55 protein-coding genes (1 of these 55 only partly in view) are annotated in these 55,149 nt (G+C 66.9%); 26 read left to right on the top strand and 29 right to left on the bottom strand.

The window, feature by feature from the left end:
* From ccsA to ACPYOD_RS02895, 10 genes are all read right to left on the bottom strand, one after another.
* Positions 1–504: cytochrome c biogenesis protein CcsA (ccsA, locus tag ACPYOD_RS02850; RefSeq protein ID WP_481300220.1), on the bottom strand; the 504-nt coding region annotated here is incomplete at its 3' end.
* Positions 505–570: 66 nt separating this feature from the next.
* Positions 571–1,257, bottom strand: coding sequence for a heme exporter protein CcmB (gene ccmB, locus ACPYOD_RS02855; RefSeq protein WP_481300221.1), 687 nt, complete (start codon positions 1,255–1,257; stop codon positions 571–573).
* Positions 1,254–1,889, bottom strand: coding sequence for a cytochrome c biogenesis heme-transporting ATPase CcmA (gene ccmA, locus ACPYOD_RS02860; RefSeq protein ID WP_481300222.1), 636 nt, complete (start codon positions 1,887–1,889; stop codon positions 1,254–1,256). The genes ccmB and ccmA overlap by 4 nt, the downstream gene beginning before the upstream one ends.
* 141 nt (positions 1,890–2,030) lie before the next feature.
* Positions 2,031–3,398: an FAD-dependent oxidoreductase gene (locus ACPYOD_RS02865; RefSeq protein ID WP_481300223.1), complete on the bottom strand. Its 1,368-nt coding sequence runs from the start codon at positions 3,396–3,398 to the stop codon at positions 2,031–2,033.
* Positions 3,399–3,482: 84 nt separating this feature from the next.
* Positions 3,483–3,986: a polyhydroxyalkanoate synthesis repressor PhaR gene (gene phaR, locus ACPYOD_RS02870; protein ID WP_481300224.1), complete on the bottom strand. Its 504-nt coding sequence runs from the start codon at positions 3,984–3,986 to the stop codon at positions 3,483–3,485.
* Positions 3,987–4,093: 107 nt separating this feature from the next.
* The gene (locus tag ACPYOD_RS02875) at positions 4,094–5,662 is read right to left on the bottom strand and encodes a DHA2 family efflux MFS transporter permease subunit (protein ID WP_481300225.1); all 1,569 of its coding nucleotides are present in this window, start codon (positions 5,660–5,662) and stop codon (positions 4,094–4,096) included.
* Complete coding sequence (locus tag ACPYOD_RS02880) at positions 5,659–6,858, bottom strand: EmrA/EmrK family multidrug efflux transporter periplasmic adaptor subunit (RefSeq protein ID WP_481300226.1); 1,200 nt, start codon at positions 6,856–6,858, stop codon at positions 5,659–5,661. Before ACPYOD_RS02880 ends, ACPYOD_RS02875 begins: the two co-directional genes overlap by 4 nt.
* Positions 6,855–8,315, bottom strand: coding sequence for an efflux transporter outer membrane subunit (locus tag ACPYOD_RS02885; RefSeq protein ID WP_481300227.1), 1,461 nt, complete (start codon positions 8,313–8,315; stop codon positions 6,855–6,857). The genes ACPYOD_RS02880 and ACPYOD_RS02885 overlap by 4 nt, the downstream gene beginning before the upstream one ends.
* Entirely contained in the window at positions 8,312–8,839 is a 528-nt protein-coding gene (locus ACPYOD_RS02890; protein WP_481300228.1) for a MarR family winged helix-turn-helix transcriptional regulator, read from the bottom strand. The genes ACPYOD_RS02885 and ACPYOD_RS02890 overlap by 4 nt, the downstream gene beginning before the upstream one ends.
* 73 nt (positions 8,840–8,912) lie before the next feature.
* Positions 8,913–9,677, bottom strand: coding sequence for a TatD family hydrolase (locus ACPYOD_RS02895; protein ID WP_481300229.1), 765 nt, complete (start codon positions 9,675–9,677; stop codon positions 8,913–8,915).
* Positions 9,678–9,815: 138 nt separating this feature from the next.
* On the opposite strand from ACPYOD_RS02895, the gene ACPYOD_RS02900 reads away from it, so the two are divergent.
* Together ACPYOD_RS02900 and ACPYOD_RS02905 are read left to right on the top strand one after the other, a co-directional pair.
* Positions 9,816–10,421, top strand: a complete 606-nt coding sequence (locus tag ACPYOD_RS02900; RefSeq protein WP_481300230.1) for a glycine zipper 2TM domain-containing protein — start codon at positions 9,816–9,818, stop codon at positions 10,419–10,421.
* Between the two features lie 29 nt (positions 10,422–10,450).
* Positions 10,451–10,918 (top strand): outer membrane lipoprotein, encoded by a 468-nt coding sequence (locus ACPYOD_RS02905; protein ID WP_481300231.1) that lies wholly within the window; start codon positions 10,451–10,453, stop codon positions 10,916–10,918.
* 160 nt (positions 10,919–11,078) lie between these two features.
* Here the strand turns inward: ACPYOD_RS02905 and ACPYOD_RS02910 are convergent, their stop codons facing one another.
* Positions 11,079–11,513, bottom strand: a complete 435-nt coding sequence (locus ACPYOD_RS02910; protein ID WP_481300232.1) for a cell wall hydrolase — start codon at positions 11,511–11,513, stop codon at positions 11,079–11,081.
* A 433-nt stretch (positions 11,514–11,946) separates the two neighbouring features.
* Positions 11,947–12,738 (bottom strand): CAF17-like 4Fe-4S cluster assembly/insertion protein YgfZ, encoded by a 792-nt coding sequence (ygfZ, locus tag ACPYOD_RS02915; protein ID WP_481300233.1) that lies wholly within the window; start codon positions 12,736–12,738, stop codon positions 11,947–11,949.
* Between the two features lie 127 nt (positions 12,739–12,865).
* On the opposite strand from ygfZ, the gene ACPYOD_RS02920 reads away from it, so the two are divergent.
* The 9 genes from ACPYOD_RS02920 (at position 12,866) to lolD (ending at position 19,503) form a co-directional block, all read left to right on the top strand.
* The gene (locus ACPYOD_RS02920) at positions 12,866–13,033 is read left to right on the top strand and encodes a DUF1674 domain-containing protein (RefSeq protein ID WP_481300234.1); all 168 of its coding nucleotides are present in this window, start codon (positions 12,866–12,868) and stop codon (positions 13,031–13,033) included.
* 58 nt (positions 13,034–13,091) lie between these two features.
* Positions 13,092–13,484 (top strand): succinate dehydrogenase, cytochrome b556 subunit, encoded by a 393-nt coding sequence (gene sdhC / locus ACPYOD_RS02925; RefSeq protein ID WP_481300235.1) that lies wholly within the window; start codon positions 13,092–13,094, stop codon positions 13,482–13,484.
* The gene (gene sdhD, locus ACPYOD_RS02930; protein ID WP_413623461.1) at positions 13,481–13,867 is read left to right on the top strand and encodes a succinate dehydrogenase, hydrophobic membrane anchor protein; all 387 of its coding nucleotides are present in this window, start codon (positions 13,481–13,483) and stop codon (positions 13,865–13,867) included. The genes sdhC and sdhD overlap by 4 nt, the downstream gene beginning before the upstream one ends.
* Before the next feature lie 3 nt (positions 13,868–13,870).
* Positions 13,871–15,655, top strand: coding sequence for a succinate dehydrogenase flavoprotein subunit (gene sdhA, locus ACPYOD_RS02935; RefSeq protein WP_481300236.1), 1,785 nt, complete (start codon positions 13,871–13,873; stop codon positions 15,653–15,655).
* A gap of 21 nt (positions 15,656–15,676) precedes the next feature.
* Positions 15,677–16,462: a succinate dehydrogenase iron-sulfur subunit gene (locus ACPYOD_RS02940; protein WP_167023946.1), complete on the top strand. Its 786-nt coding sequence runs from the start codon at positions 15,677–15,679 to the stop codon at positions 16,460–16,462.
* Positions 16,463–16,609: 147 nt separating this feature from the next.
* On the top strand, positions 16,610–16,858 hold the full coding sequence (locus ACPYOD_RS02945) for an FAD assembly factor SdhE (RefSeq protein WP_481300237.1): 249 nt from the start codon (positions 16,610–16,612) through the stop codon (positions 16,856–16,858).
* Complete coding sequence (locus ACPYOD_RS02950) at positions 16,830–17,318, top strand: hypothetical protein (RefSeq protein ID WP_481300238.1); 489 nt, start codon at positions 16,830–16,832, stop codon at positions 17,316–17,318. The genes ACPYOD_RS02945 and ACPYOD_RS02950 overlap by 29 nt, the downstream gene beginning before the upstream one ends.
* Before the next feature lie 255 nt (positions 17,319–17,573).
* Positions 17,574–18,815, top strand: a complete 1,242-nt coding sequence (locus ACPYOD_RS02955; protein WP_481300239.1) for a lipoprotein-releasing ABC transporter permease subunit — start codon at positions 17,574–17,576, stop codon at positions 18,813–18,815.
* Entirely contained in the window at positions 18,808–19,503 is a 696-nt protein-coding gene (lolD, locus tag ACPYOD_RS02960) for a lipoprotein-releasing ABC transporter ATP-binding protein LolD (protein WP_481300240.1), read from the top strand. Before ACPYOD_RS02955 ends, lolD begins: the two co-directional genes overlap by 8 nt.
* Before the next feature lie 113 nt (positions 19,504–19,616).
* Here lolD and ACPYOD_RS02965 read toward each other — a convergent pair whose 3' ends face one another.
* Together ACPYOD_RS02965 and ACPYOD_RS02970 are read right to left on the bottom strand one after the other, a co-directional pair.
* On the bottom strand, positions 19,617–20,363 hold the full coding sequence (locus tag ACPYOD_RS02965) for an anti-sigma factor family protein (RefSeq protein WP_481300241.1): 747 nt from the start codon (positions 20,361–20,363) through the stop codon (positions 19,617–19,619).
* Positions 20,360–20,872, bottom strand: a complete 513-nt coding sequence (locus ACPYOD_RS02970; protein WP_481300242.1) for an RNA polymerase sigma factor — start codon at positions 20,870–20,872, stop codon at positions 20,360–20,362. Before ACPYOD_RS02970 ends, ACPYOD_RS02965 begins: the two co-directional genes overlap by 4 nt.
* 126 nt (positions 20,873–20,998) lie before the next feature.
* Between ACPYOD_RS02970 and ACPYOD_RS02975 the strand changes: the two genes are divergently transcribed.
* The 3 genes from ACPYOD_RS02975 to ACPYOD_RS02985 are packed head-to-tail and all read left to right on the top strand — an operon-like array spanning position 20,999 to position 23,686.
* Positions 20,999–22,087, top strand: coding sequence for a catalase family peroxidase (locus ACPYOD_RS02975; protein WP_481300243.1), 1,089 nt, complete (start codon positions 20,999–21,001; stop codon positions 22,085–22,087).
* A complete protein-coding gene (locus ACPYOD_RS02980) occupies positions 22,084–22,626 on the top strand; it encodes a cytochrome b (RefSeq protein ID WP_481300244.1) in 543 nt (180 codons plus the stop codon). The genes ACPYOD_RS02975 and ACPYOD_RS02980 overlap by 4 nt, the downstream gene beginning before the upstream one ends.
* Before the next feature lie 19 nt (positions 22,627–22,645).
* Positions 22,646–23,686, top strand: a complete 1,041-nt coding sequence (locus tag ACPYOD_RS02985) for an aminopeptidase (RefSeq protein WP_481300245.1) — start codon at positions 22,646–22,648, stop codon at positions 23,684–23,686.
* 94 nt (positions 23,687–23,780) lie between these two features.
* Here ACPYOD_RS02985 and ACPYOD_RS02990 read toward each other — a convergent pair whose 3' ends face one another.
* Entirely contained in the window at positions 23,781–24,593 is an 813-nt protein-coding gene (locus ACPYOD_RS02990; RefSeq protein WP_481300246.1) for a c-type cytochrome, read from the bottom strand.
* Positions 24,594–24,675: 82 nt separating this feature from the next.
* Between ACPYOD_RS02990 and ACPYOD_RS02995 the strand changes: the two genes are divergently transcribed.
* Together ACPYOD_RS02995 and pncB are read left to right on the top strand one after the other, a co-directional pair.
* Positions 24,676–25,059 carry a thioredoxin family protein gene (locus tag ACPYOD_RS02995; RefSeq protein ID WP_481300247.1) on the top strand — a complete coding sequence of 128 codons (384 nt, stop codon included), beginning with the start codon at positions 24,676–24,678 and terminating at the stop codon, positions 25,057–25,059.
* Positions 25,056–26,237, top strand: a complete 1,182-nt coding sequence (pncB, locus tag ACPYOD_RS03000; protein WP_481300248.1) for a nicotinate phosphoribosyltransferase — start codon at positions 25,056–25,058, stop codon at positions 26,235–26,237. Before ACPYOD_RS02995 ends, pncB begins: the two co-directional genes overlap by 4 nt.
* Before the next feature lie 94 nt (positions 26,238–26,331).
* Here the strand turns inward: pncB and ACPYOD_RS03005 are convergent, their stop codons facing one another.
* Entirely contained in the window at positions 26,332–26,781 is a 450-nt protein-coding gene (locus ACPYOD_RS03005; RefSeq protein WP_481300249.1) for a glycine zipper 2TM domain-containing protein, read from the bottom strand.
* A 116-nt stretch (positions 26,782–26,897) separates the two neighbouring features.
* Here ACPYOD_RS03005 and ACPYOD_RS03010 point away from each other — a divergent pair, with 116 nt between their 5' ends.
* Complete coding sequence (locus ACPYOD_RS03010) at positions 26,898–28,325, top strand: cryptochrome/photolyase family protein (RefSeq protein ID WP_481300250.1); 1,428 nt, start codon at positions 26,898–26,900, stop codon at positions 28,323–28,325.
* 121 nt (positions 28,326–28,446) lie between these two features.
* Here the strand turns inward: ACPYOD_RS03010 and ACPYOD_RS03015 are convergent, their stop codons facing one another.
* Together ACPYOD_RS03015 and ACPYOD_RS03020 are read right to left on the bottom strand one after the other, a co-directional pair.
* Complete coding sequence (locus tag ACPYOD_RS03015; RefSeq protein WP_481300251.1) at positions 28,447–29,616, bottom strand: cation:proton antiporter; 1,170 nt, start codon at positions 29,614–29,616, stop codon at positions 28,447–28,449.
* A 57-nt stretch (positions 29,617–29,673) separates the two neighbouring features.
* Positions 29,674–31,146, bottom strand: a complete 1,473-nt coding sequence (locus ACPYOD_RS03020) for an MFS transporter (protein WP_481300252.1) — start codon at positions 31,144–31,146, stop codon at positions 29,674–29,676.
* Between the two features lie 101 nt (positions 31,147–31,247).
* Between ACPYOD_RS03020 and ligA the strand changes: the two genes are divergently transcribed.
* Genes ligA through gloA2 form a run of 3 tightly spaced genes read left to right on the top strand, consistent with a single transcriptional unit; the run spans position 31,248 to position 34,973 of the window.
* Positions 31,248–33,638, top strand: a complete 2,391-nt coding sequence (ligA, locus tag ACPYOD_RS03025) for an NAD-dependent DNA ligase LigA (RefSeq protein WP_481300253.1) — start codon at positions 31,248–31,250, stop codon at positions 33,636–33,638.
* Positions 33,635–34,585, top strand: coding sequence for an EF-P lysine aminoacylase EpmA (gene epmA / locus ACPYOD_RS03030; RefSeq protein ID WP_481300254.1), 951 nt, complete (start codon positions 33,635–33,637; stop codon positions 34,583–34,585). The genes ligA and epmA overlap by 4 nt, the downstream gene beginning before the upstream one ends.
* Before the next feature lie 4 nt (positions 34,586–34,589).
* On the top strand, positions 34,590–34,973 hold the full coding sequence (gene gloA2 / locus ACPYOD_RS03035) for an SMU1112c/YaeR family gloxylase I-like metalloprotein (protein ID WP_481300255.1): 384 nt from the start codon (positions 34,590–34,592) through the stop codon (positions 34,971–34,973).
* A 127-nt stretch (positions 34,974–35,100) separates the two neighbouring features.
* Here the strand turns inward: gloA2 and ACPYOD_RS03040 are convergent, their stop codons facing one another.
* A complete protein-coding gene (locus ACPYOD_RS03040; protein ID WP_481300256.1) occupies positions 35,101–35,787 on the bottom strand; it encodes a DUF2461 domain-containing protein in 687 nt (228 codons plus the stop codon).
* A 6-nt stretch (positions 35,788–35,793) separates the two neighbouring features.
* A complete protein-coding gene (gene sbcB, locus ACPYOD_RS03045) occupies positions 35,794–37,218 on the bottom strand; it encodes an exodeoxyribonuclease I (protein ID WP_481300257.1) in 1,425 nt (474 codons plus the stop codon).
* A 190-nt stretch (positions 37,219–37,408) separates the two neighbouring features.
* Between sbcB and orn the strand changes: the two genes are divergently transcribed.
* The 4 genes from orn (at position 37,409) to ACPYOD_RS03065 (ending at position 41,370) form a co-directional block, all read left to right on the top strand.
* On the top strand, positions 37,409–37,975 hold the full coding sequence (orn, locus tag ACPYOD_RS03050; protein ID WP_481300258.1) for an oligoribonuclease: 567 nt from the start codon (positions 37,409–37,411) through the stop codon (positions 37,973–37,975).
* Between the two features lie 2 nt (positions 37,976–37,977).
* Positions 37,978–38,883, top strand: coding sequence for a dihydropteroate synthase (gene folP / locus ACPYOD_RS03055; RefSeq protein ID WP_481300259.1), 906 nt, complete (start codon positions 37,978–37,980; stop codon positions 38,881–38,883).
* Between the two features lie 81 nt (positions 38,884–38,964).
* Positions 38,965–40,368, top strand: a complete 1,404-nt coding sequence (glmM, locus tag ACPYOD_RS03060; RefSeq protein ID WP_481300260.1) for a phosphoglucosamine mutase — start codon at positions 38,965–38,967, stop codon at positions 40,366–40,368.
* A gap of 66 nt (positions 40,369–40,434) precedes the next feature.
* Positions 40,435–41,370, top strand: a complete 936-nt coding sequence (locus tag ACPYOD_RS03065) for an isopenicillin N synthase family dioxygenase (protein WP_481300261.1) — start codon at positions 40,435–40,437, stop codon at positions 41,368–41,370.
* Positions 41,371–41,636: 266 nt separating this feature from the next.
* Here ACPYOD_RS03065 and ACPYOD_RS03070 read toward each other — a convergent pair whose 3' ends face one another.
* The 5 genes from ACPYOD_RS03070 to ACPYOD_RS03090 form a co-directional block, all read right to left on the bottom strand.
* Positions 41,637–42,533, bottom strand: coding sequence for a DMT family transporter (locus ACPYOD_RS03070; RefSeq protein ID WP_481300262.1), 897 nt, complete (start codon positions 42,531–42,533; stop codon positions 41,637–41,639).
* 154 nt (positions 42,534–42,687) lie between these two features.
* Positions 42,688–44,838 carry an AsmA family protein gene (locus ACPYOD_RS03075; RefSeq protein WP_481300263.1) on the bottom strand — a complete coding sequence of 717 codons (2,151 nt, stop codon included), beginning with the start codon at positions 44,836–44,838 and terminating at the stop codon, positions 42,688–42,690.
* A 213-nt stretch (positions 44,839–45,051) separates the two neighbouring features.
* Positions 45,052–45,804 carry a siderophore-interacting protein gene (locus ACPYOD_RS03080; RefSeq protein WP_481300264.1) on the bottom strand — a complete coding sequence of 251 codons (753 nt, stop codon included), beginning with the start codon at positions 45,802–45,804 and terminating at the stop codon, positions 45,052–45,054.
* Complete coding sequence (locus ACPYOD_RS03085) at positions 45,801–46,406, bottom strand: PadR family transcriptional regulator (protein WP_481300265.1); 606 nt, start codon at positions 46,404–46,406, stop codon at positions 45,801–45,803. Before ACPYOD_RS03085 ends, ACPYOD_RS03080 begins: the two co-directional genes overlap by 4 nt.
* 131 nt (positions 46,407–46,537) lie before the next feature.
* Positions 46,538–47,506 carry a thioredoxin family protein gene (locus ACPYOD_RS03090; RefSeq protein WP_481300266.1) on the bottom strand — a complete coding sequence of 323 codons (969 nt, stop codon included), beginning with the start codon at positions 47,504–47,506 and terminating at the stop codon, positions 46,538–46,540.
* Positions 47,507–47,623: 117 nt separating this feature from the next.
* On the opposite strand from ACPYOD_RS03090, the gene ACPYOD_RS03095 reads away from it, so the two are divergent.
* A complete protein-coding gene (locus ACPYOD_RS03095; protein WP_481300267.1) occupies positions 47,624–49,141 on the top strand; it encodes a fumarate hydratase in 1,518 nt (505 codons plus the stop codon).
* Between the two features lie 136 nt (positions 49,142–49,277).
* Here ACPYOD_RS03095 and ACPYOD_RS03100 read toward each other — a convergent pair whose 3' ends face one another.
* The 3 genes from ACPYOD_RS03100 to ACPYOD_RS03110 form a co-directional block, all read right to left on the bottom strand.
* Positions 49,278–50,315: an acetate/propionate family kinase gene (locus ACPYOD_RS03100; protein ID WP_481300268.1), complete on the bottom strand. Its 1,038-nt coding sequence runs from the start codon at positions 50,313–50,315 to the stop codon at positions 49,278–49,280.
* Positions 50,312–52,678, bottom strand: coding sequence for a phosphoketolase family protein (locus ACPYOD_RS03105; protein WP_481300269.1), 2,367 nt, complete (start codon positions 52,676–52,678; stop codon positions 50,312–50,314). Before ACPYOD_RS03105 ends, ACPYOD_RS03100 begins: the two co-directional genes overlap by 4 nt.
* A gap of 87 nt (positions 52,679–52,765) precedes the next feature.
* Entirely contained in the window at positions 52,766–53,626 is an 861-nt protein-coding gene (locus ACPYOD_RS03110; RefSeq protein ID WP_481300270.1) for a restriction endonuclease, read from the bottom strand.
* 147 nt (positions 53,627–53,773) lie between these two features.
* Here ACPYOD_RS03110 and ACPYOD_RS03115 point away from each other — a divergent pair, with 147 nt between their 5' ends.
* Positions 53,774–54,307 (top strand): hypothetical protein, encoded by a 534-nt coding sequence (locus ACPYOD_RS03115; protein WP_481300271.1) that lies wholly within the window; start codon positions 53,774–53,776, stop codon positions 54,305–54,307.
* 3 nt (positions 54,308–54,310) lie between these two features.
* On the opposite strand, the gene ACPYOD_RS03120 is transcribed toward ACPYOD_RS03115, so the two are convergent.
* Positions 54,311–55,149: the 3' portion of an HDOD domain-containing protein gene (locus tag ACPYOD_RS03120; protein WP_481300272.1), read on the bottom strand. 208 nt of this gene lie beyond the right edge of the window; 839 of the gene's 1,047 nt are visible here — the last part of the coding sequence; the start codon falls outside the window, past its right edge; it ends in the stop codon at positions 54,311–54,313.

A 55,149-nucleotide genomic window follows, 5' to 3' on the forward strand; every position in this document is an offset into this window, starting at 1 on the left:
CAGCACGAGGAACGACGCGGCGCGGGCGCCCTGGCGGCGGTCTTCGAAGGAATGGTAGAGCCCGATTACGCCGAGGTAGATGAAAAGCAGCACCAGTTCGGACGTGAGCCGCGCGTCCCAGGTCCACCAGGTGCCCCACATCGGCTTGCCCCAGAGCGAGCCGGTGACGAGGGTGATGAAGGTGAACGCGGCACCCACCGGCGCGGATTCCATCGCCACGGTTTCGGCGATCTTGATCCGCCAGACGAGGCCGACAAAAGCCGCCACCGCCATGGCGCCGTAGATGAAGAGGCTCATCCACGCACTGGGCACGTGCAGGAAAATGATGCGATAGGCGTCGCCCTGCTGGTAATCGGCGGGTGCGACGAACAGTCCGCCGTAGAGCGCGACGATGCCGAGCACGAAGGCAAGGGCGAGCGCCCACGGCCGCACGGCCCCGGCGAAACGGTAGAACACCGGCGGCGAGCCGAGGCGGTGAAGCCAAAGCGGAACCCAGTTAGCCATCGATCCTCGTCGCAGGTTCGTTCAAACACCGTGTGTCCCCCTTTCGGGACATACGGTTGCGTGCATTCATGTGTCCATGGCGATGCGTAGCGCGGCGGCGCAGGCCAGGGGCGCCATAACCACGGCCATGACGAGCCCCGCACCCAGCCAGGCGATCGGCGCGATCCAGGGCAGCCCTTCCTGCGCGGCGGCCACGGCTCCGGCGGCGAAAATCACGACCGGCACGCACAACGGCAGCAACATGAGCGCGAGAAGCATACCAGAGCGCCTCGACCCCGCCGTCAGTGCGACGAGCACGGCACCGAGGAGACTCAAAAGAGGCGTTGCCAGCACCAGGGCGAAGAGCAGCACCGGCGTGGCCGCCGCGGGCAGCTTCAACATACCGGCGAGCAGAGGCGCCACGACGATCAGCGGCAGCGACGAGGTGATCCAGTGGGCGAGGATCTTCATGCCCACCAGCAGGGCCAGCGGCTGCGGCGCGAGCATCAGCTGCTCCATGGAGCCGTCTTCGATATCGGCGCGGAACAGGTTGTCCAGCGACAGCAGCACGGCCAGCACCACGGTGACGAACACCACACCGCCCGCAATGCGGGCCAGGAGGGTCGGCTCCGGGCCCAGCGCGAAGGGGAACAGCGTGGCCACGATCAGGGCATACAGCACCGGCATGGCGATGTCGCCGCGGCGGCGCCAGGCCAGGGTGAGATCGCGCCGCAGCAGGGCGGCACAGGCGGCGGGAGTGCTTCCGGGCGTCATGCGTGCAGCCGGATGCGCCGCGGTTCGCCACCGGCGAAGCTGACCGCCCCGTGGCTGGTCACCAAGGCCGCGCCGCCTCGCGCCGCATGGCCCGCCAGAAGGCGGTTCACGAGCGCGATGCCTTCGCGGTCCAGGTTCGCGTAGGGCTCGTCGAGCAGCCACACACGTGCGGGCACGAGCAGCAGGCGGGCGAGTGCGGCGCGCTTCTTCTGTCCCGCGGAGAGGCGTCGCACCGGCTCGTCCTCGAAGCCGGCGAGGCCGACCTCCGTCAGGACGGACGCCGCCTCGGCACCGTCGCGCAGGCCATAGAGGCCAGCGCTCACGCGCAGGTTCTCGCGGGCGGAAAGATCGAGCTTGAGACCGAGGTGGTGGCCGAGGAAGACGACGGCGCCGGCCATCGTGTCGAGCGAGAACGGCGCACCGTCGAGCAGCACCTCGCCCTCACCGGGCCGCAGCATGCCCGTGAGCACCCGCATGAGCGTGGTCTTGCCACTGCCGTTGTCGCCTTCCACGAGAGCGATTTCGCCGGGATGCAGTGCGAAATCCAGCGGCCCGAACACGGGCTCGTCCTGGCGCAGGAAGCTGAGCGCGCGGGCTTCGAGCAAAGGAGCGGCTTCGGGGGCGAAAGTCATCCCGCGATTGTTGCGGTCATGGCGGGAGTTGTCCACGCTTGTGTGGGAGCCGCTTCAGCGGCGATCCCGCGCGGCGGGCAGGCTTGCCGCAAGCAGCCATCGCCGCTGAAGCGGCTCCCACAAAAAGCAGCGTCTGACCGGTTACAGCAGCGAGGGCAGCGGCGGCAGTGTGGCTTCAAGCGCCCGCACGGCGGCATCCATATCCACCGAAGCCACCGAATCGTGTCCCTTCAGCAACTGCTCCACCAGCACGTCCTGCGCGCGGCCGCGCTCCAGTGCGTATGCATAGGGCAGATGGGTAAAGGTGACCATGCGATAGCGCGGCAGGTAATGCGTGGGCGAGCGCTCTGCCAGCAGGGCGCCGAGTTCCCGCTTGCGCAGGTAGTGCGGGTCCGCCACGGAATCGCGCATCTCCACGTAGTTTTCCAGCGCCATCTGCGCGATCGCATCGGCATTCGGCTTGCGCTTCGCTTCGAAGGCGGCGAACACGGCCGCGGCATCGTCCGGCTGCGCGGCGAACAGGTCGGCCAGTTCCGCCGCGTCCTCGAAGCCGCAGTTCATGCCCTGTCCGTGGAACGGCACGATGGCGTGCGCCGCGTCGCCGATCAGCAGCGCGCGACCGCCAATGTGCCAGCGGTCGAGATAGAGCGTGCCGAGCGTGCCCACGGGATGCGCGGACCAATCGGCCGCGAAGTCCGGCATCAGTGCCAACGCGTCCGGGAAGTCGGTGCGGAAGAACGCCTCGGCGGCACCGACGCCGGCGATGGTGCGGAAGCTTGGGTGCGCTCCGTCGTTCGGCAGGAACAGGGTGACGGTGAAGCTGCCTTCGCGATTCGGTAGCGCGATGCACATGTAATGGCCACGGGGCCAGATATGCAGCGCGTTGCGTTCGATGGCGAACGGGGCAGACGGATCCTCGCCACGCGGGATCTCCAGTTCCTTGTAACCGTGGCCCAATTCTTCCACGCGTTCGCCCAGAGGCGAGTGCGCATGCATGGCGGCACGCAGGGCCGAGCCCGCGCCGTCGGCGCCGATGACCACGGGTGCTTCGACCGTACGCTCGTTGCCCTGGTCGTCGCGCAGCCGCAGTGTGCCCGCGTCGAGGTCGGCACCGGCCAGGCCCTGGTCGAAATGCACGGTGGCGCCCGCCGCTTCGGCGGCATCCAGCATGAGGGTGTTGAGGCCGCCGCGCGACACCGACCAGATCACTTCCGAGTCGTCCACGCCATAGCGCTGCAGGCCGCTGTGGCCGGCGGGGTCGTGGACCATCCGCCCGCGCATCATCACGGCCTGTTCGAGCACGCGGTCGGCCAGCCCCGTGGCCCGCAGGGCGTGCAGGCCGCGCTCGGCGAGGGCCAGGTTGATCGAGCGTCCGCCGAGGAAACCCGCTTTTCGCGGATCCGGGCGCTTCTCGTAGACGGTGACGCGAAAGCCGCGCTGGGTCAGCAGGGTGGCCACCAGGGCGCCGACCAATCCGGCGCCGACCACGGCGATGTCGTTACGGGGCATGGCGACCTTCGTCCGGACGCGATATTGCGGGGCAGCGCATCGTGCGCCGCAGCGCCGCCGGGGGCAAGGGGGCTGGCGCGGGGCCTAGCCCGCCTTCTTGCCGGTGCGCGAGGCAGCAGGCCGCACGGGTTCCGCCGGCTTGGCGGTGGCTGCGTCGAGGAAACCGCGCTGCATCGACTTCCAGACGTCGAGGTTGCGCTCGGTCATCTCGTTGAGCATGGACCAGGGTGTCTGGCCCATCAGGCTGTTGAGCTGGTTGCGGAACTGCTGCTGCTGGTCGAGGAAGACCTGCAGGCTACGCTCCAGATACGGGCCCATGAACCCCTGCAGCGAGTCGCCGTAGAAACGGATGATGTGCGACAGCAGCTGGGGCGAGAGCATCGGCTGGCCGTGCTCTTCGTGCTCCGCGATGATCTGCAGCAACACCGACCGGGTCAGGTCCTCGCCGGACTTGGCGTCGCGAACCTCGAAAGTTTCCCCGTCGAGCACCAGCTGGCGAACCTCTTCCAGCGTGATGTAACTCGAGATTTCCGTATCGTAGAGACGACGGTTCGGATACTTCTTAATGATGCGTAGGGTTTGTGCCATGCGGCGAAAGCTACCACGAGGTATTGCGCCGCACCAGTTGCCGTAAGTGACCGTAATCGTTTTCCGTTTTCACAAGTGGTATTTGGATCGATTTAGGTAACATCCGCTTAATGCGCCGCGGCGCCGCCCGCGTTGCCGAACGGCGGTTTGGCAAACCAGAGGATGGGAATGAGGGCCAGGAAGAGGATGGCGCAGCCCCAGAAAACGTCATTTACCGCCAGGGTGGCGGCCTCGCGGGTCACCAGTTGATCCACCACGGCGAGCCCCGGTTTGCCCGGGATGCCCAACGTCGTGAGCTTCTGGGTGAAAGCCGTGGTGGCGGGCGAGGTGTGCGTCACATATTCGGTGAGCGATGCGTGGTGGGAATCCGTGCGGTGCTGCCAGAGGGTGACCGTGATGGCGGTCGACACGCTCGAGGCCAGCGTGCGGCAGAAATTCGCCAGCCCCGACGCGCCCGCGATCTGGTCGGGGTTCAGCCCCGACAGGAAGATCTGGTTGAGCGGAATGAAGAAGCAGGCGATGGCGATGCCCATGATGAAGCGCGGCAGCACCAGCGCGGCGTAAGACGCGCCGCTGTTGAATCCCGCGAACCAGAACGACGTGAACGCGAATACCAGGAACGCGAAGGTGACGACCGCGCGCAGTTCCAGGCGCTGGATGTTCTTGCCGATGAAGGGCGAGACGAGGAAGGCCAGGATGCCCACCGGCGCGGTGGCGAGGCCCGCCCACGTGGCGGTGTAGCCGAGCGTGGTCTGCAACCACAGCGGGAACACCACGTTGATGCCGAAGAAGGCGAGCATGCCCAGGGACAGGGCGGTGACGCCGATGGCGAAATTGCGCCGGGCGAAGAGCGAAAGATCCACCACGGGATGTTTGGCCGTGAGTTCCCAGATCACCAGGAACACCAGCGCCACCAGGGCGATGAGGCCCAGGGTGAGGATCATCGGCGAGGCGAACCAGTCGTGGTCGTTGCCGTTGTCCAGCATGAACTGGAGCGAGCCCACGCCGACGATGAGGAGCGCGAGGCCTACCGTGTCGATCGGTGCCTTCACGATCTTCGTTTCGCGGTGGCGCAGGATCGCCCACGTGACGAAGCCCGCGGCGGCGCCCACCGGCACGTTGATGTAGAAGATCCACGGCCAGGAGAAATTGTCGGTGAGGTAACCGCCGAGGATCGGGCCGAAGATGGGTGCGACGACCACCGTCATGGCCCACATCGCCAGGGCGATGCCTTGCTTGGTCTTCGGATAGCTGGCCAGCAGCAGCGACAGCGACAAGGCCACCATTGGTCCGGAGCCCGCGCCCTGCATCAGCCGGAAGATCACCAGCATGGGCATGTTCGTGGCAAGGCCGCACAGCATGGAGAACGCCACGAACAGGCCCACCGAAACGCAGAACGTGCGCACTTCGCCGAAGCGTTTCGCCAGCCAGCCCGTGAGCGGCTGCATGATCGCGCTGGCGAGGGCGTAGGAGCTGATGGCCCAGGTGCCTTCGCTCGAACTCACGCCGAGACTGCCGGCGATGTGCGGCACCGCCACGTTGACGATCGTCATGTCGAGGATCTCCATGAACGTGGAGAACGCGACGGCGATCGTCAGCAGGACCAGCGGCCCGCCATGCAGCGGCTTCGGGCCGCCGGCGGAGGGCGCTTCGGGAAGGGCGGTGTCGTCGCTCAAGGCACGCCGGCTCCGAGGTTGGCGCGCACGATGGTGTCGGCTGCGGCGTCCGCCTTGGCCGCCACGTCGTCATACACGCGCGTCTGCGCCACGGGAATGTTCGAAGGCTGCCGGGGCAGTACGTCGCCCTGGTCGTCCGTGATGTCGACCGTCACGGCGGTGGACAGGCCGATGCGCAACGGATGCTTGTCGAGGTCCTTCGGATCGAGCGCGATGCGCACAGGCACGCGCTGCACCACCTTGATCCAGTTGCCGGTGGCGTTCTGCGCCGGCAGCAACGAGAAGGCGCTGCCGGTACCGGCACCCAGGCCGATCACCTTGCCGTGGTATTCCACGCCGCCGCCGTAGATATCCGCTTCGATCTTCGCCGGCTGTCCGATGCGCACGTGGCGCAGCTGGCCTTCCTTGAAGTTGGCGTCCACCCAGAGGTCGTGCAGGGGCACCACGGTCATCAGCTGCTGGCCGGGCTGGACGCTGTTGCCCACCTGCACGCCGCGCAGGGCGACATAGCCATCGATGGGCGCGACGATGGCGTTTCGCTGCGCGGCGACCCATGCCTGGCGGAAGTTGGCACGCGCCTGGGCCACGGCCGGGTTTTCCTCCACGTTGCTGCCGTCCACGAGCGCACTAGCCGCGTCCGCCTGGCGCCGTGCGGCGTCGAGTGCCGACTGCGCGCTGGTGACCGCATCGCGGGCGTGCTGCACTTCCTCGGGTGCCACGGCCTTCTCGGCGAGCAGCGGAATGCGGCGCTTGAGGTCGTCCTGCGCGCGCTTCAGGTCCTGCCGGCGGGCCACGAGCACCGCGTCCGCACCTGCGGCGGATTGCGTCTGCTGGCGCACCTGGCGCACCGCTTGGGCAAGCGCGCTGCCGGCTTTGCGCAGGGCGACATCGGCGTCCGTCGGGTCGAGGCGCACGAGCACCTGGCCCGCGGTCACGCGCTGGGTGTCGTCCGCATATACGCCGACGACGATGCCGGGAACCTGCGCCGAGATGGCGACCTGGTTGCCGCCGACATAGGCGTCGTCGGTGGTCTCGCGGGTGGAGAACACGAACAGCCAGAGCAGCAGCCAGGCCACGCCGGCGAGGACGAAGACGATCAGCGCGATGAGCAGCGCGCGTCCGCGCTTGCGCTTGTCCTTGGGCGCGTTGCCGCTTTCGTCTTGCGCGGCCTGCGTATCGTTGGGGGAGGCGCTCATGGGCTCGTGGCTCCGTGGGTGCTTGCAGTGGAGGGGGATGCGATGGGCTCGGCACGGTAACCGCCGCCGAGCGCCTTGATGAGTGCGACATCGGTGGACAGCGCCTGCGCCTGCAGATCGGTGTCCATGTCCTGCTGCTGGATCAACGCGGCTTCCGTCGCCAGCGATTCGCGATCGTCGCGTACGCCGCGCGCCGATCGCGCTTTCGCACTGGCAAGCAATGCGCTTGCCGCGTCGATCTGCGCCGCCTGCTGCGTACGGCGATCGGCGAGCTGCTGCGCGCCCAGCGCCTGGGTGGCCACGTCGCGCGCTGCCGACGCCACGGTGGCGTTGTACTGCGCCACGGCCGCATCGAGCTGCGCCCGCGTCACGCCGTGGTTCGCCTCGAGTGCGCCACCCTCGAAGATCGGCAGGTGGATCGCCGGCGTGAGGGAGAACACCCGGCTGTCGGCCGAGAACACCTTGTCCATGTCGATGCTCGACAGTCCGGCCATCGCGCTCAGGCTGACGTCGGGGAAGAACTGCGCACGCGCGGCATCGGTCTGGCGCAGCGCCGCTTCGACCTGCCACCGGGTGGCCGCGATGTCGGGGCGGCGCGCCATCAGGTCGGTGCCGGCGTCGGACGGCAGGCCGGGCGTGACCTGGGGCAGGGGGCGGGGTGTCAGTGCGGGAAGCTCGGACGGCGACACGCCCACGAGGGTGGCGATGGAGACGCGTCGAATGTCCGCAGAACCTTGCAAGGCCACGCGCTGCTGGCGCGCGCCTGCGAGGTCGGCACGGGCCTGCTGCGCGGCGTCGGGCACGTCGACGCCCTGCTTCACGCGCAGTTCGGCGATGCGCAGCGCACGTTCGCGCGCGGCAACGAGTTTGTCGGCGAGGGCCACGCGGGCCTCGTCGGCGAGCCAGCCGAAATAGGTATCGGCAACCATGGCCTGGATACCCAGCGAGGAAGCCGACCGCTCTGCTTCAGCCGCACGTGCGCTGTCGATGGCGGATTCGATGGCGAAGCGCTTCTTGCCCCACCAGTCGAAGTCGTAGCGCACCTGGATGCCGAGGTCGGCCTGGTTGTACCAGGTGAAGCCGAGGAACTGCGACGGAATGAGGCCGTGTTCGCTCATGCGCTGGCGGGCCACCTGGGCACTGCCGTCCACGCGGAGGCCGGCCTGCGCGGCGGCGACGCGGATGTTCTGCTCGGCGGACGACACCCGCGCGCGGGCCTGTGCGAGGTCGGGCGCGCCGCGCAGCGCCATGTCCATCAGCGTGTCGAGTTGCGGGTCGCCGTAGACCTTCCACCACTGCGCGCCGGGCCAGCCTGCGCGCTGCGTGGTGGACAAACCGGCAAGCGGCGCTTCGTCGCGAAGCGCCGGCCGCTCGATCTTCGCGGGTACATGGCAGGCCGCCAACAGGGCGGTAACCGTGCAGGCGAGCAGGGCGGGGCGGAGCGAGGCAAGGGTCATGGGGAGGCGTCCGGTTCCACCAGGGGGTCGATGTGCAGCGCGAGCTTTTTCAGCAGGCGCTCGAAGGTCTTGCGCTCGGCCGCGCTGAAGCAGGCGAACGATTCGACCAGCGGAGGAAAAAGAGGCGGCAGCATCTTCGCCACGAAGCGGCGGCCGGCCGGCGTGATGCGGAGTACCACCTGGCGCCGATCGTGCGTGGCGTGCGAACGCGATATGAGGTCGCGCTTGGCCAGCGCGTTGGCAATGCGCGTCATGTTGGTGGGTTTCTGCTCGGCAAGAAGGCACAGCTTGCCCGGCGTGGCCGTGCCGTCCTCGCTGCTGTACAGCATCATCAGGGTGCGGAAGTCGCTGTCGTTGAGCCCGTAGGGCTTGAGCTTGTCCTCGAATTCGCGCAACAGGGCGCCGGCGGTCAGCATCAGCAACCGCACGAGGAGCACTTCGGACACGGGCATGGCGGGCATGCGCCTGGCCACGCTGTCGACGCCCTCGTAGATGGCCTCGACACACGTTTTGATCCTGGACATTTCGCTGGCTAATAGTTCGCTAGTGAAATATCAGGCTATCAAGAATTTCCTCAAGCCGGCAATAGGCCATCTCTCACAGGCGGAAGAGTGCCCTCGCATTGGCCGTCGTCTGCGCGGCCACGGTCTCCTCGGAATCGCCGCGCAGGCTCGCCACCGTGCGGAGCACGTCGCGCAGGTAGGCGGGCTCATTGCGTTCCCCGCGATGTTGCGAGCACGGCTGGTCGGGCGCGTCGGTTTCCAGCAGCAGCCGGTCCAGCGGCATGGACGCGACGACACGATGAATGCGATGGGCCCTCTCGTAGGTCGCCGGCCCGCCGATGCCGATGTGGAAGTCCAGGTCGAAGAGCTGTCGCGCCTGTTCCTCGCTGCCGGAGAAACTGTGCACTACGCCGCGCAGGCCGCCGATGCGACGGAGCGTGTGGATCACTTCCTCGAAGGCCCGGCGGGCATGCACGATAACCGGCAGGCCGGACTCCTTCGCGATTGCCAGTTGCCGATGGAACAGGTCGCGTTGCCGCTCCGGATCGAGGCCGTCCACGTAGAAATCCAGGCCGATCTCGCCGACGGCGACGGCGCCATGCCGTTCGAGCCACGCGGGAAGTTCGTCCAGGTGCTCGTCTCGATGGTTCGCCAGGAAGAGCGGGTGCAGTCCATACGCGACGGACACGCCTTCGCGCGACGACGCGAGCCGTTCGATCTTCTCCCAGTTCCCGCGGTCGATCGCGGGAACGATCCAATGCCGCACGCCAGCCGCGGCCGATCGCTCGAACATGGCGTCGCCGTCCTCGGCGAAGGAGGCGTCGTCCAGGTGCGCGTGGGTATCGATGAGATCGAGCATGTAGGTGTGATGCCTGAATGAACGTAGCGGGAGTCTAAGGCGTCGTTCAGTTTAACGACTGTCAAATGGCGTCGAGGCGGCTTTGGGTGATGGGGCTCACGCGCTATCGGGCCGCCGATACACAGTGGAGATTAGGGTATGAGCAGGTTGAAGATTTCCGTCCTGAACGCCGGTTTGGGCGCGGCCCTGATATTTGGCCTTTCCGCCTGCAACCGCGATGCGAACGCCGACGTGGCGAATGCGCAGGGCCCCGGGGCCGCGCCCGCGGGCCAGCCGATCGCGCCTGCCGAGCCGGCCGGCCCGAAATACGCCCGCGTGGTCAGTGTGGACCCGGTACGCGAGTCCTCCGAGCCGCGGCGCGAGTGCCACGACGAGGTCGTGACCCGCCGGGCGCCGGTGAAGGACCAGCACCAGATCGCGGGTACGGCCATCGGCGCCGTCGCCGGCGGCCTGCTCGGCAATCAGATCGGCGGCGGCAAGGGCCGCACGCTCGCGACGGTGGCGGGTGCGGTGGGCGGCGGCTATGCCGGCCACGAGATCCAGGAGCGCCGCCAGGAAACCAATACCGTCTCCAGCACGGTGCGTAAGTGCAGCACGGTCCCGGGCAGCGGCGGCGACAAGATCGTGGCCTACGACGTCCGCTACGAATACAACGGCGTGACCCGTTCGGTGCGCATGGACCACGATCCGGGCGACCGCGTCGAGGTGCAGGAGGGCGTCACGGCGGTTTCGGACGCGCGTTGATCCACGAATCCCTTCCCAGGAGTACAGCCATGCACAGCATCGTTCGGAAAGCCGGCCTCGCCGCCGCGGCTCTTGCCACACTGTCCCTGACGGCGTGCTATGAGCAGCCACGGCGGGTTTATCAGGACGATCGCGTCGCCTATTCCAGCGCGCCACGAGGGTGCGAGCAGTGTGGTGTGGTGGACGACGTCGAGCAGGTGTACGTGGACAAGGAATCGTCGCCGCTCGGTGCCGTGATCGGTGCCGTTGCGGGCGGCCTGCTCGGAAACACCATCGGGAAGGGCGACGGCCGCTCGGCGGCCACCGTCGGCGGCGCCGTCGTGGGTGGCGTCGTGGGCAACCAGGTCGGCAAGCGCAACGGCGCGAACGATGTGGCGTTCCGCGTGCGTATCCGCCTGGACGACGGGCGTTGGGCCACCGTGACCCAGCGTGAGGATCCGCAGCTGCGGCGCGGCGATTACGTCGAAGTGCGTGGCGATCGCGTGTATCGTCGTTGAGACGTATAGACGTCCAAACGATTCGTTGAGTCTGGAACGGCCCCGCGCAAGCGGGGCCTTTTTTTACGCATAAAAAAAGACCCTCGTCCGAGGGCCCCTTTTTCCCGGAGATCCCAAGCTGCCCGCCTGGACCTCTTTTCCCCGCTAGTTGTTTCGCGCGTCAGTTGACGGCGTAGAACGCGTGGTCGCCGATCTTGCGGACGACGCGGCTGGCGGACCAGCTGGGCGACACCGCGACAGTGGCGAAATGATCGGCCTGCGGCACATAAACGAGACGTTCGCTTTTCGGCAGGCTCCAGTTGTTGAGGGAGTCGCCGGCGATCTTCCACGCCTTCGTCCACGCCACGAGATCGTTGACCTCGAAATCCTTCGGAGTGGTGGTGATGGCGAACTGGCGCGGTGCCTTGACGACTTCGCACACATTGTCGCCGCCCATGCGGCGATCGCGTCGCCTCAAGGCTACTTCCGCCACCGCATATTGCCCGATGGTGGGTTCGCTGCGTGCCTCGAGATAAACCGTCGTCGCCAGGCACGTCTGGTCGGCGAGGTGGCTCGGAAGGACGGACGCCATCCAGAGCAAAGCGGAGAGTTTCATGTGTATCTGCCTCCAACGAGCTTTTCCGTCACTTGCGGCTGGAAGGCCATGGGAGACGTATGAGCGGTAGACGGGCGGGCAGGCCGTTACTACCTGGACCAACCGATGGCATCCGTTCAATTCTGAAAACACGGATGACTCGGGCGTCACACACTGTGACTTTACTGGGCGGCTGTCCGGAGCCGTCCGGTATGGGTTGTCGGCTCGCGCGGAAACGGGATGCGCGTCGCTCGTTCTCCGGTGGGGACCGGGTCGCGCCAGAACCGTCATCTTCGACGGATCGTCGCGGGTGTAACCGTGTCGAAACACCACGGCCACGTAAATGGGATCGGCGGAGCCTAGTGGCGGTTCGCCGTTTGCGCAAGTGCGGAGGCAGCTTGGTTCAGCTTCGACTCACACACGTGCGCGCACATTTTTTTCGACGTAACGCGCGTTATTCTGCGAATGTCGAGAAGAGATGAAGGCGCGTATCGTCGATGTCAAGAGTCTCCTCCTGCGACACCGCGTCGTCGAGTACGACAAGAGTTGTAGGCGAATTGCCGATATCCGCGCGCATCAACACCAAGCCTGCATCCTTGCCGTGAACGCGCAGTGTTTGACCGTTCGCGATGTTCGTGTCGCCCTCGATGCGCGCCGCGTGCAGATGCCGCTTGTGGCCTCCGAGGAAATGCAGTCGCGCCGCGATTTCCTGTCCGGGAAAACAACCCTTGTCGAATGCGACCGCATTAAGTCGTTCCATCGACAATGCAGGTGGAAGCAACGTGCCGAGCGCAGCGTCGGGCAGCCACGCGAAACCTTTTTCGATGTGCCGCGCGATCCAAGTGTCGTCGCCTTCGCGCGTGCCGATGCACAGCGACGCATCGCCTTCACCGAGCATCAACATACCGTCGTCGGTTTCGCGCGTCTCGCCATCGGCAAGAGCATCGCCGTCGCCGACATGTCGTTCGTCGGATACGTGCACCTTCACCTTCGAACGGAAGACGAAGCGCGTCAGGTCCTGCGCGAGCGCCTGCGCGTCGCCGCCCCGGGGAACGACCACCAGCCGGTCGTCCGCTACCCGGGCAACCTGGAGGAGGGCACGCACGCGTCCCTTGGGATCGAGCCAGCCGCTCCACTGCCAGCGTCCCGTGGCGAGGGACAGGACGTCACTGCTGAACTGGGCGTTCGCAAAGCCCGCGGCATCGGGTCCGGCGAGGGTGATGGTGCGAGTGGTAGTGCTCGGCATGGGGGAGGCAACGAAGGGCGGGGAGGGGTAAGATATACGGTCCGGCCGCGCCCTTCCCAAGGTCCCACGCGTTCGTCAAGGTTGTGCTGCCGTGGCACAGGTATTACGCTTTCAGGGCTTTATAACCATGTCCGACAATTCCTCCGAACCCAAGGGCACGAACGATTCCGCTCCGGCGAAGCCGCTCGTTCCGCCGGTCGTCCCCACGAACGGCGAAGCAGGGGTCGAGAAAGCGCCATTGGACCCAACGCGTTACGGCGACTGGGAAAAGAACGGACGCTGCATCGACTTCTGAAGACCGGAAGGCGAGGAGAGACCGTCGGGCACCAGCGATTCCAATCAGGATAGCCGCCATGGCACAAACGGGACGCCCGCTCTCACCGCATCTCCAGGTCTACAAGTGGCAAGTGCAGATGGTGACTTCCATCCTGCATCGCGCCACCGGCATCGTTCTCGCCGTCGGTAGCCTGCTCCTCGTCTGGGGCCTCGCGGCCGTCGCCGCCGGCCCGGAGGCCTTCGCCACCTTCACCGACTGCGCAGGCAGCCCCATCGGCATGATCGTGCTGGTCGGCTGGACGCTCGCTTTCTTCTACCACCTCGCCAACGGCATCCGTCACCTGGTGCAGGACACGGGCGTCGGTTACTCCATTCCCGCGTTCGTTCGCAGCAGCTGGCTGGCGATCATCGTTTCCATCGTGCTTACCGTCGCTGTATGGGCGTACGTGCTCGCCGGGGGCCACGCATGAGCCGCGACCTGCGCAATCCGCTGGCCCGCGCTCGTGGCCTGGGCTCGGCGAAGGAAGGCGTCAGCCACTGGATGGTCCAGCGTGTCACCGGCCTCGGCCTGGTGTTCCTCACCGTCTGGTTCGTCGTCACCGTTCTCGGTCTCATGCACTCCGACTACGCCACCGCGCGCGCCACGCTGGCGAAGCCGTGGAACGCCGTGCTGCTCGCCGCCCTGCTGATCACCACGTTCCGCCATGCGGTGCTGGGCCTGCAGGTCGTGATCGAAGACTACGTCCACACGCGCTGGCTCGAAGTGGCCTCGCTGGTGCTCATCAAGTTCATCGCCGTACTCGCCGCGCTCGCGGGCGTACTGGCCGTGCTGCGCGTCGCGCTCGGAAGCTGATCGATGGAAGCCTACAAGGTTCAACAACACAAGTACGACGTGATCGTGGTCGGCGCCGGTGGCGCAGGCCTTCGGGCCACCTTCGGTCTCGCTGAGAAGGGCCTCAAGGCCGCGTGCATCACCAAGGTGTTCCCGACCCGCTCGCACACCGTGGCGGCGCAGGGCGGCATTTCGGCCGCGCTCGGCAACATGGGCGAAGACGACTGGCGCTTCCATTTCTACGACACGATCAAGGGCTCCGACTGGCTCGGTGACCAGGACGCCATCGAATACATGTGCCGCGAGGCCATTCCGGCCATCATCGAGCTGGAACACTACGGCGTGCCGTTCTCGCGTACCGAGGAAGGCAAGATCTACCAGCGTCCGTTCGGCGGCATGACCACGCACTACGGCCAGGGCACCGCGCAGCGCACCTGCGCCGCGGCCGACCGTACCGGCCACGCCATCCTGCATACGCTGTACCAGCAGGCACTGGCGCACGACGCCACGTTCTTCATCGAGTACTTCGCCATCGACCTCATCTTCGAGGAAGGCAAGTGCGTGGGCGTGCTCGCCCTCGACATGAACGAAGGCACGCTGCACCTGTTCCGCGGCCATGCCGTGGTCATGGCCACCGGCGGCTACGGCCGCGCGTACTTCAGCGCCACCTCGGCACATACGTGCACGGGCGACGGCGGCGGCATGGTGCTGCGCGCCGGCCTGCCGCTGCAGGACATGGAGTTCGTGCAGTTCCATCCCACGGGCATCTACGGTGCCGGCTGCCTCATCACCGAGGGCGTGCGTGGCGAAGGCGGTTACCTCACCAATTCCGAGGGCGAGCGCTTCATGGAACGCTACGCGCCGAACGCGAAGGACCTCGCTTCGCGCGACGTGGTGAGCCGCGCCATGACGATCGAGATCCGCGAAGGCCGCGGCGTCGGCCCGCACAAGGACCACATCCACCTCAACCTGATGCACCTCGGCCCCGAGGTCATCCATGAGCGCCTGCCGGGCATCGCCGAATCCGCGCGCATCTTCGCGGGCGTCGACGTCACGAAGGAGCCGATTCCGGTGCTCCCGACCGTCCACTACAACATGGGCGGCATTCCCACCAACTACCACGGCGAAGTCGTCACCAAGCTCGGCGACGATCCGGATGCCGTGGTGCCGGGCCTGTTCGCCATCGGCGAGGCGGCCTGCGTGTCGGTGCACGGTGCGAACCGTCTCGGTTCCAACTCGCTGCTCGACCTGGTGGTGTTCGGCCGCGCGGTGGCGCACCGTTGCGCAGAGCTCGTCAAGCCCGGCACGCCGCACCGCGACCTGCCGGCGAACGCGTTGGACAAGGTGCTGGGCCGTTTCGACGCGCTGCGCTACGCCAACGGCGGCACGCCCACGGCGCAGATCCGCGCCGAGATGCAGAAGACCATGCAGTCCGACGCCGCCGTGTTCCGCACGGGCGAGACGCTGAAGGAAGGCTCGCAGAAAATCTCCGAGGTGTATGCGAAGTTCCAGGACGTGAAGGTCACCGACCGTTCGCTGGTATGGAACTCCGACCTCATCGAGACGCTGGAGCTTTCGAACCTGCTCGGGCAGGCCGTGGCCACGATGCATTCGGCCGAACAGCGTCCCGAAAGCCGCGGCGCCCACGCCCGCGAAGATTACCCGGAGCGCGACGACCACGACTGGCAGAAGCACACGCTGGTGTGGATCGACGAGGCCGGCAAGTCCCGCTTCGACTTCCGTCCGGTGCACATGTACACCTTGACGGACGACGTCGAAGTCGTGCCGCCGAAGAAGCGCGTTTACTGATACCGGACCGGAGAGGCAATCGTGGCAGAGTTCACGCTACCCAAGAATTCCAAGATCCAGGCCGGCAAGCATTTCCCGGCGAAGGGCGCGAAGAACGTGCGCACCTTCAAGGTCTACCGCTGGACGCCGGACGACGGCCAGAACCCGCGCACCGACACGTACGAGGTCGACCTCGACACGTGCGGCCCGATGGTTCTCGACGCCCTGCTGAAGATCAAGAACGAGATCGATTCCACGCTCTCGCTGCGCCGTTCGTGCCGTGAAGGCATCTGCGGTTCCTGCGCCATGAACATCGCCGGCACGAACACGCTGGCGTGCACCAAGGCCATCGAAGACTGCGGCAGCGGCACGGTCAACATCTATCCCTTGCCGCACATGCCGGTGGTGAAGGACCTGGTGCCCGACCTCACGCACTTCTACGCGCAGTTCGCGTCGATCAAGCCGTGGATGCGCACGCAGAGCCCGGCGCCCGCCGACAAGGAGCGACTGCAGTCGCCGGAAGACCGCAAGAAGCTCGACGGCCTGTACGAGTGCATCCTCTGCGCCTGCTGCTCCACGTCGTGCCCGAGCTACTGGTGGAACGGCGACCGTTACCTCGGTCCGGCCATCCTGCTCCAGGCCTACCGTTGGATCGTCGACAGCCGCGACGAGGACACGGGCAACCGCCTCGACGACCTCGAAGACCCGTTCAAGCTGTACCGCTGCCACACGATCATGAACTGCGCGCGCACCTGCCCGAAGGGTCTCAACCCGGCGAAGGCGATCGCGGAGATCAAGAAGCTGATCGTGGAGCGCCGCTCGGCCTGATAGCGGGCGGGCTGGGCGGCTTTCACTTTCTCTGTGGGAGCCGCTTCAGCGGCGATGGGTGCTCGCGGTGCCTTGCCCGCTGCCGCGGGATCGCCGCTGAAGCGGCTCCCACACACAAGAAGCCAGAAAGTCCGAGCCTTTCATACGATGGATGAAGCCCGCCTCAAGCGCCTGCGCTGGCGTACCCGCCGCGGTACGCGCGAGCTGGACCGCCTTTTCGGCGGCTGGCTCGACGAGTGCTTCGCCGACGCCGACGAGGCCACGCGGCTGGCATTCGACGAACTGCTCGACGTCCAGGATCCCGATCTCTGGGATTGGGTGATGGGCCATGCCCGCGCCCCACGCGACGACTGGCAGGCCATCATCGATGACATCCGCACGAGGCACCGGCTCTGAGCAACGACCGTCGTCGAATCCGGTAAGGGCGGCACGAGGCATCGACTTCGCGCATCGGCCGTCGATCATGATGACGCTCCTTGCCGTCACGATCCTTTGTCTTGCAACGCTCGCGCCTTTCCTCACCTCGTTGCCCTGGTTTCTCCGCGTGCCCCTGGCAGTACTCGTGGGCGGCGAGGGCATGCGACGACTGCGCGCCTTCCTCCGCTCACCCGTCACCGCTTTCAGGCTGTCGGCCACCGGCCTCTGGCTGGTCACCCTGCGACACCGGCGTGATGTTCCGGCGGAGCTGGTCTACGCGCGGGTCTTCGGCAGCGCCGTGTTCCTGGAACTTCGCTGGCGGGGCGGTGCCGGGCGGATGGTCCTTCTGCCGGACAACACTCCCGCCGATGACCTCCGCATCCTTCGCGGCCACGTCCGGTCGACCGCCGCATCGGGCCGGCCCCTTCGAGGCCCATAGCGCTTCCATCACGCGGTTGTAGGAGCCGCTATAGCGGCGAGGAGCCAACGAAGCGGTGAAGCCGTGAGGCAGCTTTCCTCGCCGCTATAGCGGCTCCTACAGCGCAGGCGTCTGCTTCGGCGGGGCCTGCAAGCCTGTCCCGCGCCTGAGGTCCCAACGGCGCTCGGCTTGCCCCCGCAGGCCGCATCGGGCACTCTGCGGCGCGGTGCGTGTCTTACTTTGGCACCCCCTCATCCCAGGCAGTTGTCGACAGGTATGTTCAGACCCCTAGAGCTCTTCATCGGACTGCGGTATACGCGGGCGAAGCGTCGCAACCAGTTCATTTCCTTCATTTCCACCGTGTCGATCGTATGCATCGCGATCAGCGTCACCGCGCTTATCACGGTCATGTCGGTCATGAACGGCTTCGACAGCGAACTGCGCAACCGCATCCTGGGCGCCGTCTCGCACGTCACCGTGTCCGGCATCGACGAAACCGTGCAGAACTGGCAGACGGCGGTGAAGACCGCGGAGTCCGCGAAGCACGTGCGCGGTGCGGCGCCCTATGTGGAGATCCAGGCGTTCCTGCAGGCCCGGCGTCCCAGCGGCGCGCTCATCCGCGGCGTGGTGCCGTCGATGGAGCCCAAGGTGTCCGACATCGACCAGCACATGGTCGAGGGCAAGATGAGCGACCTCACGGACCGCAGCTGGAAGATCGTCGTCGGCCGCGAACTGGCCCTCACGCTCGGCGTGCAGGTGGGTGACAAGGTCACGGTGGTGGTGCCGCAGTTCACGGCCACGCCGATGGGGGCCGTACCGAAGCTGCGCAGCTTCACCGTCAGCGGCATCTTCGAGCTGGGCATGCAGGAATACGACGCCAACCTGGCGCTCATCTCCATGCAGGACGCCGAGCGTCTGAACGGCTTCGACGGCCCCACCGGCATCCGCCTGAAACTCGACGACATGCGCGAGGCCTGGCCCGTGGCGCAGGAGCTGGTGAACAAGCTCGGCCAGGCCTATCGCGTCGAAACCTGGATGGACACGCACGCCAACTTCTTCCGTGCCATCGACATGGAAAAGAAGGTGATGTTCATCATCCTCTCGCTGATCATCCTGGTCGCCGTCATCAACCTCATCTCCATGCTGATGATGCTGGTGACCGACAAGCAGGCGGATATCGCCATCCTGCGCACGCTCGGGTCCACCCCGCGCAGCATCATGGGCATGTTCATGGTGCAGGGCGTGCTGGTGGGCGTGGTGGGTATCGCGTTCGGCGTGCTGCTCGGCGCGCTGTTGTCGCTGAACCTGCCGGCCATCGTGAAGTGGATCGAGCACGTCACCGGCCAGACCTTCCTGTCGCCGGACGTGTACTACATCAGCGAACTGCCCAGCCAGCTGCTCTGGTCCGACGTGGGCTGGGTGGTGCTGGTCACCTTCGCCTTCTCCCTGCTGGCCACGCTGTACCCGGCGTGGCGCGCGTCGCGCACGCAGCCCGCCCAGGCGCTCCGCTATGAATAAGCCAAACGACGACATCGTCCTGCGCGCCACCGGAGTCGCCAAGGTCTACGAGGAAGGCGACCTTCGCACCGGCGTGCTTTCCAACGTGAACTTCGCGCTGCGTCGTGGCGAGACCATGGCCATCGTCGGCGCATCCGGCTCGGGCAAGTCCACCTTGCTGCACATCATCGGCGGCCTCGACACGCTCACCGCGGGCAAGGTCGAGGTGAACGGCCGGGTACTTTCGGACCTGTCGGACGCCGAGCGCGGCCGCGAGCGCAACCGCTCGCTCGGCTTCATCTACCAGTTCCACCACTTGTTGCCGGAGTTTACGGCGCTCGAGAACGTGTGCATGCCGCTGCTCATTCGCGGCGTGTCGATCGGGCAGGCCGAGAAGGAAGCCACGGCGCTGCTGGAGCGGGTGGGCCTGGGCGCGCGTCTGCGCCACCGTCCTGCGGAGATGTCCGGCGGCGAGCGCCAGCGCTGCGCCGTGGCACGCGCGCTGGTCACGCGCCCCGCGTGCGTGCTGGGCGACGAACCCACCGGCAACCTCGACGAAACCAACGCGGCGCACGTGTACGAACTGATGCTGGAACTCAACCGCGAGATCGGCACGAGCTTCGTCCTGGTCACGCACGACTCCCGCCTGGCCGGCCGCATGGACCGCACGCTGGAACTGCACAACGGCGAACTGCACGAACGCGTGTAAGGACATTGTGGGAGCCGGCTATGCCGGCGATCCCGCGGTAGCGGCAGGCTTTCGCTAGCGCTCATCGCCGCTGAAGCGGCTCCCACAGTTCTCTGCCCCAGGCAGAGTGCCTGTCAGATCGCCTTGTCGGTCACCCGGTCCGCTGCCTGCCGGCCTGGCGCATCGGCGACGGCCACCACGGCGTAGTTGTGGCCGCCTTCGGACCAGTAGTTCGCCAGTAGCCCGTCGTCCTCGCGGGCGCCGCGCGGCAGGAAATGCCGCGCCGGTCCTGGCGGACGGACATAGAAGCTCACCGTGTGGCCGCTGCCGTCGTCGTAGAGCACCATCGCCGCCGGCCCCTGGTCCGTGGCGAACAGGCGGCCGCCTATGGGCCGGAAGCCGGCATCGGCGAGATCGGGCAGGCGTACGTCCGGCCCCACGCGGCCCGAAAGCCATGCGCGCAGGTCGCCCTCGTTGCCCGTGGTGATGTCCATGCCGACGCCATGGTCCAGCGCGAGGAGCCGGTAAGCCTGCATGGCGTCGGCCATCGGCGCCGCGCCCGTACCCATGCCGCGGGCGGCCCAACCCCCGAGGCCGCCCACGAGCAGGCACAGGACGATGCCGGCGGCGGTGGCCAGGCGCGTGAAGCGGCGCTGCCGCGTGCGTTCGCGCAGGCGCGACGGATCGAGCGCCGGCACGGGCGCGAGGTCGCCGGCCAGCAGCGTCCGCAGTTGCTGGGCATCGTGGCGCCAGCCCTGGATTTCGTCCGCCTGCTCGGCGTGGCGCGACAGGTAACGCTCGACCTCGCCGCGGCGGGGATCGTCCAGGTGGCCGTCCACATAAGCGTGGATGTCGTGTTCGCTGGGGGGGGTGAGGTTCATTTCAGCAGTCGCAGGGAAGGGGATTGGGGGTCGCCTTCGCCAAGCTGGCGCAAGGCGCGGCGTGCGCGGGAGAGGCGGGACATGACGGTGCCGATCGGCACGTCCAGGATGTCGGCCACCTCCTGGTAGCTCAGGCCCTCGACGGAGACCCAGATCAGCAGGCTGCGTTGCTCCACCGGCAATGCGGCGAAGGCGGTCAGCGTGGAGTGCGCCATGGCTACCCGTTCCGCCGAAGGCCACGTGGGTTCTTCGTTTCCCAGCGACCCGAGCAGCAGGGCATAGCGGCTCGCGCGGCGCTTTCCGTCGAGGAACTGGCGGTAGAGGATGGCGAACAGCCAGGCACGCAGGCTTTCTTCCTCACGCCGTGTCTTCCAGCGCGACAGCGCCCGTTCGACCGTGGACTGGACCAGGTCGTCCGCGGCGTGGATGTCCCGGGCGAGCCACAGCGCGAAGCGCCGCAGGCGCGGCAGCATCGTGCGAAGGGCGTCGTCGATGTTCGGGTCGGGCATGCCGGGCCTCCGCCTGGCGATCGTCGAACGTATGACGTCCGGAGGCGTGGATTATTCCCCCGAGAGGGAATAAAAGTCCCTGACGTACGTCCCACCCTGGAACGACCACCTGGACAGGATGCAGACATGACAAACGAAACCGGGGCGCGCTCGCACCCCCCGACCCACGTCGCCTGGCGTTGGGCCCTGATCGGCCTCGCCGTGGCCGGCTCCGCGGCCGCCTTCGGCTACGTGGCAGGCTGGCTGGCGCCGCAACGCGTCACGCCGCATCGCCTGGTGAATGCGCTGCAGGCGAACGGCGGTGAACACCCTGGTTTCCGACGCAATCACGCCAAGGGCGTTTGCGTCGCCGGCCGTTTCGAATCCAGCGGCGCCCTGGCGGAATTTTCCACGGCCCCGCTTTTCGCCGCCGGCGTTTCCACACCGGTGGTGGGACGCCTGGCGATCCCCGGTGGCAATCCGTACGCGGCGGACAGCAGCGTGCCGATTCGCAGTTTCGCGCTGCGTTTCGACCTGGCGGACGGCGAACAGTGGCGCACGGGCATGAACGCCATGCCGCTGTTCCCCGTGTCCACGCCGCAGGCGTTCTACGCGCTGCAAGTGGCCACGCATCCCGACCCGGCGACGGGCAAACCCGATCCGGACAAGGCCAAGGCGTTCTTCGGAAGCCATCCGGAAACGGCGGCTTTCCTCGGCTGGGTGAAGACGGCGAAACCCTCGGCCAGTTACGCCACCGAAACGTATCGCAGCATCAATGCCTTCTACCTCCGCGACGCGGCCGGCGAACGCCACGCCGTGCGCTGGGCGATGGTGCCGGAACAGCCTTCGGAAGGGGATGGTGGGCCAGCCGCCGGCGACACCGACTACCTCGCTGCGGACCTCGGTAAACGCCTTGCCGCGGGTCCGCTGCGCTGGCACCTGCAGATGGTATTCGCCGCGCCCGGCGACGCCGTCGACGACGCGACGCGCGCATGGCCGGACGACCGGCGCACGGTGGACGCGGGCACATTGGTAGTCACGGCGTCGCAACCGCAAGCCGACGGCCCCTGCCGCGACGTGAACTACGATCCCACGATCCTGCCGCGCGGCATCGAAACGTCGGACGACCCGCTGCTCGCCGCGCGCTCGGCGACTTATGCCGATTCGTACCTGCGCCGCACCAGTGAGGAAGCCCACGTCCCGGGCACGAAGCGCCCGCAGGAGACCAAGCCATGAGCCGCTCCCACACGTTCCATCCGTTCGCCCGGGTGCTGCACTGGCTGATGTCGCTGGCGATCCTGGCCATGCTGTTCGTCGGCGCCGGTATGGTCGGTACCGTCGAGACGAAACACGACTGGCTGCTGGCGATCCACAAGCCGCTGGGCATTACCATTTTCGTGCTGGCCCTGATACGCCTCGGCTTTCGACTCACGCATCCCGCGCCCCCGTTGCCCGCCGATATGCCGCTGTGGCAGAAGCTGGCGGCACACGGTTCGCACTGGCTCCTGTACGGCTTGATGATCGCGATGCCGCTGATCGGCTGGGGGATGTTGTCCGCGGGCAACTACCCGGTCACCTTGGGCGGGGGCCTGCTGTTGCCGCCCATCCTGCCGACCGATCCCTTGTTGTTCGCATGGCTGCGTGAAGCGCATCGCTACCTGGCATGGCTGTTCTTCCTCACCTTCCTGCTGCACATGGGCGCGGCATTGATGCACGGGCTGATTCGCCGGGATGGCGTGCTGCAATCGATGACCGGGGGGCGCATGCCCGAATGAGGTGCGGCACAATGGCTCGATGCGCATCGCCGTCGCCGCCATCCTCGTGCTCCTCGTTTCGGGTTGCCGTTCGGTCGGCTATTACGCCCACGTGGCGCATGGCCAGGTGGCGCTGCTCCATGAGCGGCGCCCCATAGCCAAGGTGCTTGCGGACCCGAAGGTTCCGCAAGCCACCCGCAAGCGGCTCGAGCTTGCGAGCGAGGCCCGCCGTTTCGCGTCCACGCACCTGGACCTGCCGGACAACCGCAGCTACACGTACTACGTGCAGCTCGATCGTCCCTGGGTGGCGTGGAATGTCTTCGCCACGCCGGAGCTCTCGGTGGCGCCGGTGACGCACTGTTTTCCGATCGCCGGCTGTGTCGCTTATCGCGGCTATTTCGACCAGGGCCTCGCCCAGCGGGAGGCGAAGCGCGAGGAGGCGCTGGGCCACGACGTGGCCATCGGCGAAGTGCCGGCGTATTCCACGCTGGGATGGTTCGCCGACCCCGTCCTCAGCAGCATGCTGCGCTGGGACGACGACGAACTGGCCGGCACAATCTTCCACGAGCTTGCGCACCAGAAGATCTACGTGAAAGACGATTCGTCGTTCAACGAGTCGTTCGCCACGTTCGTGGAGCGCGAAGGCCTGCGCGAGTGGCGCTCCGCGAGGAACCTGCCCGTGCCGGACGGGAAGGGCGATGCGCTGGAACGCGCGTTCACGCAGCAGGTCCTCGCCTTGCGCGATCGCTTGAAAGACATCTATGCGCAGGCGTGGCCGGACGATGCGAAGCGCGTGGCCAAGGGCGAGGCGTTCGAGGATTTCCGCGGGCGGTACCTCGCGTGGCGCGATGGTGAAGCGGATGGCGACCATCGCTACGACCGCTGGATGTCGCGCCGGTTGAACAACGCCTCGCTGCTGCCGTTCGGTCTCTACGACACGTGGGTGCCGTCGTTCGCTGCGCTGTTCGAGGAAAGCGGCCGCTCGTGGCCGGCTTTCTTCGCACGGGTGCAGGCGCTGTCGAAGCTGCCGCCCGCCGAACGTACGCAGGAACTGCAACGCCGCGCACCCAAGGCTTTGTAGGAGCCGCTATAGCGGCGAGGAAAACTTGCCCCACCGCATCGTCACTTCGTGGGCTTCTCGCCGCTATAGCGGCTCCTACAGGGCGGGGCGTGTGTCAATGGGGCGCGTTGGGTCTCCTGCCCGCCATGTGCTTCAGGTAAGCCACCAGGTCGTCCAGGTCCGCATCCGAAAGCACCTTCCTGTCGAAACCAGGCATCTTCGCCTGCGGCCAGCGCCGGAGGTCCTGCGGGTTGCGCACGAGCGTGCGGAACATGTCGTCGCGCAGGTATTCCGTGGGGCTGTGCGGGATGTTGAGGTCGGGTCCGAGCTTCGCGTCGCCCAGGCCGTTGAGGGTGTGGCAGCTGAGGCAGTTGCGCTGGAACACGGCGAAGCCGCGCCGGGCGGGTGCGTCGGCTGGCAGCGACGCCGCCGGTTGCATGGCCGGGAAGCGTGCCGCCGGAGCGGCAAGGACACGGATGGACGCCACCTGGTAAGGCCACTGCTCCGGGCCCACGTGTCCCGCCTCCGGATGCAGCCACACGAGGTAGAAAGGGCCGGCACTCGGCTTGCCGTCGCCCAGGGCCGGCCATGCCGCCCCCGGCGGCTCGATGGCGAGCCAGGCTTCCGCGCCCTTGGACGCCAGGACCAGCGACGCCGGCACCTCGGCCGCGAAACCGTCGAGGGCGACGAACTGCAGGTGCGCGTCCGCCGGCACGCCGGTCAGCAGGGCGCGCAGCGGAATGGCGCGGTAGCGGGTGGTGCGATGGTAAGACACGTCCCCCGGCACCTCGATCTCCTTGGCATCGGGCCGGGCGAGCAGCTGTTCCGTCGTGAAGGTGCGCGCACCGTTGCCGGTGTCGACGACCAGGGTGGCGGCCGGGGCCAGGCCGGCGCAGAGCAGGAGCAGACAACCGAGGAAGAGGCGCACAAGGGATCCCTGGTGGAGGTACCCTCGGATTATCGCCGCATCGACCCCATGTCGGCTGTTCGACCCGATCACGGATTTTCCCATGTCCGATACCAGCGTCCCCGAGTTCTTCCAGCGTTTTCCGATGCAACGCATCGTCGACCGCGAACTCGACGCCAACCTGGCCGCCGACGACAACCGCATCGCCATCCTCTTCCTGTGGGGGCGTGACTGCCCCAACTGCGATATCGCGAAGCGCCAGATCCTGCTGACACCCGAGCGATTCGCGTGGCCCGAAGTGCGTTGGCTGCACGACAACGTCTACGACGATCCCACCATGGCCACCCGCTTCGGGCTGCATGGCATTCCGGCGTTCTTCCTCTTCCACCGTGGAAAGAAGCTCGGACGCATCACCTCGTGGCCCGGCACGCAGCCGTTCGTGGACGCGGTGAACCGGCAGATCGCCGCCACCGGCGCCAGCGCATGATCGTCCAATCCCTGCTCGACACCGACCTCTACAAGTTCACGATGATGCAGGTGGTGCTGCACCAGTATCCGGCCGCGCAGGTCGAGTACCGGTTCCGCTGCCGCACCCCTGGCGTGAACCTGGTGCCGTTGATCGGCCGCATCCGCGAGGAGCTGGCCGCGCTGTGCACGCTGCGTTTCACCGACGACGAACTGGCCTACCTGGGCAGCCTGCGCTTCATCGACAGCGACTTCGTCGACTTCCTCGGGCTGTTCCAGCTCAACGCGAAGTACGTGACCATCGAACCGTCGGCGAAGGCGAACGGCGAGATCGAGATCGTGATTGCCGGCCCCTGGCTGCACACCATCATGTTCGAGGTGCCGCTGCTCGCCATCGTGAACGAGCTGTATTTCCAGGCGACCTGTCCCGGCGTCGAACTCGACGAGGGCAGGGCGCGCCTGCGCGCGAAAATCGCCATGCTTCGCGATACGCCTGGATACGAGAGCGTGCGCATTGCCGACTACGGCACGCGGCGACGCTTCTCGCGCGACTGGCACGGGGAGATGCTGGGCATCCTGCGACAGGAACTGGGGCCGCAATTGGCGGGTACCAGCAACGTCTGGCTGGCCATGCACCAGGGGCTGGTGCCCATCGGCAGCATGGCGCACGAGTACCTGCAGGCGTTCCAGTCGCTGGGCCCGCGCCTGCGCGATTCGCAGACCGCCGCGCTGGAAGCCTGGGCGCGCGAGTACCGGGGCGACCTCGGCATAGCGTTGTCCGACGTCTATGGCCTGGAAGCGTTCCTGCGCGACTTCGACATGTACTTCTGCAAGCTCTTCGACGGCGCGCGGCACGATTCGGGCGACCCCATCGTATGGGGCGACCGCGTGCTCGCGCATTACGAAAAGAACCGGGTCGACCCTCGCACGAAGACGCTCGTCTTCAGCGACAGCCTGGACATCCCGCGGGTGATGGAGCTGTACCGGCACTTCGCCGGGCGCTGCCTGCTCTCGTTCGGCGTGGGCACCAACCTCACCAACGACGTGGGGCCGGAGCCGATCAACATCGTCATCAAGATGACCCGCTGCAATGGCCAGCCGGTGGCGAAGCTCTCGGATTCGCCGGGGAAGAGCATGGGTGTGGAAGACCCCGACTACATCGCGTACCTGCGCCGGGTGTTCGACCTGCCGACGGTGTAGTCGTGCACGTGTGGGAGCCGCTTCAGCGGCGATAAGTACGTGCCCGCTGTCGCGGGATCGCCGCTGAAGCGGCTTCCACATTTGTTCCAGTCGATTACTGCACGCGCGTCACGTTGCCCTGGTCGTCGACCACCACGATGTCGCCTTCGCGAACCGCCGAAGCGTCCTTGACCTGGACATTGGTGTAACCGCCGGTGCCCATCTTCAGGCGCAGGGTGTAGCTCTCGCTGCCGCCGCCCTTGCCGATGGCGTTGCCGGCGAAGCCGCCACCCACCGCGCCGCCGACCGTGGCGAGGGTGCGGCCCTTGCCCTTGCCGACCTGGTTGCCGAGGACGCCGCCGGCAATGGCGCCGATCACGGCGCCGGCGGTGCCATGCTCGCGCCCGGCGGTAACGTTGTGTTCGATGCTCTGCACCACGCCGCACTGGTCGCAGCGCACGTAGATGCCGTCGCTGCGGGTCAGGACGGCCGCCGACGCGGGGGCGGCGATCGCCGTGGCGAGCAGGGCGGCCAGGGGGAGGCCGAGGACGGTCTTGATATTCATGGGAGCTCCTTGGGGACGACCTTGGAGGTGGTCATCTGCCGCCACAGTCTAAGCCTGTTCACTGAACGGAGATGGAGCACGATTCTCACTTCACGCGTTGCAGGGATACTGTAGGGATGACCACCGCCATCGTCTGGTTCCGCCGCGACCTTCGCCTTGCCGACAATCCCGCGCTCCATGCCGCGGCAGCCGCCCACGATCGCATCGTGGCCCTTTATGTACACGCGCCCGAGGAAGAGGGCGAAGGGGCTCCCGGTGCCGCCGGCCGCTGGTGGCTGCACCACTCGCTGGAAGCGTTGGATGCTTCCCTTCGCGCCCGTCACGGGCAACTGGTGGTGATGGCCGGTGCCAGCCTCGACGCCCTGCGCCATGCGGTAGCCGGCGCGGGCGCCGAAGCGGTGTACTTCAACCGGATCTACGAACCGAAAATCCTCCGGCGCGATGCGAACATCCGAAAGGCGCTGGAAGCCGATGGCATTGCTGTCCGCTCGTACAATGCGTCGCTGTGGTGCGAACCGGGCGACATCGCCACGAAGCAGGGCGAGCCGTACAAGGTGTTCACGCCCTTCTGGCGCATCGTGCGCACCCATGTCGAAGGCAGGGAACCCTGGCCGATGCCGCCACGTATCGCGTCGCACCCGGTGAACGACGGCCTTCCGGGCCTGACCTCAATCGCTGCGCTGGGCCTGCTACCCACGCGCGATTGGGCCGCAGGATTCGCCGGGTGGACGCCGGGCGAGCGCGGCGCGCACGAGATGCTTGAGCTATTCACCGACGATGCCCTGGCGCACTACGCGGAGAGCCGCGACCTGCCGGCGCGCCATGGCACCTCGCGTCTTTCGCCGCACCTGCACTGGGGTGAGGTATCCCCTGTCCAGATCGTCGCGTTCCTGCGCGACCGTGCGGCCAGGCAACGGAACGGAGCGGATCCGGAGCCGTTCCTGCGCCAACTGGGCTGGCGGGAATTCTCGCAATACCTGCTTTACCACTTCCCGAAAACCACGAAGGAAAACTTCAATCGCACCTTCGACGCGTTTCGCTGGGCGGAACGCGATGCCCACGCGTTGCGGCGTTGGCGCGAGGGGCGCACCGGTATCCCGATCGTCGATGCCGGCATGCGCGAGCTGTGGGCCACGGGCTGGATGCACAACCGTGTACGCATGCTGGTGGCCAGCCTTCTCACGAAGAACTTGCGTCAGCATTGGGCGCTCGGCGAGCGCTGGTTCCGCGACACGCTGGTGGACGCCGATCTCGCCAACAACGTGATGGGCTGGCAGTGGGTGGCCGGAAGTGGCGCGGATGCGGCGCCGTATTTCCGGATATTCAACCCGGTGACACAGTCGGAGAAGTTCGATCCCGACGGCGCGTACATCCGCCGCTGGGTGCCCGAACTGGCGCATGCCCCGGGGCGGCTGGTACATGCGCCGTGGGAGGACTCGTCGTTCCTTCAAGGCTCCGGTTACCCGCCGCCCGTAGTGGACCTCAAGACGTCGCGAGAGGCGGCACTCGAGGCGTACCGTAAGCTGCGTGTAGCCGGGCTATAGAAGCGGGCTTGTGGGAGCCGGCTTGTGGGAGCCGGCTACGCCGGCGATCCCGCGAGCGGGTAGGCTTGCCGCGAGCACCCATCGCTGCTGAAGCAGCTCCCACATGAAGCAGCTCCCACAGTTACTGCTTTTCTCGTAGCAGAAGTGCCAGGACCGGCGGTGTGACCATGGCCGTGAGCAGCGACATGGCGACGATCACCGCGTAGATCCGCTCGTCGAACACGCCGGCTGCGAGGCCCAGCGCGGCGATGACCACGCCCACCTCGCCTCGCGGCACCATGCCGAAACCGACGATGGTTGCACCGCGCCGGCCCAGGCTGATGGCGCCGAGGAAGCCGCCGGCCAGCTTCGAGACGATGGCGATGGCGGTGACGACGGCAAGCATCCACAGGGCGCTGGCGTTACCCAACTCCGCCAGGTTCACCTTCGCGCCCGTCACCACGAAGAAGAACGGCGTGAGGAAGGCGAGGAGCGGCGCGGTCTGTTCCTCCAGCTGATGCCGCTGCCGGGTTTCCGACGCGATCATGCCGGCGAGGAAGGCGCCGATGATGGCGGCCAGGTGGAACTTCATGGAGAGGTAGGCGAGGCCTAGGCACAGCGCCAGCACGATGGTCAGCGACGACATCGGGCTGCTGGGCTTGTCGAGCCAGCCCGAACCGCGGCGCATCACCCGCGTGCCGCCCCAGCCGATGACGGCGACGAAGCCCACGGCGCCGAGCAGGGTCATGAGCAGGCTGCCCACGTTCACCGCACCGCCGCCTTGCAGGGACGAAACGATGCCGAGAAGGAGCATGGCGAGGATGTCGTCGATCACGGCCGCGCCCAGGATGATGCGGGCCTCGCGCCGCTGCAGCACGCCCAGTTCCTGCAGCACACGGGCCGTGATGCCGGCGGAGGTGGCCACGAAGGCGGCGGCCACGAACATGGAGCGGATCCAGTCGAAACCGGAGCCGTGGGCCCAGAGCGACCCGAGCGCGAACGGGATGATCACGCCGAGCACGCCGACCAGGAAGGCGCTGACGCCGACCTTCTTCAGATCGTCGAGGCGTGTCTCCAGGCCCACCGAGAACAGCAGCAGGATGACGCCGACTTCCGCCAGTACATCGAGCGGGGTGCCGACGGCGATGTCGGGCAGGGCGACCCAGCCGAGCGCGGAAGGGCCGATGGCGCAGCCCGCGGCGATTTCGCCGACCACGGACGGCAGGCGCAGCCTCTGCGCGATTTCGCCGCCAATCTGCGCGGCGACGAAGATGATGAACAGGGTCAGCAGGATGCCGGCGGAGTCATGCATGGGATCGTTCCAGATCGAGCCGCGAAGGAAGGCGCGGTGTCCTCTTGGTTATACAGTTCAGGCGGTGGCGTCGGCCACCCTTGAACGCGTGTCGCGCAGCCGGCTGAAGATCCAGCTGGCCGCCAGCGTGACCATACCGAGCACGATCACGGACCAGCGGAAGGCCCAGACGTAGCTGCGGGCGTCGTGCGAGCCGAGGAAACCGGCCATGAGCAGCGAGGCGAGCGCGATGCCGAAGCTCATCGACAGGTACTGCGCCGTGGACGCCATCGACGAGGCCATGGAAGCGTGCTTCACGTCGAGGTCGACGTACGCCAAGGTGTTCATCGACGTGTACTGGAGCGACATGACGGCGCCGTATACGTAGACGAAGGCGGCGATGAGCCAGGGCGGCGTGGCCGGCGAAAGCAGCGCGAAGGCGCACAGCACGGCCGACACGGCGATGGTATTGCCCAGCAGCAGCTTGCGGTAGCCGAAGTGCGTGAGCAGCCGGTCGATGAAGGGCTTCACCGAAATGGAGCCGATGGCCTGCGGCACCATCATCAAGCCCGCCGCAAGCGGCGACCAGCCGCAGCCGATCTGTAGGAAAAGCACCAGCAGCAGGTACATGCCCGACACGCCCAGCCGCGTGAACAGGTTGCCGGCCAGCGACACCCAGACGCTGCGCACCTTCAGCAGCGACAGGTCGGTGACTGGATAGGCCGTACGCCGGCTGTGCCGCACGTACAGCGTCCCCAGCGCCAGCGCGCCGAGCGCGTAGCCGGCGATGGACGCCGCATGGCCCTTTCCGCCGACCGTTTCCGCGGCCATCAGGCAGAGCGCGGAAGCGCCCGCGAAGAGGAGGAAGCCGAAGGTGTCGAAGCGGTGTGCTTGGTCGAGCCGGTAGTCCGGCATCTCGCGGCGGTTGAGGATCAGCCCGACGATGCCCACGGGCACGTTGATGAGGAAGATCAGGCGCCAGCTGGTGAACTCGACCAGCAGGCCGCCGAGAAGCGGCCCGAACACCGAGCCGAGCAGTCCGAAGGTGGCCACCGTGGTCATCGAACTGACGAACTCCCGGCGGTCGATGCTGCGCACCAGCACATAACGGCCCACCGGCATGAGCGCGGCACCGCCCAGGCCCTGCATGATCCGCGACAGCACCAGCTGCGGCAGCGTCTGCGCCACGCCGCAGAGCAGCGAGCCGAGCGCGAACACGAGAATGGCCCCGCTGAACACGCGGCGCGTGCCGAAGCGGTCGCAGAGCCACGGGCTCATGGGAATGAAGATGGCCAGGGTCAGCACGTAGCTGGTGAGCGCCGTGCGCATGCTGAGTGGTGTGACCTGGAGCGCGCCGGCGATGGCGGGCACGGCCGTGTTCACGATGGTCGAATCCAGCGCCTGCATGAAGAACGCGGCCGAAACGAGCCAGATCAGGCCGCGATAGCGCGCCTTGCTGGACGGCTCCGCGGGTGCGAGGGCCGGACAGTCGGTCGGAAGGGCTGGGACGTCGAGGGAATCGCTGCGGCTGCTGACGTCTTGGAAGGGCATGGCCTGGGGATTATAACGGATGGGATTCTTGCTTTTGCCGCGCCTTCGGCCGACAGTTCAGGGTCGCGTCGGTCGAGCCGCACCATCACGGACCCTGCACAATGCCCCAAGCCATCGCCCCCGTCGAAGCCGTCGAGCGCGCACAGGCCCTGCGTCGACTCATCGAAGACGCGAACTACCGGTACCACGTGCTGGACGATCCCGACATCGCCGACGCCGAGTACGACCGGCTGATGCGCGAACTGGAAGCATTGGAAGGCCAATACGCCGACCTTGCAACCGACGATTCCCCAACACGCAGGGTCGGTGCGCGCGCGCAGGGCGGTTTCGCGGAGGTGGTGCACGCCGTGCCGATGCTCTCGCTGGGCAACGCGTTCGAGCAGGAGGGCGACACCGATCGTGAGAAATATCGGGAAGTGGCCGACTTCGAGCGCCGCATCGAGCAGACCCTGGGCCGCCGGCAGCCAGTGTTCTCGGTGGAACCGAAGCTCGACGGGCTGGCGATCAGCCTGCGCTACGAGGACGGCGTGTTCGTGCAGGGCGCCACGCGTGGCGACGGCGCCGTGGGCGAGGACGTCACCGCCAACTTGCGCACGGTGAAGGCCATTCCCTTGCGCCTGCGTGGGAATGACTGGCCGCGCCTGCTCGAGGTGCGCGGCGAGGTGATCATGCCGCGCGCCGCCTTCGAGGCCTTCAACGAACGCGCCCGCGCCTCGGGCGAAAAGCCCCTGGCGAATCCACGCAATGGTGCTGCCGGTTCGCTGCGCCAGCTGGATCCCGCGATCACCGCGAAGCGTCCCCTGGCGTTCTTCGCGTATGCCGTGGGCCGCGTGGAGGACGGCGACCTGCCCGACACGCATTCGGCCACGCTCGCCAAGCTGCGCGAATGGGGCTTCCCCGTGTCGCCGGAAGTGTCGACGGCGAAGGGTTTCGAAGGGCTGATCGCGTACTACCGCCGCATCGGCGAGAAGCGCGACAGCCTTCCTTACGACATCGACGGCGTCGTCTATAAGCTCGACGACTACGAAGGCCAGGAAGAGATGGGCTTCGTGTCGCGCGCGCCGCGCTGGGCCATCGCGCACAAGTATCCCGCGCAGGAACAGATGACCACGGTCGAGGGCATCGAGATCCAGATCGGCCGCACCGGCGCCGCCACGCCGGTGGCGCGGCTCACGCCGGTGCAGGTGGGCGGCGTCACCGTCACCAACGCCACGCTGCACAACGCCGACCAGATCGCGCGCCTCGACGTGCGCGTTGGCGACACGGTCATCGTGCGCCGTGCGGGCGACGTCATTCCCGAAGTGGCCCGCGTGGTGTCCGAGCGACGCCCCGCGAACACCGTGCCATGGCACATGCCCGCGACATGCCCCGTCTGCGGTTCCGAACTGCTGCGCGAGGAAGGCGCCGCGGCCTACCGGTGCTCGGGCGGCCTCATCTGCGCCGCGCAACGCAAGGAGGCGTTGATCCACTTCGCATCGCGCCGTGCCATGGACATCGACGGCCTGGGCGATCGCTTCGTCGACGCGCTGGTGGAATTCGACATGGTGCACACACCGGCCGACCTCTACGGGCTCACCGTCGACAGCTTCGTGCGCATGAAGGCGTTGGCCGACGAGCGCGACGGTTCCACGCCGGAAACGGTGAAGCAAGGCAAGGTCGCCACGAAGTGGGCCGAGAACCTCGTGGCCTCCATCGAGGCGAGCAAGAAAAGCACGCTGCCGCGTTTCCTCTTCGCGCTGGGCATCATGCACATCGGCGAGAGCACGGCGAAGACGCTGGCCATCTGGCTCGGCTCGCTCGCCGTGGTCCGGCGCACGCCTGCGCCTGTCTTGCGGGTGCTGCCCGACATCGGCGACGAAGTGGCCACGTCGATAGCGGCCTTCTTCGAGCAGGAAGGCAACGAGAAAGTGGTGGATGCATTGTTGGCGGCCGGCATCACGTTCGCCGACGAGGGTGCGCCGTCGCCGAAGCTGCGCGACCGCCTGGGCCTCGACGTGCTGCTCGAAGCGGCGAAAGTACCGAAGCTCGGCCCGAAGAGCACCGCGCTGCTGGCGAAAACCTATGCCAGCGTGCAGGAGCTCGTGTCCGCCGGTGAACATAACTGGATCATCGCCGGTGTACCGTCGGCCGCCGCGGCCAACCTGTGGGCCTACATCAGCGATCCCTCGAACTATCGCAAGCTCACGAACGCCTACGTGGACATGGCGTGGCTGCTCGACCAGCTTCCGGCGAAAGCCGCGACGACGCTTCCGCTGGAAGGACACACCTATGTCATCACTGGAAGCATGGAATCGCTGAAGCGCGACGATGCCACCGAGCGGCTGGAATCGCTGGGGGCGAAGGTCGCGGGGTCCGTGTCGAAGAAGACCACGGCCGTTTTCGCCGGCGAAGCCGCGGGCTCCAAGCTCGACAAGGCGAAGGAACTGGGCGTGCCGGTCTATACGGAAGCCGACCTCATCGCGTTGCTGGCGGAACACGGAGCCGCGCCGTGAAGCACATCGGCCAGCTGCGCCTGCGCGCCACCACCTATGGGCGGATACGCAGTTTCTTCGCCGCGCGCGGCGTGCTGGAGGTGGAGACACCCATCCTTTCCGCCGCCGGCAACACCGATCCGAACATCCGGAGTTTCCATACCCGATTTGGTGGTCACGTGGATGCCGGTGCGCCGGACCGCTGGATGCGCACGTCGCCGGAGTTCCCGATGAAGCGGCTGCTCGCGGCCGGTGTCGGGGATTGCTACGAGCTTGGGCGTGTGTTCCGCGACGGCGAAGCCGGCGGGCGGCACAACCCCGAGTTCACCATGTTGGAGTGGTACCGCGTGGGCTGGGATGAAGCGAAGCTGGCCCGCGAAGTGATCGACCTGCTGGAAAGCTTGCTGATCGAAGCCGGCCGGACCTTCGACGTCGTGGAGACCACGTATCGCGGGCTTTTCCGAGATGCGCTGGATGTCGATCCGCTCACCGATCCGCTGGAACGCCTGCAGGCACCGCTCGCCGAGTTCGGCATCGATCCGGAAGGCCTGGAGCGCGACGACTGGCTCGACCTGCTGATGACCCATCGGATACAGCCGGCGTTCCCAGCAGACCGTGTCACCGTGGTATCCGACTATCCGGCAAGCCAGTGCGCGCTCGCGCGCATTCGCCCCGGCGATCCGCCGGTGGCCAAGCGTTTCGAGGCGTACGTCGGGCCCTATGAACTGGCCAATGGTTATCACGAACTCAATGACGCGGCGGAACAGCGCGAACGCTTCGAGCGGGACAACGCCAAGCGCCGCGCACGCGGCCTGCCCGAGATGCCCATCGACGAGAACCTGCTGGCGGTGCTGGACACCATGCCCGACTGTGCGGGCGTCGCGCTCGGCATCGAGCGGCTGCTGATGGTGCTGGCGCGCACGGACGCCATCGCCGACGTGCTGGCTTTTCCTTTTTCGGAGGCCTGAGCCGATGCTCGAAGCCATCCACCACGTCGCGCTCATCTGCTCCGACTATGCGCGGTCGAAGGCTTTCTATACCGAAGTGCTGGGCTTGAAGGTGATCCACGAGGCGTACCGCGAGGCGCGCGATTCGTGGAAGCTGGATCTGGAAGTGAGCCCTGGGGTGCAGCTGGAGCTGTTCTCGTTCCCGGCGCCACCGAAGCGGCCGTCGCGACCGGAAGCGCAGGGGCTGCGCCACCTGGCGTTTTCCGTGAGCGATATCGATGCGGTCGTGGCGACGCTGGCGCAGCGTGGCGTGGTGTGCGAACCGATTCGCGTCGACGAATACACCGGGCGGCGCTTCACCTTCTTCGCCGACCCCGACGACCTGCCGATCGAGCTTTACGAGCGGTGACGATGCTGGCCCGCTGCCGCGGGATCGCCGCTGAAGCGGCTCCCACAGAGGCTACGACTTTGAGCACCCTGAGGCGGCCCCCCAGGGACTACGGCTTTATGTGGGAGCCGCTTCAGCGGCGAATACCTCAGAATTCCAGTTCCTGCGCCGCGCACAGATAATCCACCATCGGCGCCAGGCGCTTGAAGTTGTCCACCACGAACGGTAGCAACTCCGACGAACACGCCATCGCTTCGTCGAAATCCTGACCGGCGGCGAAGTTCTTCCGCTTCAGGTCCTCGATCAGCTCATGGCTCGCGTCGAACCCGCGCGGCGGCCGCGACAGGCTCTCGCCCCAGAAGGTGAAGCGCTCGACGAACGCCTTCGAATGCGTGGCGCGTTTCCACGCACCGGGGTTGTCCGCGAGAAACTCCCGCAGCTTCTTCAACACCGGCGGCTCCGGATGCCACATGCCGCCGCCGACGAAGCACTCGCCCGGCTGGATGTGCAGATAGAAGCCCGGCGCCTGGATCTCGTGGCGGCGTTCGTGGAAGAAGCGCGAACCCTGCCAGCCCTTGTATGGCTGCTTGTCGCTCGCGAAACGCGTGTCGCGATGGATGCGATAGAGCGAGCCGCCGACCTTGCGCGTGTCGGCACGGAAATGCGGGCTGATCTTCTGCAACGGCGCGGCCAGGTCGCCGATGAGCGCAAGGAACGGCTCGCGCACGTGGCGCTCGTAATCGTCCTTGTGCGCCTGGAACCATTCGCGGTTGTTGTTGCGCATCAGCGACTTGAAGAAGCGGAAGGTGGAGGGCGTGAAGTAGGTCTTGGACATGGTCGGTCAGTGCAGTTCGCGGCCCCACGCTTCCAGCTCGTCGAGCAGGGGAAGCGGAGCGCCGGGGACGGCGCGCAGGGTGGCGAGTTCGTGGAAGTAGTCGTCGAGGGTAAGAGTGGTGAGCGGGCCGCGGCGGGTCAGGCGATCCACGCGGAACGCCTCCCAGCGCTGCTGCTCTTCGAGGCTGAGCGTCTGCGGCCAGTTGCGTGCCCGGTAGCGGAAGAGCAGTTCGGGATAGCGCGGATCGCGGAAGTTGAAGGCACGGCTGCCCAGCTGTTCCGGTGGTGTGGCACGCACGTCGGCAAGGAGGCGGCGATCGGCATCGGGTAGGAAGCCGCCATACAGGGCGAGTTCCGGATCTTCGGCCGGCGGCATGTCGCCGGCCTGCGCATAGATGCGCCGCAGCTTCTCCGCGAGCCCGCTGGCGTTCCGCAGCGCGCCCAGGTGGCGCTCCACGGCGTCCATGTCCAGCCCCAGCCGCGCGTGGTCCACGTTCTTCAACACGGACAGCGGGGCCAGGGCCGGTGCATGGTTCGCGCGGACCGTGCGCAGTGCGATGCGCTCCACGCCTTCCGGCAGGTCGGAGCGCGAGGTGAAGACCCGGTCGGCCACGTCGCCGTCGTCCAGCGCCAGCAGGTCGGCCGGGTCGGCGCCGAGGTCGTACACGATGACTTCGCCCGGCCGCGATGGATGCGCGGCAAGCGGCACGACCACGGCGAGGCACTGCCGGCTGGCCGGGTAGCGCGAGGAGACGTGGACGACCGGCGTCATCGCCGCCACGTCCAGCAGTTCGAACACCCGCTGCTTGCGGCGCAGGGCGAAGTGCCAGTCCCACAGCTTCGGCTGCTTGCCGCGGATGAGACGAGCCAGGGCGATCAATGCCTCCACGTCGGACAGGGCGTCGTGCGCGCGGTCCTGCTTCAGGCCGTTCGCCGTGGCGAGGTGCTCCAGCTTGAAGCTGGGCGTGCCGTCCTCGCGGGTGGGCCAGACGATGCCTTCCGGGCGCAACGCCTGGCACATGCGCACCAGGTCGATCAGGTCCCAGCGCGAGTTGCCGTTTTCCCACTCCCGGGCATATGGATCGTAGAAATTGCGGTACAGCAGGTGCCGGGTGAACTCGTCGTCGAAACGCAGCGAGTTGTAGCCCACGGTGCAGGTGCCGGGCAGGGCGATCTGCTCGTGGATCGCCGCCGCGAACTCGGCTTCCCGCAGCCCTTCGCGTTCGGCCAGCTGCGGGGCGATGCCGGTGACGAGGCAGGCGGCCGGCTGCGGGGGCATGTCCCGCGGCGGCTTGCAGTAGATCATCAGCGGCTCGCCGATCACCTCGAGGTTGGCGTCGGTGCGGATGCCGGCGAACTGGCTGGGACGGTCGCGACGCGGGTCGGCACCGAAGGTCTCGTAGTCGTGCCAGAAGAATGTCGGTTCGGCCATCCCGCCATGTTCTCACGGCTCCACCGTATGGAGCACCCGCTCCTTGTGGGAGCCGCTTCAGCGGCGATGGGGGCTCGCGGCGAGCCTGCCCGCTGCCACGGGATCGCCGGCAAAGCCGGCTCCCACACACCGCGGTTACCCCTATAGGTACGTCTGGCGGGGTAGACTTCCGTCACAGAAGGGAGCGCCCATGACGCCTGCGAACGAAGACAACCTCATCTGGATCGACCTGGAAATGACGGGTCTGGATACCGACAACGATTCCATCCTCGAAATCGCCACCATCGTGACGGACAAGGATCTGAACGTGCTCGCCGAAGGGCCGGTCTTCGCCATATCGCACGCGGACGCCCGCCTGCAGCAGATGGATGCCTGGAACCGCAACCAGCACATGCGCTCGGGTCTGTGGGGACGTGCCGTGGAATCGGAAACCTCGCCGGCGCAGGCCGAGGAAGCCACCATCGCGTTCCTGCGCCAATGGGTACCCGTGGGCAAGTCGCCCATGTGCGGCAACTCCATCTGCCAGGACCGCCGCTTCATGCACCGCGAGATGCCGAAGCTGGAACGCTATTTCCACTACCGCAACCTCGACGTCTCCACGCTGAAGGAACTGTCGCGCCGGTGGTCGCCCGAGATCGCCCGCGGCTTCGCCAAGGACTCGGCGCACACGGCGCTTTCCGACATCCGCGATTCCATCGAAGAGCTTCGCTACTACCGCCGTTTCATGGGCGCGATCGGCGGACAGCAGCCGGGCTGAGCATGAATTTCGATCCGTTCGCCACGGTACTGGACTGCAACGGCCGCGCCCTCGCCCTCGACCGTCCGCGTGTCGTCGGCATCGTCAACGCCACGCCCGACTCGTTCTCCGACGGAGGTCGCCACGACTCGCTGGAGGCCGCCTACGCTCACGCGATGAGGTTGGCGGAAGAGGGGGCCGACATGCTCGATGTCGGCGGCGAATCCACGCGCCCGGGCGCGGAAGAGGTCTCCGTCGAGGAGGAAATCCGCCGCATCGTTCCGCTGATCGAGCGCCTGGCGGCTGCCACGACGCTGCCGATTTCCGTCGATACGTCCAAGCCCGAGGTGATGCGCGCCGCCGTCGGCGCGGGTGCGGGCATGATCAACGACGTGTACGCGTTGCGCCGCGAAGGTGCGCTGGACACCGCGGCCGAGCTGCGCGTGCCGGTCTGCCTGGTGCACATGCAGGGCGAGCCGCGCACCATGCAGCAAGCGCCCGAGTACGACGACGTGGTCGGCGACGTCCACCGTTTCCTGACCGACCGCCTCTTCGCCTGCGAACTGGCCGGCATCGATCGGCGCAGGGTGCTGGTGGACCCGGGGTTCGGCTTCGGCAAGAACCTGGAACACAACCTCGCCCTGCTGCGCGCCACGGCGCGTTTCGCGGAACTCGGTGCGGGGGCGTATGTCGGCGTGTCGCGGAAGGGAATGATCGGAACCCTCACCGGGCGCCAGGACCCTGCCGCCCGCATCCACGGCTCCGTGGCCGCGGCCATGGTCGCCGTGCAGCGCGGCGCGCTGATGGTCCGCGTCCACGACGTGGCACCCACCGTCGACGCCCTGGCCGTCTGGGCCGCGGTGAAGGCGGGCGACACCACCCCGCGAAACGACAAGCCCGCCATGCCCCGCTGGCCAGACGACGACTGAAGGACTAGCACGTCGGGCATATCCGGCCCGTTCACTGCGCCGGAGTATCCTCGGCGCACTCGGAAGGAACGAACCAAGATCATGAACGAACGCAAGTATTTCGGTACCGACGGCATCCGCGGGCATGTGGGCACCTACCCGATCAGTGCCGATTTCATCCTCCGCCTGGGTCGTGCCGCCGGTGCCGTGCTGGCGCGCAGGCGCGCCGCCGACCTCCGCGGTGCCGGTGCCGGCCCGGATCGCCGCGACCACAGCCGCAAGGTCATGGTGGTGATCGGCAAGGACACCCGCGTTTCCGGATACATGTTCGAATCCGCGCTGGAGGCCGGCCTGGTCGCCTCCGGAGCGAACGTGCGCCTGCTCGGCCCCATGCCGACACCCGGCGTGGCGTACCTCACGCGCTCGCTGCGCGCCGACGCGGGCATCGTCATCAGCGCCTCGCACAACCCCCACCAGGACAATGGCATCAAGTTCTTTTCCGGCCAGGGCGAGAAGCTGGACGACGAACTGGAAGCGGAGATCGAAGCCGAACTCGAGGCCGAGTTCGCCACCGTGGCCTCCGAGGCGCTGGGCAAGGCCAGCCGCGTCGACGACGCCGTTACGCGTTACGCGGAATTCTGCAAGGCCACGGTTGCGGACGAGTTCTCCCTGGCGGGCATGCGCCTCGTGCTCGATTGTGCGCATGGCGCCACCTATCAGGTCGCACCGAAGGTCTTCCGCGACCTGGGTGCCGAGGTTTCCACCATCGGCACCGAGCCCGACGGCCTCAACATCAACCGTGGCGTCGGTTCGACCGATCCGGAGGCCTTGGCCCGGGCCGTGGTCGAGCGTGGCGCGGACCTCGGCATCGCCTTCGACGGCGACGGCGACCGCGTGCGGGTGGTGGATAGCGACGGCACGGTGACCGACGGCGACGACATGCTTTATGTGATCGCGCGTCACTGGAAGAAGCGGGCGTCCCTTCCCGGTCCGGTGGTGGGCACGCTCATGAGCAACTACGGCCTTCAGCGCGCGCTGAAGCAGCTGGACATTCCTTTCGTGCGCGCCAACGTCGGCGACCGCTACGTGCTGCAGCAGTTGAAGGAATACGGTGGCGTGCTCGGCGGCGAAACCTCCGGCCACGTGCTTTGCCTGGATCGCTTCACCACCGGCGACGGCATCGTTGCCGCGCTGGCCCTGCTGGAAGTGCTGGCGGAGTCCGGCGAAACCTTCGCCGAGGCCCGCGCCGGCCTGGTGAAACTGCCGCAGACGATGGTGAACGTGCGCGTCGAAGGCGCGAAGGCCGCCCTGGGCACGGACACCGTCCGTCAGGCGCTGGCGGACGTGGAGGCCGCCCTCGAAGGGCGTGGCCGCGTGGTGCTGCGCGCCTCGGGCACGGAGCCGCTGGTGCGCGTGACCATCGAGGCCGCGGACGCGGCCGAGGTGGATCGGCTGGCGGGGCAGCTGGCCGACGCCGTAAAATCGGCGGCCCAGGCCGCGGCCTGATCCACCAGCGACGGGTCCCGGCGCGTCCGCGCGCCGGCTCCGTCACGCCTCCCTGCAGGAAACGCCATGAAGAAGGTTCCCACCCTCGATATCCGCCGCTACGACACCGATCGCGAGGCCTTCGTGGCCGAGCTGGGCGCCGCCTATCGCGAATTCGGTTTCTGCTGCATCAGCGGCCATGGCATTCCGCAGGAAGCCGTCGACGGCGCCTACGACGCCTTCAAGCGCTTCTTCGCGCTGCCCGACGACGTGAAGCGCAAGTACCACATCCCCGGCGGTGGCGGTGCGCGTGGGTACACCCCCTTCAAGGTGGAAACGGCGAAGGACAGCAAGTTCGCCGACCTTAAGGAGTTCTGGCACATCGGCCGTGAAATTCCGCGCGACTCGAAGTTCGCCGACGTGATGCCGCCGAACGTGTGGCCCACCGAAGTGCCCGGCTTCAAGGAAAAGGGCTACGGCATCTACGAGGCGCTGGACCAGCTCGGTGCGCGCGTGCTGCGGGCGCTGGCCCTGCATATCGACCTGCCGGAGCACTTCTTCGACGACAAGATCGACTCCGGCAACTCCATCCTGCGCCCGATCCACTATCCGCCGATCGAGCAGGCCGACGTGCCGAACGTGCGCGCTGGCGCGCATGAGGACATCAACTTCATCACGCTGCTCGTGGGCGCCAGCGCCGCGGGCCTGGAAGTGCTGACGCGCGAAGGCGAATGGCTGCCGATCACCACCGAGGGCGACGCCATCGTGGTGAACATCGGCGACATGCTGCAGCGGCTCACCAACCACGTGTATCCGTCCACCACGCACCGCGTCACGAACCCGCAGGACGAGAACGCTCGCAAGCCGCGTTATTCGGTGCCATTCTTCCTGCACCCGAACCCGGACGTGGTGCTGGACGTGCTGCCGTCGTGCGTCACGCCGGACAATCCGAAGCGTTATCCCGAGCCGATCACGGCGCACGAATACCTCCAGGAACGCCTGCGCGAAATCAAGCTCATCTGACGCGCTTTTAGCGGCTTCTTCACCGGGAGGGTCGGAGCATCGACCCTCCCGGTTCCGTTTCCGGAGTTTCCAGTGAATCCTTGCAGCCCGCCTTCGCGAGCCCAGCGCTCGTCGTCCAGCAAAAAGCCCGCGGGCCGCTCGCCGGCCCAACGCGCCCGCCGCCAACGCACCATGCGCGCCCGCGGCCGCGCCTGACCGTGTGGGAGCCGGCGATGGCGGCAGCGGCGACCTGGCTATCGCCGCTGAAGCGGCTCCCACAGGAAGCGCTAGGGCGCCACGAGATCCGCCGGCTCGGCCTTTTCCCCACGATGCAGCCAGGGATGGGCGAATACGGCAATGAGGATGATTGCCACGCCCACGTAGAACGTCCAGCCGAGCTCGCGTTGTTCCCCCAGCAGGGGAATGGCGAGCACGATCGCATAGACGGGTTCCAGGTTCGTCACCATCTGCGTCGCGAACGCGGAGAGGTGGCGCAACGCCGCCAGCGCCAACGCGAAGGGCAGCAGGGTGCAGCCGTAGGCAAGCACCAGCAGCAGCGCGCCATCGTGCAGGTCGGGCAGGGGAAACGCGGGGGAGGCGAACAGCGGGGCCAGAACGGTGAGGAACAACGTGCCGCTGCCCAGTTCGACGCAGGTGACGGTGAGCGCATCCGCGCGATCGATGAGCCGCTTGTTCAATGCGCTGAAGAACGCGACGAACAGGGCCGACAGCACGCCCACCGCGAGACCGAGGCGCATGCCGCCCGGCAGGCCGCCGGCCACCAGGACCACGCCGGGGACGACGGCGGCCCCGATAAGCAGCTCCCGCGGATCGAAGCGCCGTCCCGCCACCCATGGTTCCACCAGAGCGAGGAAGGCCGGGCACAGCGCGATGCAGGTCGCGGCCACGGAGGCGTTCGCCAACTTGATCGCGCCATAGAACGTTAGCCAGTGCAGCGCCACGATCACGCCGATGCCGGCGTAGGAAACCAGCAGCCGTGGCGGCATGGCCCGCAACCCGCGCCATACGCGCGGCACGCAGAGCAGGGTGGCGGACACGAGCAACATGCGCCACCACACGAGCGGCAAGGCCGACAGGACGATCAGCTTGCCGAGGATGGCCGTGGAGCCCCAGAGCAGGACGCAGAAATGGATCTGGAGGTGGGCTTTGCGGGAAGGCGACATGCCGCGAAGCTTGCCCGATCCCGCCCCCCTTTTGTAGGCGCTGCACTTGTAGGAGCCGCTATAGCGGCGAGGAAAGTCTTGCCACGTGGTCGCGAGGTTTCCCTCGCCGCTATAGCGGCTCCTACAGCCTTCCCGTTTAGTACCGCCTTCCCGTTTACTTGGCGGCGGTCTTGCCGGCTGGTGGCGCCTTCGGCGGATCCCGGCGCAGGTCGTCCAGCAACGGCTTGCACTGCGTGGCATCGGCCTTGCCGCTCTCTGGGACGGCTAGCGGGGCCAGCGCCGCGATGGGGGCGGCGAATACGGCCAGGGCGAGGGCCCCACCGCCGCGCAGGATGAGCGGACCAGCATGCACGCCCACGGAAGGGTTCTTCATCGTGCCATGGACATACAGCGGCGAGCGCAGCGAGAACAGGCGGAAGCCCTTCGTATGCGGAACGATGTCGAGGTTGAGCTTCTCGTTGCGGAAGTCGATGTTGCCGTTGACGTTGATCAGCGCCTTCTCCGTATCGAAGGCGAACAGCTTCGACTCCATCACGCCATTGGTGCTGACGAGATCGGCCGCCATGCAGTTGATCTTCACCACCTCGTCGCCGAAGAGCTTGTTCACCGCATAACTGCCCACGTTCAGGCCGGCCAGTTCCAGCAGCGAACTGCTGATCGCGCCGTCGTTGATCAGCAGCTTCACCTCGCCGTTGGAACTGCCCAGCAACGCCGCAGGCGAGTTACCCACGGCCGTGAGCGAGGCGTCGCCATTGAGTTCGCCGAAGCTGGTCTGCATGGGCGCGAAGGTGGGGAACAGTTCCTTCAGCTTCAGGTGGCGCGCGCCGAGGTTGAAGCCGCCCTTCATGGGCGTCTTCGAGCCGTCGAGCCGGATATTGCTTCCCACCGTGCCTCCGGCCACGCCGAACTTCAGCGGGTCGAGGGTGAGCACGGCATCCTTCAGGACGAGGTGTGTCGACAGGTTGTCGACCGGCAGACGCTCGCCGTGGACGATCTTCACGCCGGTAAACTGCACGTCCGCGTCCATGGCGTTCCAGCGGTCGGTCTTGAACGGCTCCACGGGCAACACCTTGTCGGCCGGCTGCTGCGTCGCGTCGCCGCGTTCCGCTTTTTCCTCGTTCGAGCCGCCACCGATGAGCGGGGCGAGGTCGCTGAAGAGCAACTGGTTCGACTTCAGCGTGCCGGTCAGGCTCGGTCGCTGCCCGTGCGTGTCGAACACGAGGCTGCCGCCGAGGTCGCTGCCGCCCACGCGTCCCGTGAAGTTCTCATAGGTGTAGACGCTGGCGCCTTTCTTCAGGTTCGCCTTCAGGTGTCCTTCGGTGGCGAACGGCGGCGTGTCGGGCAGTGTGATGCCGGTAAGGTCGTAAAGATGCGACATGCTCGTGCCGGAAAACCACAGGCGCACATCGAGCGCGCCCATGTTCAGCGGGTCGGTGAGCGTACCCACGAACGCAATGTGCGTGTCGCCGAAGCGCGTGTCGGCCTGCACGGGGAACGGACGGTCCGCGTCGCGCAGCGCCAGGACGCCGCCGGTGCGCGCCTTGGCCGAGACGGTGGACTTCTTGTATGTGCCCTTGGCATCCCAGGCGAAGTAGTACACCTGCTTCTTCTTGGTTTCGTCCTTGCGGTCCTTTTCATCCGCGTCGCTCTTGGCCAACGCCTTCGCACTGGCGCCGGTAATCTTCCTGGCCTGCGCGCGGGCGTCGTTCTCCTGCTCGGCCATGATCTGGTCGAACGGAATGCCCTTGCCGAGCGGCGTGACATCGATGCCCATCACGATCTGGGTCATCGTATCGGTAAGGTCGATATGCCCCTTGTCGAACGCGATGGCGTTGAGTTCGAGCTGCCATTCCGAGGGACCGGTGCTTTCGGGAAGCTTGAACGTCCAGGTGTTGTTGCCGTTCTTCTGCCGTTGCAGCGCAATATGCGGCTGGCCCAGGCGAATCTCCGGCACCACGATGCGGTGGGCTAGCAGCGGAAACGGCGACAGGCGGAACTGGATCGAATCCAGCGTGGCGAAGTGGGTGTCCTTCGCCCAGTCCGGATTCGCCACGGTGATGTCGCGCGCGGTGAAATGCGGCCACGGCATGAGCCCGGCCAGGCCGCCCTCGCCAGGCTCACGTGACCACTCTGCGGAAAGGTCGCCATTGATGGCGAAGGGACGGCCGATGGCCTCGGAGACCTTCTCGTTGATGGTGGGTTTCAGCCGGTTCCAGTCGAAGAACGCGATGAACAGCACGACCGCCACGATCAGCAGGACAAGGATGCCGAGTACCCAAGCCAGTATTTTCCTGCCACGCCGCATCGTGCCGCCTCCTTATCCAAGAACGCGCCTAGGGGTAGCGCGCAAGGCGACAAGGTTATGTGTTTACGGCTCGGCTGGCATTAAGGGACGTGCAGCTTTCGTGAGTGTTGTGGGAGCCGCTTCAGCGGCGATGGGTGCTTGCGGCGAGCTTGCCCGCTGCCGCGAGATCGCCGGCGTAGCCGGCTCCCACAGTTTTTCCGATTCCTACCACCATTACCCGGCCTGCCAATATCCCGTGGCCTTCACCCAGTCCTTGTCCACGCCGCGCTGCTCGACCAGCAGCGACCGCAACGTGCGGGCGCGCTTCGATTCGACCGCTACCCACCAGAACGTATCCCCATCGGGGATCGGCAGTGATGCCACGGCATCATCGAGGCTGGGCGAGTCCCCCGGCACGAACCAGCGGACCTCGCGCGCCAATGCCTGGCGCTCGGTTTCCGATGCGATCTCCACCAGTACGGTGACCTTCACGTCCGGCGGCATCTCCTCCAGCCAGCGGCCGATGGCGGGCAGGGCGGTGGCGTCCCCCACGAGCACGTAATGGTCGTAATCGTCCGGAACGACCATGGAGCCGCGCGGGCCTCCGACGCCGAGCACGTCGCCCGGCTTCACGTTTTCCGCCCAGGTCGACGCCGGTCCTTCCCCGTGCAGCACGAAGTCGATATCGAGTTCGCCCAGCGCCGCGTCGTACCGGCGCGGTGTGTAGTCGCGGGAGGGCGAGGGCTCGACGCCCTCGGGGTAAACGGGGCCGTCGGGGCCGAGGGTCGGCAGGTTGAGCGTGCCGCCGGCGACAGGGAAGAAGAGCTTCACATGGTCATCCGGCGCGGCCGACACGAAGCTATCGAGGTCCGGCCCGACCAGCGTGACGCGGACCATGTGCGGCGTGAGCCGGCGCACATGGGAGACTTCGAGCCGGCGCATTTTCAGCGCGTGGCGCACGCGCACGAGGGCGTGGCGTTCGCTCATTCCTTGCGCTCCGCGACGGCACGTGCCGTGGCCTGGATGAGCTTCGCGACGCGCCGTACCTCATCGTCGTCCCAGCCCTTGTGGTGGTTCATGAGCTGGTGCTTCAGCACGTGCATGGCTTCGCGGATGGGATCGGGCACGCTCATCCGGCGCATGTGCCGCGACATCACCTGCAGGCGCTCGGTCAGCGCCCCGAGGCTGTCGCGGTTTTCGTCGAGGAAGGCGCGGCCGGCCTCGGTGATGGCGTAAAGCTTCTTGCCGCCCGTTTCGGCCTCGACGCGCGCGTAGCCCAGTTCCTCGAGCATGGTGAGGGTGGGATAGATGGCGCCGGGGCTCGGGCTGTACTGGCCCTCGAACATCTCCTCGATGGTGCGGATCAGCTCATAGCCGTGCCGCGGCTGTTCCTCGATCAGGGCCAGGAGGAGGAGGCGCAGGTCGCCGCTGCCGAACATGCGGCCGCCGAGCCGGCCACCGCCGCGGCCGCCGCGCATGCCTTCGCGGTCGTCGAAGCCGAAGGGCCCGCCGCCAAAGCGGCCGCCGCCCCGGCCGATGGCCTGCATGTGTTCGTGGAAACGGTGCCGGGCGTGATGGAAGAAGTGCATGGGTGTTCTCCGATATATCGTACGTAGTGGTCGTACGATATATCTTAAGAAACACTCTTGGCAAGCCCCGTATCGCCGGCATAGCCGGCTCCCACAAGGAACCCTGTGGGAGCCGCTTCAGCGGCGATGCTCTAACCGAAGGTGAAGGTAAACGCGTGGAAGTTCGCCTTCGGCACGCGAATCGTGAGCACGTGGTCCTTGTAGTCCTCACCGCTATACAGCGTGTAGAGCATCGATTTCTGCACCGTGACGGGAGCCTGCGGCTTGCCGTCGACCAGCACCTCCAGGGTGATGGGATCATTGGCGCTGGCCACGATGTGCACCTTCTTCGCCTTGAAATGCAGGCGGATCTCGCCATTGGGCCCGACCAGGCTGGCGTTCTGCCGGCCGATTTCCCAGCGGCCGACCAGCGCGAAGCGATTCAGGTCCAGGCGGGACGGCGCCGTGAAGTCGCGCGTACCGGTACTGTCGCCACCCTGGCTGGCGTTGTTCTGGCTGCGGTCGGCGCCGAAATACATCTCCGGCGAGCCCAGCTGGGTGAAGTCCGGAGCGTCCTTGTCGGCTGCGGCGGCATCCGTCAACCTCGGCAGGCCCAGCAGGGTGCGGATGGCGTTTTCCATCTCCAGGTAATTGCCCTCGCCGAAATGATGGGCGATGACGTTGCCGCGCTGGTCCACCAGGTATTCCGCCGGCCAGTACTGGTTGCTCCAGGCGTCCCAGGTGGCCAGGTCGTTGTCCTGCGCCACCGGATAATGGATGCCGTAGCGCGCGATGGCGTCGCGGACGTTGCCTTCCTGCTTCTCGAACGGGAATTCCGGCGAATGCACGCCCACCACCACCAGGCCCTTGTCCTTGTACTGGTCGTACCAGCGGGTGACATGCGGCAGGGTGCGCAGGCAGTTGATGCAGGAATACGCCCAGAAGTCGATCAGGACCACCTTGCCGCGCAACTGGCGCATCGTCAGCGGCTTGGAGTTCTGCCAGGCGGCGATGCCGGTGAACTCGGGCGCCGTCTGGGCGGCGGCGGCCGGTCGCGCCATGCCCAGCGCCGTGACGGCGAGGACGCAGGCGAGGAGGGCGTTACGGAACGGGTGGCGCATGGAAACTCCGTGATTCTCGGGGATGCCGGAATAAGACCGGCCCGGGTACGGGCACCTTACATCGGCGCGGTGCGCTAAAATTGGCGTTTGCCAGCCCCGCGAGCCAGCCGTAGCGCCATGACCTCGATCAAGCAGGACGACCTCATCACCAGCGTCGCCGACGCCCTCCAGTACATCTCGTACTACCACCCCGTGGACTACATCCGGAACCTCTCCGCCGCCTACGAGCGCGAAGAGTCGCCGGCCGCGAAGGACGCCATCGCGCAGATCCTCATCAACTCGCGCATGTGCGCGGAGGGCCATCGCCCGATCTGCCAGGACACCGGCATCGTCACCGTCTTCCTGAAGGTGGGCATGAATGTGCGCTGGGACGATGCCACGATGGGCGTCGAGGACATGGTGAACGAGGGCGTTCGCCGGGCCTACAACCATCCGGACAACAAGCTGCGCGCCTCCGTGCTCGCCGATCCCGCGGGCAAGCGCATGAACACGCGCGACAACACGCCGGCCGTGGTCAACGTGTCCATCGTGCCCGGTGACAAGGTCGACGTGATCGTCGCCGCCAAGGGCGGCGGTTCGGAAGCGAAGTCGAAGTTCGCCATGCTCAATCCGTCCGACTCCATCGTGGACTGGGTGCTGAAGACCGTGCCGACCATGGGCGCCGGCTGGTGCCCGCCGGGCATGCTCGGCATCGGCATCGGCGGCACGGCCGAGAAGGCCATGCTGCTGGCGAAGGAAGCGCTGATGGAGCCCATCGACATCGTGGATCTCATCGCGCGCGGTCCGTCGAATCGCGCCGAGGAACTGCGCCTCGAGTTGTACGAGAAGGTGAACGCGCTGGGCATCGGCGCGCAGGGCCTGGGTGGCCTCACCACCGTGCTCGACATCAAGGTGAAGGACTATCCGACGCACGCGGCCAACCTGCCGGTGGCGATGATCCCGAACTGCGCCGCCACGCGACATGCGCATTTCGTGCTGGACGGCTCCGGTCCGGTCGCGCTCGATCCGCCGTCGCTGGAAGACTGGCCGAAGCTTACCTACGACGCCTCGAAGGGCCGTCGCGTGAACCTCGACACGATCACCCGCGAGGAAGTGCAGAGCTGGAAGCCGGGCGAGACCATCCTGCTCAACGGCAAGCTCCTCACCGGCCGCGACGCCGCGCACAAGCGCATGATCGACATGCTCAACCGCGGCGAGAAGCTGCCGGTCGACTTCACCAATCGCTTCATCTACTACGTCGGCCCCGTCGATCCGGTGCGCGACGAAGTGGTTGGCCCGGCGGGCCCCACCACCGCCACGCGCATGGACAAGTTCACGCGGCAGATGCTCGAGTCCACCGGCCTGCTGGGCATGGTGGGTAAGTCCGAGCGCGGCCCGGCGGCCATCGAGGCCATTCGCGACAACAAGGCCGTGTACCTCATGGCCGTGGGCGGCTCCGCGTACCTCGTGTCGAAGGCGATCAAGGCATCGCGCGTGCTGGCCTTCGAAGACCTGGGCATGGAAGCGATCTACGAGTTCGAGGTGAAGGACATGCCGGTGACCGTGGCGGTGGACAGCGCCGGTACCTCGGTGCATGAAACCGGGCCGAAGGAGTGGCGCTCGAAGATCGGGAAGATTCCGGTGGTGGTCGTCTGACGCCACGCGGCCGATAGCTTTATGTGGGAGCCGCTTCAGCGGCGATGGATACTCGCGACGAGGTTGCCCGCTGCCGCGGGATCGCCGCTGAAGCGGCTCCCACAGAAGCGGCTCCCACAGAAACTTTCGTGCAACCTCAGGGCAGCTTCGCGAGGCGCCAGGTGTGCCTCGCGATTTGCGCGTCCTCTTCGGTGGGAATGACGCGCACATCGAAGGCGCCCATCCAGCGCAACCCGTCGACGATCGCCTCCCGCGTCCCCGCATCGTTCTCGCCGATGCCGCCCGTGAACACCAGCAGGTCCATCCCACCCAACGACGCGGCCATGGCCGCCACGTGCTTCCGCGCCACATGCACGAACACCTCCTGCGCCAGGCGCGAGGCCTCGTTGTCCATCGCGTGCAGCTTGCGCATGTCGCTGGTGCCGCCCGACAAGCCCTTTAGTCCTGACTCGCGATCCACAAGGATCTCCAACCGCTTCGCGTCGTAACCGCGCTCGCGCATGAGGTAAAGCAGGACGCCCGGATCGAGGTCGCCCGGCCGTGTGCCCATGACGATGCCGCCGGTCGGCGTGAGGCCCATGGTCGTGTCCACCGACTTTCCCGCCCGCACCGCGCACAGGCTCGCGCCGTTGCCGAGGTGCGCGATCACCACGCGTTCCGGTATCGCCTCACCCAGTTGCCGAACGATGGACTCATAGGAGAGGCCGTGGAAGCCGTAGCGCTCGATGCCGCCGCGACGAAGGTCCTCGGGTAGGGGCAGGGTCTTTGCAACCGCGGGCATGGTGGCGTGGAAGGCCGTGTCGAAGCAGGCCACCTGCGGCACCCGCGGAAAGGCCTCCTGCGCCTGCTTCACGATATCCACGGCGATGGGCACATGCAGCGGCGCGAACGCCTTCGCTTCCTCGAGGTGCACCATCAGGCCGGCGTCGATGAGCGCATGCTTGCGCACGTTCGGGCCACCGTGCACCAAACGATGGCCCACGGCGTCCGGCATGGGAAGCGAGCGCTCGCGCAGCGTCGCCACGATGGCTTCGACGGGATTCGCACCCGCATGGCCGGCTTCCGTCTGCTCACCCAGCAGCTCTTCGCACTCGTCGCCGGCTACGCGGTAGAGCCCGTATTTCAGCGACGACGAGCCGGCGTTGAGCGCCAGCACGTGCCCCTGCGACGTCATGCGCCGTCCTCGCCCTTCCACTGCCAGTCGCGCACGTCGGGAAGATCCTGGCCGTGTTCGCTCACATAGAGTTTGTGCCGCTCGATGTCGGCCCAGTATCGCTGCGCGGCCTTCTCCCGTTCGCCCTCGAAGCGGGGAATGCGGTTGATCGCATCGAGCGCGAGCTGGAAGCGGTCCATGTTGTTCAACACCATCATGTCCAGCGCCGTGGTGGTCGTGCCTTCTTCCTTGTACCCGCGCACGTGGATGTTGTCGTGGTTGTGGCGGCGGTAGGTCAGCTTGTGGACGATGCCGGGATAGCCGTGGAAGGCGAAGATCACCGGACGATCCTTGGTGAAGAGGTCGTCGAACCGGTCGTCGTCCATGCCGTGCGGATGTTCCTCCGGCGGTTCCAGTGTCATCAGGTCCACCACGTTGACCACGCGGATGCGGATGTCCGGCACGTATTCGCGCAGGAGCATCACGGCGGCCAGCGTTTCCACGGTGGGCGCGTCGCCGGCGCAGGCCATCACCACATCGGGGTCGTCCCCGCCGCGGCCTGCCCATTCCCAGATGCCGGCACCCGCGGTGCAGTGGCGCACGGCGCTTTCCATGTCCAGCCATTGCCAGTCGGGTTGCTTGCCCGCGACGATCACGTTCACGTAGTGGCGGCTGCGCAGGCAGTGGTCGGTGACCGAGAGCAGGCAGTTGGTATCCGGCGGCAGGTAGATGCGCACGATCTCGGACTTCTTGTTGGCCACGTGGTCGATGAAGCCAGGATCCTGGTGCGAGAAGCCGTTATGGTCCTGGTGCCACACGTGCGAGCTGAGCAGGTAGTTCAGCGAGGCGATGGGCGGACGCCACGACATCTTCCGCGTGACCTTCAACCATTTCGCGTGCTGGTTGAACATCGAATCGATGATGTGGATGAAGGCTTCATAGCAGGAGAAGAAGCCATGGCGCCCCGTGAGCAGGTAGCCCTCCAGCCAGCCCTGGCACTGGTGCTCGCTGAGTATCTCCATCACTCGTCCCGCTGGCGAGAGGTCTTCGTCCACGGCTTCGGTGCGTGCCAGCCATGTCTTGCCGCTGGCCTCGTACACGGCCTCGAGCCGGTTCGACGCGGTTTCGTCGGGACCGAAGAGACGGAAGGTTTCCATGTTCCGCCGCATCACTTCGCGCAGGAAGCGCCCGAGCACCCGCGTGGCTTCTGCCTTGTGGTCGCCGGGCGTTTTCACGTCCTCGGCGAACTCGCGGTAGTGCGGCATGTGCAGTTGCTTCAGCAGCAGGCCGCCATTGGCGTGCGGGTTCATGCCCATGCGCCTGCGCCCCTTCGGTGCCAGTGAGGCGAACTCCTCGCGGAAGCGTCCTCGCTCGTCGAACAGTTCTTCCGGCTCGTAGCTCTTCATCCAGTTTTCGAGAATGGCCACGTGCTCGTCGTTCTCGAAGTTGGCGATGGGCACCTGGTGCGCGCGCCACGTGCCTTCCACCGGTTTGCCGTCCACTTCCTTCGGCCCCGTCCAACCCTTCGGGCTGCGGAGCACGATCATTGGCCAGCGCGGCCGCTTGGCCTGTTCCGCGGTACCCGCGCGTGCCGCTTTCTGGATGCGTGCGATCTCATCCAGGCAGTGGTCGAGCGCGGCGGCGAATGCCTGGTGCATGGGCTCGAACTCGTGTCCTTCGACGAAATGCGGTTCGTAACCGTAGCCGCGCATCAGGTCGCGCAGTTCTTCCGGTTCGATACGGGCCAGCACGGTGGGGTTGGCGATCTTGAAGCCGTTGAGGTGCAGGATGGGCAGCACGGCCCCGTCGCGTTCGGGATTCAGGAATTTGTTGGAATGCCAGCTGGTGGCGAGTGCGCCCGTCTCCGCCTCGCCGTCGCCGACGATGCAGGCCACCACCAGGTCGGGATTGTCGAATGCGGCGCCGAACGCATGCGACAGCGAGTAGCCGAGTTCGCCGCCTTCGTGGATGGAGCCGGGGGTTTCCGGCGCCACGTGGCTGGGAATGCCGTAAGGCCACGAGAACTGCCGGAACAACTCGCGCATGCCGGCGGCACTGCGGTCGATGTGCGGATACACCTCGGTATACGAGCCTTCGAGATAGGTATGCGCCACGGCGCCGGGTCCACCGTGACCGGGGCCCATCACGTAAATCATGTCGAGGTCGCGCTCGACGATCGCGCGGTTGAGGTGGGTGTAGATGAAATTCAGCCCGGTGGTGGTGCCCCAGTGGCCGAGCAGGCGATGCTTGATGTGCTCCCGGCGCAACGGTTCCTCGAGCAGAGGGTTGTCGCGCAGGTAGATCTGTCCGACGGTGAGGTAATTGGCGGCGCGCCAATAGGCGTGCATGCGGCGAAGCAGGTCGGGCGCAAGCGTTTCGGACATGGGGGCTTCCAGGCGACAGGGGCGCCGCTCAGGGTAGGACGCCGCGTATTCGGCGGGCGTGAAAGATCCGGCCCCGGTTTGCGCAATTCAGTCCGAGGAGCCGACTTCCCGCGTGTTGCGTTCCATCACCTTGATGGCGTCTTCCGCTTTTTTACGCGATTCGCGCGACGGCTCGGAGTCGGACGTGCCGCGCAGGCGGGCGCGTTCTTCCAGTTCGCGCGTTGCCGAAGGCACGCCACGTGGCACCGCAGCCGGCGGTGCGGTAGTGGGTGGCGGTGCAGGCAATGCCGCAGGGGGCGGCGGCTGCGTCGGTGCGGCTGGCGTCGGCGTCGCGGGCGAAGTCGCTTCGACCGGCATGGCCGCGGGCTCGGTACGACGCGACATGGCTCGCCAGACGAAGATGGCAAGCAGCAACGCGATGACCACGATGAGGATCAGGGGCAGCCGCCGCGTGCCCATGCCGTCCGAAGCACGGCGCGCCTTGCCGGATTTGCGTGAGGCGGTCGTGGGAAGCGCCATGCCCGGGATCGACGTGTCGAGGTGGTCCGGCAGCTTCAACATGACGCGCAGGATGTCGCCGTCGATGAGCTGGAGGCGCGGCTGGCGCCGTGGCACGGCGCGCGCCTCGGCGCTGTAGCTGCCGCGCGTGACCAGGATGCCGCGCGTGGCCGCCTCGTTGAGCATGGTGCCCAGGAGCTCGTTGACTTCCGGCAGTTCCACCTGCACCGCGTCCCAGTGCTTGCACTGGACGATGACCATTTCATTGCCGCGATGCAGGCGCAGGTCGAAGGCGCCCTCGAGCTGCTTCAGGGAAGCCGGGGGCGCGTGGTATTCCACGCGCCAGCCCTGGTCACGGTAATACTCGGCGAGCAGGTGCTCGAAGTCGTGCCAGCTGAGCCGCGCGAGTGCGTCTGTAGCGGCGGGCGAGGGCGGTCGCGCCGAGAACATCGATCGATGGTACCTGCCAGGGCGAAAACGCAATGATAACCGCTCGAACCGCCGATTCGCGCGCCCTTTCACGTTCGTGACGATTGCCGTCCCGAGCACGCAACCGTTACATTGGGCGTTTGTGTTCGGGGAATCCGGGGGAATGGCGTGATCAAGAAAGTATTGGCCGTGGCAGCGGCCCTGATGTTGTCGGGCTGCGGCGGCAAGGCGGTGATCGAAAGCGACATGAGCCGCATGGTGGCGGCCAGTCCGTCGTCGCCGTGGCTTACCGTGGAAGGCGCGGGCGGCGCGCTGCTCACGGTGACCGGCCTGGAGCAGAAGGCCCGGGTGCAGTTGAACCCCGATGTCGCTTCCGTGGTGCAGGCGCGTGTGCGTTCGCTGCTGCAACCGCGCTACTTCACCGACCTGCTCATCAACTGCCGTGAGTTGGACGTGCAGGTGTCCGTGAAGGTGAACGACGAGGCGGCGGCGCCGACGGCGAACCTCGACCTCGCGGTGAGCTGCCGCATCGTCGCGCGCGGCCCGGCGGTGTCGAAGACGTATCGCCTCCGGCAGTCGGCAACGATCGATCCGGCGGCTCCGCATGTCGACACGCTGGTGCCGAAGCTGCTGGTGGCGGCGTCGGACGACCTGGCGGAAAAGCTGTGGGCGGACGTGCCGGTACCGGCACCGCGCCGCTGAGCGTCAGGCTTTTTCGGTGGGTTCGGCCGCGGCGCGCAGGTCGTCGCGGCACGCCAGCAATCGTTCCTGGCTGAAGCCCTGGGCCGGGGTGGCCAGCAGCACCGCGTCCGCTTCGGCCATGCCGCGCTCCACCAGCACGTCGAGCATCGCCACCCGGCTTGCCGCAAGCAGCGCACGGCCCAGCGGCGTACGCGCGCCGGCATCCGCGGGGTCCGCGCGTTCGGCCAGTGCCTGCACCACGCGCGACGGGAAATTCCAATGCCGTGCCGCGTGCAGCGACAGGCGCTCGATCTGCTGGCCGAGTGCCGCCACGAAGGGCCGGCTGAAGGCCAGCGCCGTGGGATCGGGCACGCGCTCGACCTCGCGGAGGATCGCCTGTGCGCCCGTCTGGCTCGCTATCCCGGCCAGGAAGGCCTCGAACGGATCGCACACGCCCCGGCTGAGGAACGCGCAGGCGCGCGCGCATCGCTCCGCATGCTCCCAGAGGCGCTCACCCGCTTGCCTGCCGGCCTCGCTGTCGTCGGTGCGCAGGATCGGCCGCATCACCATCTGCATCACCACCCGGCGCAGGCCGTCGTGGCCCAGCAGCGTGATGGCCTGGGGCAGGCCGGCCACGGGGCGCGCGGTGCGGAAGTAGGCGCTGTTCGCGACGCGGATGACTTCACCCACCAGCACGGTGTCCCGCGCGATCTGCTCGGCCAGCGCACGGGCGTCGGTGTCGTCGTTGCGCAGCGAGCGCATGAGCTGCGGTACCACCGCCGGCAGGCGGGGCAGGGAACCGACGTCGAAACGCTCGCTGCCGAAGGCCTCGCGCACGCGACGCAGCGTGGACTGTTCCGCGG

The sequence above is a fragment of the Luteibacter sp. HAY1-4A genome (genome assembly GCF_056755355.1).

Excerpts from the sequence above, each read along its gene's own strand:
- ccmB (WP_481300221.1), bottom strand. The coding sequence starts at position 1,257 with ATGACGCCCGGAAGCACTCCCGCCGCCTGTGCCGCCCTGCTGCGGCGC.
- ccmA (WP_481300222.1), bottom strand. The coding sequence starts at position 1,889 with ATGACTTTCGCCCCCGAAGCCGCTCCTTTGCTCGAAGCCCGCGCGCTC.
- ACPYOD_RS02865 (WP_481300223.1), bottom strand. The coding sequence starts at position 3,398 with ATGCCCCGTAACGACATCGCCGTGGTCGGCGCCGGATTGGTCGGCGCC.
- phaR (WP_481300224.1), bottom strand. The coding sequence starts at position 3,986 with ATGGCACAAACCCTACGCATCATTAAGAAGTATCCGAACCGTCGTCTC.
- ACPYOD_RS02880 (WP_481300226.1), bottom strand. The coding sequence starts at position 6,858 with ATGAGCGCCTCCCCCAACGATACGCAGGCCGCGCAAGACGAAAGCGGC.
- ACPYOD_RS02885 (WP_481300227.1), bottom strand. The coding sequence starts at position 8,315 with ATGACCCTTGCCTCGCTCCGCCCCGCCCTGCTCGCCTGCACGGTTACC.
- ACPYOD_RS02890 (WP_481300228.1), bottom strand. The coding sequence starts at position 8,839 with ATGTCCAGGATCAAAACGTGTGTCGAGGCCATCTACGAGGGCGTCGAC.
- ACPYOD_RS02895 (WP_481300229.1), bottom strand. The coding sequence starts at position 9,677 with ATGCTCGATCTCATCGATACCCACGCGCACCTGGACGACGCCTCCTTC.
- ACPYOD_RS02900 (WP_481300230.1), top strand. The coding sequence starts at position 9,816 with ATGAGCAGGTTGAAGATTTCCGTCCTGAACGCCGGTTTGGGCGCGGCC.
- ACPYOD_RS02905 (WP_481300231.1), top strand. The coding sequence starts at position 10,451 with ATGCACAGCATCGTTCGGAAAGCCGGCCTCGCCGCCGCGGCTCTTGCC.
- ACPYOD_RS02910 (WP_481300232.1), bottom strand. The coding sequence starts at position 11,513 with ATGAAACTCTCCGCTTTGCTCTGGATGGCGTCCGTCCTTCCGAGCCAC.
- ygfZ (WP_481300233.1), bottom strand. The coding sequence starts at position 12,738 with ATGCCGAGCACTACCACTCGCACCATCACCCTCGCCGGACCCGATGCC.
- ACPYOD_RS02920 (WP_481300234.1), top strand. The coding sequence starts at position 12,866 with ATGTCCGACAATTCCTCCGAACCCAAGGGCACGAACGATTCCGCTCCG.
- sdhC (WP_481300235.1), top strand. The coding sequence starts at position 13,092 with ATGGCACAAACGGGACGCCCGCTCTCACCGCATCTCCAGGTCTACAAG.
- sdhD (WP_413623461.1), top strand. The coding sequence starts at position 13,481 with ATGAGCCGCGACCTGCGCAATCCGCTGGCCCGCGCTCGTGGCCTGGGC.
- sdhA (WP_481300236.1), top strand. The coding sequence starts at position 13,871 with ATGGAAGCCTACAAGGTTCAACAACACAAGTACGACGTGATCGTGGTC.
- ACPYOD_RS02945 (WP_481300237.1), top strand. The coding sequence starts at position 16,610 with ATGGATGAAGCCCGCCTCAAGCGCCTGCGCTGGCGTACCCGCCGCGGT.
- ACPYOD_RS02950 (WP_481300238.1), top strand. The coding sequence starts at position 16,830 with ATGACATCCGCACGAGGCACCGGCTCTGAGCAACGACCGTCGTCGAAT.
- ACPYOD_RS02955 (WP_481300239.1), top strand. The coding sequence starts at position 17,574 with ATGTTCAGACCCCTAGAGCTCTTCATCGGACTGCGGTATACGCGGGCG.
- lolD (WP_481300240.1), top strand. The coding sequence starts at position 18,808 with ATGAATAAGCCAAACGACGACATCGTCCTGCGCGCCACCGGAGTCGCC.
- ACPYOD_RS02965 (WP_481300241.1), bottom strand. The coding sequence starts at position 20,363 with ATGAACCTCACCCCCCCCAGCGAACACGACATCCACGCTTATGTGGAC.
- ACPYOD_RS02970 (WP_481300242.1), bottom strand. The coding sequence starts at position 20,872 with ATGCCCGACCCGAACATCGACGACGCCCTTCGCACGATGCTGCCGCGC.
- ACPYOD_RS02975 (WP_481300243.1), top strand. The coding sequence starts at position 20,999 with ATGACAAACGAAACCGGGGCGCGCTCGCACCCCCCGACCCACGTCGCC.
- ACPYOD_RS02980 (WP_481300244.1), top strand. The coding sequence starts at position 22,084 with ATGAGCCGCTCCCACACGTTCCATCCGTTCGCCCGGGTGCTGCACTGG.
- ACPYOD_RS02985 (WP_481300245.1), top strand. The coding sequence starts at position 22,646 with ATGCGCATCGCCGTCGCCGCCATCCTCGTGCTCCTCGTTTCGGGTTGC.
- ACPYOD_RS02995 (WP_481300247.1), top strand. The coding sequence starts at position 24,676 with ATGTCCGATACCAGCGTCCCCGAGTTCTTCCAGCGTTTTCCGATGCAA.
- pncB (WP_481300248.1), top strand. The coding sequence starts at position 25,056 with ATGATCGTCCAATCCCTGCTCGACACCGACCTCTACAAGTTCACGATG.
- ACPYOD_RS03005 (WP_481300249.1), bottom strand. The coding sequence starts at position 26,781 with ATGAATATCAAGACCGTCCTCGGCCTCCCCCTGGCCGCCCTGCTCGCC.
- ACPYOD_RS03010 (WP_481300250.1), top strand. The coding sequence starts at position 26,898 with ATGACCACCGCCATCGTCTGGTTCCGCCGCGACCTTCGCCTTGCCGAC.
- ACPYOD_RS03015 (WP_481300251.1), bottom strand. The coding sequence starts at position 29,616 with ATGCATGACTCCGCCGGCATCCTGCTGACCCTGTTCATCATCTTCGTC.
- ACPYOD_RS03020 (WP_481300252.1), bottom strand. The coding sequence starts at position 31,146 with ATGCCCTTCCAAGACGTCAGCAGCCGCAGCGATTCCCTCGACGTCCCA.
- ligA (WP_481300253.1), top strand. The coding sequence starts at position 31,248 with ATGCCCCAAGCCATCGCCCCCGTCGAAGCCGTCGAGCGCGCACAGGCC.
- gloA2 (WP_481300255.1), top strand. The coding sequence starts at position 34,590 with ATGCTCGAAGCCATCCACCACGTCGCGCTCATCTGCTCCGACTATGCG.
- ACPYOD_RS03040 (WP_481300256.1), bottom strand. The coding sequence starts at position 35,787 with ATGTCCAAGACCTACTTCACGCCCTCCACCTTCCGCTTCTTCAAGTCG.
- sbcB (WP_481300257.1), bottom strand. The coding sequence starts at position 37,218 with ATGGCCGAACCGACATTCTTCTGGCACGACTACGAGACCTTCGGTGCC.
- orn (WP_481300258.1), top strand. The coding sequence starts at position 37,409 with ATGACGCCTGCGAACGAAGACAACCTCATCTGGATCGACCTGGAAATG.
- folP (WP_481300259.1), top strand. The coding sequence starts at position 37,978 with ATGAATTTCGATCCGTTCGCCACGGTACTGGACTGCAACGGCCGCGCC.
- glmM (WP_481300260.1), top strand. The coding sequence starts at position 38,965 with ATGAACGAACGCAAGTATTTCGGTACCGACGGCATCCGCGGGCATGTG.
- ACPYOD_RS03065 (WP_481300261.1), top strand. The coding sequence starts at position 40,435 with ATGAAGAAGGTTCCCACCCTCGATATCCGCCGCTACGACACCGATCGC.
- ACPYOD_RS03070 (WP_481300262.1), bottom strand. The coding sequence starts at position 42,533 with ATGTCGCCTTCCCGCAAAGCCCACCTCCAGATCCATTTCTGCGTCCTG.
- ACPYOD_RS03075 (WP_481300263.1), bottom strand. The coding sequence starts at position 44,838 with ATGCGGCGTGGCAGGAAAATACTGGCTTGGGTACTCGGCATCCTTGTC.
- ACPYOD_RS03080 (WP_481300264.1), bottom strand. The coding sequence starts at position 45,804 with ATGAGCGAACGCCACGCCCTCGTGCGCGTGCGCCACGCGCTGAAAATG.
- ACPYOD_RS03085 (WP_481300265.1), bottom strand. The coding sequence starts at position 46,406 with ATGCACTTCTTCCATCACGCCCGGCACCGTTTCCACGAACACATGCAG.
- ACPYOD_RS03090 (WP_481300266.1), bottom strand. The coding sequence starts at position 47,506 with ATGCGCCACCCGTTCCGTAACGCCCTCCTCGCCTGCGTCCTCGCCGTC.
- ACPYOD_RS03095 (WP_481300267.1), top strand. The coding sequence starts at position 47,624 with ATGACCTCGATCAAGCAGGACGACCTCATCACCAGCGTCGCCGACGCC.
- ACPYOD_RS03100 (WP_481300268.1), bottom strand. The coding sequence starts at position 50,315 with ATGACGTCGCAGGGGCACGTGCTGGCGCTCAACGCCGGCTCGTCGTCG.
- ACPYOD_RS03105 (WP_481300269.1), bottom strand. The coding sequence starts at position 52,678 with ATGTCCGAAACGCTTGCGCCCGACCTGCTTCGCCGCATGCACGCCTAT.
- ACPYOD_RS03110 (WP_481300270.1), bottom strand. The coding sequence starts at position 53,626 with ATGTTCTCGGCGCGACCGCCCTCGCCCGCCGCTACAGACGCACTCGCG.